At 67.4% G+C, this 55,766-nt stretch carries 46 protein-coding genes and 2 pseudogenes (2 of these 48 running past the window's edge); 21 read left to right on the top strand and 27 right to left on the bottom strand.

What is annotated here, in order from left to right; all coding sequences use genetic code 11:
- The 3 genes in view from ACE3T8_RS07015 to ACE3T8_RS07005 are tightly spaced (each overlapping or abutting the next) and all read left to right on the top strand, a layout consistent with a single transcriptional unit that may run on beyond the window.
- Window positions 1-1,086, top strand: the 3' portion of a protein-coding gene (locus tag ACE3T8_RS07015; protein WP_374607959.1) for a class I SAM-dependent methyltransferase. It extends 102 nt beyond the left edge of the window; only the last 1,086 of its 1,188 coding nucleotides appear in the window; the start codon falls outside the window, past its left edge; the stop codon is at window positions 1,084-1,086.
- Window positions 1,083-1,496 carry a VanZ family protein gene (locus tag ACE3T8_RS07010; RefSeq protein WP_374607957.1) on the top strand — a complete coding sequence of 138 codons (414 nt, stop codon included), beginning with the start codon at window positions 1,083-1,085 and terminating at the stop codon, window positions 1,494-1,496. The genes ACE3T8_RS07015 and ACE3T8_RS07010 overlap by 4 nt, the downstream gene beginning before the upstream one ends.
- On the top strand, window positions 1,493-2,572 hold the full coding sequence (locus ACE3T8_RS07005; protein WP_374607955.1) for an acyltransferase family protein: 1,080 nt from the start codon (window positions 1,493-1,495) through the stop codon (window positions 2,570-2,572). Before ACE3T8_RS07010 ends, ACE3T8_RS07005 begins: the two co-directional genes overlap by 4 nt.
- Here ACE3T8_RS07005 and ACE3T8_RS07000 read toward each other — a convergent pair.
- The 3 genes from ACE3T8_RS07000 to ACE3T8_RS06990 form a co-directional block, all read right to left on the bottom strand.
- Window positions 2,569-3,816, bottom strand: coding sequence for a multifunctional CCA addition/repair protein (locus tag ACE3T8_RS07000; protein ID WP_374607953.1), 1,248 nt, complete (start codon window positions 3,814-3,816; stop codon window positions 2,569-2,571). The two genes, ACE3T8_RS07005 and ACE3T8_RS07000, sit on opposite strands and share 4 nt — an antisense overlap.
- Before the next feature lie 61 nt (window positions 3,817-3,877).
- Window positions 3,878-6,817, bottom strand: coding sequence for an EAL domain-containing protein (locus tag ACE3T8_RS06995; protein ID WP_374607951.1), 2,940 nt, complete (start codon window positions 6,815-6,817; stop codon window positions 3,878-3,880).
- A 91-nt stretch (window positions 6,818-6,908) separates the two neighbouring features.
- Window positions 6,909-8,999: a transglycosylase SLT domain-containing protein gene (locus tag ACE3T8_RS06990; protein ID WP_374607949.1), complete on the bottom strand. Its 2,091-nt coding sequence runs from the start codon at window positions 8,997-8,999 to the stop codon at window positions 6,909-6,911.
- A gap of 49 nt (window positions 9,000-9,048) precedes the next feature.
- Between ACE3T8_RS06990 and ACE3T8_RS06985 the strand changes: the two genes are divergently transcribed.
- Window positions 9,049-9,852: a sulfite exporter TauE/SafE family protein gene (locus ACE3T8_RS06985; protein ID WP_374607947.1), complete on the top strand. Its 804-nt coding sequence runs from the start codon at window positions 9,049-9,051 to the stop codon at window positions 9,850-9,852.
- A 20-nt stretch (window positions 9,853-9,872) separates the two neighbouring features.
- Complete coding sequence (locus ACE3T8_RS06980; protein WP_374607946.1) at window positions 9,873-10,856, top strand: zinc-binding dehydrogenase; 984 nt, start codon at window positions 9,873-9,875, stop codon at window positions 10,854-10,856.
- A gap of 12 nt (window positions 10,857-10,868) precedes the next feature.
- On the opposite strand, the gene ACE3T8_RS06975 is transcribed toward ACE3T8_RS06980, so the two are convergent.
- The 4 genes and pseudogenes from ACE3T8_RS06975 to ACE3T8_RS06960 all read right to left on the bottom strand — a co-directional run bounded on the left by ACE3T8_RS06975 (window position 10,869) and on the right by ACE3T8_RS06960 (window position 14,097).
- On the bottom strand, window positions 10,869-11,606 hold the full coding sequence (locus tag ACE3T8_RS06975; RefSeq protein ID WP_374608005.1) for an endonuclease/exonuclease/phosphatase family protein: 738 nt from the start codon (window positions 11,604-11,606) through the stop codon (window positions 10,869-10,871).
- A gap of 145 nt (window positions 11,607-11,751) precedes the next feature.
- Window positions 11,752-12,531, bottom strand: a pseudogene (locus ACE3T8_RS06970) (thiol:disulfide interchange protein DsbA/DsbL); the annotation flags it as partial.
- A gap of 20 nt (window positions 12,532-12,551) precedes the next feature.
- Window positions 12,552-13,244, bottom strand: coding sequence for a thioredoxin domain-containing protein (locus ACE3T8_RS06965; RefSeq protein WP_374607945.1), 693 nt, complete (start codon window positions 13,242-13,244; stop codon window positions 12,552-12,554).
- An 82-nt stretch (window positions 13,245-13,326) separates the two neighbouring features.
- Complete coding sequence (locus ACE3T8_RS06960; RefSeq protein WP_374607943.1) at window positions 13,327-14,097, bottom strand: cytochrome c; 771 nt, start codon at window positions 14,095-14,097, stop codon at window positions 13,327-13,329.
- A gap of 180 nt (window positions 14,098-14,277) precedes the next feature.
- Between ACE3T8_RS06960 and yihA the strand changes: the two genes are divergently transcribed.
- The gene (gene yihA, locus ACE3T8_RS06955) at window positions 14,278-14,889 is read left to right on the top strand and encodes a ribosome biogenesis GTP-binding protein YihA/YsxC (RefSeq protein ID WP_374607941.1); all 612 of its coding nucleotides are present in this window, start codon (window positions 14,278-14,280) and stop codon (window positions 14,887-14,889) included.
- Between the two features lie 102 nt (window positions 14,890-14,991).
- Here yihA and ACE3T8_RS06950 read toward each other — a convergent pair whose 3' ends face one another.
- Window positions 14,992-16,833: a glycoside hydrolase family 13 protein gene (locus ACE3T8_RS06950; RefSeq protein ID WP_374607940.1), complete on the bottom strand. Its 1,842-nt coding sequence runs from the start codon at window positions 16,831-16,833 to the stop codon at window positions 14,992-14,994.
- Between the two features lie 167 nt (window positions 16,834-17,000).
- On the opposite strand from ACE3T8_RS06950, the gene ACE3T8_RS06945 reads away from it, so the two are divergent.
- Both ACE3T8_RS06945 and ppc read left to right on the top strand, forming a co-directional pair.
- Entirely contained in the window at window positions 17,001-18,380 is a 1,380-nt protein-coding gene (locus tag ACE3T8_RS06945; protein WP_374607939.1) for a glutamate--cysteine ligase, read from the top strand.
- A gap of 85 nt (window positions 18,381-18,465) precedes the next feature.
- Window positions 18,466-21,180 (top strand): phosphoenolpyruvate carboxylase, encoded by a 2,715-nt coding sequence (gene ppc, locus ACE3T8_RS06940; RefSeq protein WP_374607937.1) that lies wholly within the window; start codon window positions 18,466-18,468, stop codon window positions 21,178-21,180.
- Window positions 21,181-21,217: 37 nt separating this feature from the next.
- On the opposite strand, the gene ACE3T8_RS06935 is transcribed toward ppc, so the two are convergent.
- Window positions 21,218-22,093, bottom strand: a complete 876-nt coding sequence (locus tag ACE3T8_RS06935) for an SDR family oxidoreductase (RefSeq protein WP_374607935.1) — start codon at window positions 22,091-22,093, stop codon at window positions 21,218-21,220.
- A 105-nt stretch (window positions 22,094-22,198) separates the two neighbouring features.
- Here ACE3T8_RS06935 and ACE3T8_RS06930 point away from each other — a divergent pair, with 105 nt between their 5' ends.
- The 4 genes from ACE3T8_RS06930 to fghA all read left to right on the top strand — a co-directional run bounded on the left by ACE3T8_RS06930 (window position 22,199) and on the right by fghA (window position 24,914).
- A complete protein-coding gene (locus ACE3T8_RS06930; protein WP_374607933.1) occupies window positions 22,199-22,582 on the top strand; it encodes a winged helix-turn-helix transcriptional regulator in 384 nt (127 codons plus the stop codon).
- A gap of 76 nt (window positions 22,583-22,658) precedes the next feature.
- Entirely contained in the window at window positions 22,659-22,943 is a 285-nt protein-coding gene (gene frmR / locus ACE3T8_RS06925; protein WP_374607931.1) for a formaldehyde-responsive transcriptional repressor FrmR, read from the top strand.
- A gap of 13 nt (window positions 22,944-22,956) precedes the next feature.
- Window positions 22,957-24,066 carry an S-(hydroxymethyl)glutathione dehydrogenase/class III alcohol dehydrogenase gene (locus ACE3T8_RS06920; RefSeq protein WP_374607929.1) on the top strand — a complete coding sequence of 370 codons (1,110 nt, stop codon included), beginning with the start codon at window positions 22,957-22,959 and terminating at the stop codon, window positions 24,064-24,066.
- Window positions 24,066-24,914: an S-formylglutathione hydrolase gene (fghA, locus tag ACE3T8_RS06915; protein ID WP_374607927.1), complete on the top strand. Its 849-nt coding sequence runs from the start codon at window positions 24,066-24,068 to the stop codon at window positions 24,912-24,914. Before ACE3T8_RS06920 ends, fghA begins: the two co-directional genes overlap by 1 nt.
- Here the strand turns inward: fghA and ACE3T8_RS06910 are convergent.
- The 7 genes from ACE3T8_RS06910 to ACE3T8_RS06880 all read right to left on the bottom strand — a co-directional run bounded on the left by ACE3T8_RS06910 (window position 24,911) and on the right by ACE3T8_RS06880 (window position 31,540).
- Window positions 24,911-26,164 (bottom strand): cation:proton antiporter, encoded by a 1,254-nt coding sequence (locus tag ACE3T8_RS06910; RefSeq protein WP_374607925.1) that lies wholly within the window; start codon window positions 26,162-26,164, stop codon window positions 24,911-24,913. The two genes, fghA and ACE3T8_RS06910, sit on opposite strands and share 4 nt — an antisense overlap.
- The gene (locus ACE3T8_RS06905; protein ID WP_374607924.1) at window positions 26,164-26,886 is read right to left on the bottom strand and encodes an ATP-binding protein; all 723 of its coding nucleotides are present in this window, start codon (window positions 26,884-26,886) and stop codon (window positions 26,164-26,166) included. The genes ACE3T8_RS06910 and ACE3T8_RS06905 overlap by 1 nt, the downstream gene beginning before the upstream one ends.
- Before the next feature lie 17 nt (window positions 26,887-26,903).
- Window positions 26,904-27,248, bottom strand: coding sequence for a hypothetical protein (locus tag ACE3T8_RS06900; RefSeq protein WP_374607922.1), 345 nt, complete (start codon window positions 27,246-27,248; stop codon window positions 26,904-26,906).
- A 71-nt stretch (window positions 27,249-27,319) separates the two neighbouring features.
- Entirely contained in the window at window positions 27,320-28,261 is a 942-nt protein-coding gene (locus ACE3T8_RS06895; RefSeq protein WP_374607920.1) for a DegV family protein, read from the bottom strand.
- A gap of 149 nt (window positions 28,262-28,410) precedes the next feature.
- Window positions 28,411-28,812 (bottom strand): DUF1761 domain-containing protein, encoded by a 402-nt coding sequence (locus ACE3T8_RS06890; protein ID WP_374607918.1) that lies wholly within the window; start codon window positions 28,810-28,812, stop codon window positions 28,411-28,413.
- Window positions 28,813-28,847: 35 nt separating this feature from the next.
- On the bottom strand, window positions 28,848-30,128 hold the full coding sequence (locus ACE3T8_RS06885; protein ID WP_374607916.1) for an amidohydrolase family protein: 1,281 nt from the start codon (window positions 30,126-30,128) through the stop codon (window positions 28,848-28,850).
- An 11-nt stretch (window positions 30,129-30,139) separates the two neighbouring features.
- The gene (locus tag ACE3T8_RS06880) at window positions 30,140-31,540 is read right to left on the bottom strand and encodes an amidohydrolase (RefSeq protein ID WP_374607914.1); all 1,401 of its coding nucleotides are present in this window, start codon (window positions 31,538-31,540) and stop codon (window positions 30,140-30,142) included.
- A gap of 122 nt (window positions 31,541-31,662) precedes the next feature.
- Between ACE3T8_RS06880 and ACE3T8_RS06875 the strand changes: the two genes are divergently transcribed.
- Both ACE3T8_RS06875 and ACE3T8_RS06870 read left to right on the top strand, forming a co-directional pair.
- Window positions 31,663-32,439, top strand: coding sequence for an AMP nucleosidase (locus ACE3T8_RS06875; RefSeq protein ID WP_374607912.1), 777 nt, complete (start codon window positions 31,663-31,665; stop codon window positions 32,437-32,439).
- A complete protein-coding gene (locus tag ACE3T8_RS06870; RefSeq protein WP_374607910.1) occupies window positions 32,436-32,978 on the top strand; it encodes a DUF924 family protein in 543 nt (180 codons plus the stop codon). The genes ACE3T8_RS06875 and ACE3T8_RS06870 overlap by 4 nt, the downstream gene beginning before the upstream one ends.
- 34 nt (window positions 32,979-33,012) lie before the next feature.
- Here the strand turns inward: ACE3T8_RS06870 and grxD are convergent, their stop codons facing one another.
- From grxD to ACE3T8_RS06855, 3 genes are all read right to left on the bottom strand, one after another.
- Complete coding sequence (grxD, locus tag ACE3T8_RS06865) at window positions 33,013-33,936, bottom strand: Grx4 family monothiol glutaredoxin (protein ID WP_374607909.1); 924 nt, start codon at window positions 33,934-33,936, stop codon at window positions 33,013-33,015.
- 84 nt (window positions 33,937-34,020) lie between these two features.
- Window positions 34,021-34,662, bottom strand: a complete 642-nt coding sequence (locus ACE3T8_RS06860) for an SGNH/GDSL hydrolase family protein (RefSeq protein ID WP_374607907.1) — start codon at window positions 34,660-34,662, stop codon at window positions 34,021-34,023.
- A gap of 57 nt (window positions 34,663-34,719) precedes the next feature.
- The gene (locus tag ACE3T8_RS06855) at window positions 34,720-35,982 is read right to left on the bottom strand and encodes a pyridoxal phosphate-dependent aminotransferase (protein WP_374607905.1); all 1,263 of its coding nucleotides are present in this window, start codon (window positions 35,980-35,982) and stop codon (window positions 34,720-34,722) included.
- A gap of 213 nt (window positions 35,983-36,195) precedes the next feature.
- Between ACE3T8_RS06855 and rsgA the strand changes: the two genes are divergently transcribed.
- From rsgA to ACE3T8_RS06840, 3 genes are read left to right on the top strand one after another with little or no spacing between them, the layout of a single operon-like run.
- Window positions 36,196-37,296, top strand: a complete 1,101-nt coding sequence (gene rsgA, locus ACE3T8_RS06850) for a ribosome small subunit-dependent GTPase A (RefSeq protein ID WP_374607904.1) — start codon at window positions 36,196-36,198, stop codon at window positions 37,294-37,296.
- The gene (locus ACE3T8_RS06845; protein ID WP_374607903.1) at window positions 37,283-38,539 is read left to right on the top strand and encodes a flavohemoglobin expression-modulating QEGLA motif protein; all 1,257 of its coding nucleotides are present in this window, start codon (window positions 37,283-37,285) and stop codon (window positions 38,537-38,539) included. The genes rsgA and ACE3T8_RS06845 overlap by 14 nt, the downstream gene beginning before the upstream one ends.
- A gap of 5 nt (window positions 38,540-38,544) precedes the next feature.
- Window positions 38,545-39,876 (top strand): dicarboxylate/amino acid:cation symporter, encoded by a 1,332-nt coding sequence (locus tag ACE3T8_RS06840; RefSeq protein WP_374607901.1) that lies wholly within the window; start codon window positions 38,545-38,547, stop codon window positions 39,874-39,876.
- 4 nt (window positions 39,877-39,880) lie between these two features.
- On the opposite strand, the gene ACE3T8_RS06835 is transcribed toward ACE3T8_RS06840, so the two are convergent.
- The 3 genes from ACE3T8_RS06835 to gltS are packed head-to-tail and all read right to left on the bottom strand — an operon-like array spanning window position 39,881 to window position 43,651.
- The gene (locus ACE3T8_RS06835; RefSeq protein ID WP_374607900.1) at window positions 39,881-41,200 is read right to left on the bottom strand and encodes a hypothetical protein; all 1,320 of its coding nucleotides are present in this window, start codon (window positions 41,198-41,200) and stop codon (window positions 39,881-39,883) included.
- Window positions 41,200-42,432, bottom strand: coding sequence for an FAD-dependent oxidoreductase (locus ACE3T8_RS06830; RefSeq protein WP_374607898.1), 1,233 nt, complete (start codon window positions 42,430-42,432; stop codon window positions 41,200-41,202). The genes ACE3T8_RS06835 and ACE3T8_RS06830 overlap by 1 nt, the downstream gene beginning before the upstream one ends.
- Before the next feature lie 7 nt (window positions 42,433-42,439).
- Window positions 42,440-43,651 carry a sodium/glutamate symporter gene (gltS, locus tag ACE3T8_RS06825; protein ID WP_374607896.1) on the bottom strand — a complete coding sequence of 404 codons (1,212 nt, stop codon included), beginning with the start codon at window positions 43,649-43,651 and terminating at the stop codon, window positions 42,440-42,442.
- Window positions 43,652-43,769: 118 nt separating this feature from the next.
- Here gltS and ACE3T8_RS06820 point away from each other — a divergent pair, with 118 nt between their 5' ends.
- The gene (locus tag ACE3T8_RS06820; RefSeq protein WP_374607895.1) at window positions 43,770-46,079 is read left to right on the top strand and encodes an NADP-dependent malic enzyme; all 2,310 of its coding nucleotides are present in this window, start codon (window positions 43,770-43,772) and stop codon (window positions 46,077-46,079) included.
- A 33-nt stretch (window positions 46,080-46,112) separates the two neighbouring features.
- Here the strand turns inward: ACE3T8_RS06820 and ACE3T8_RS06815 are convergent, their stop codons facing one another.
- The 3 genes from ACE3T8_RS06815 to ACE3T8_RS06805 are packed head-to-tail and all read right to left on the bottom strand — an operon-like array spanning window position 46,113 to window position 48,716.
- On the bottom strand, window positions 46,113-46,469 hold the full coding sequence (locus ACE3T8_RS06815; RefSeq protein WP_374607893.1) for a response regulator: 357 nt from the start codon (window positions 46,467-46,469) through the stop codon (window positions 46,113-46,115).
- Window positions 46,470-46,473: 4 nt separating this feature from the next.
- Window positions 46,474-46,914, bottom strand: a complete 441-nt coding sequence (locus ACE3T8_RS06810; protein ID WP_374358042.1) for a response regulator — start codon at window positions 46,912-46,914, stop codon at window positions 46,474-46,476.
- On the bottom strand, window positions 46,911-48,716 hold the full coding sequence (locus ACE3T8_RS06805) for an ATP-binding protein (RefSeq protein WP_374607891.1): 1,806 nt from the start codon (window positions 48,714-48,716) through the stop codon (window positions 46,911-46,913). The genes ACE3T8_RS06810 and ACE3T8_RS06805 overlap by 4 nt, the downstream gene beginning before the upstream one ends.
- A 272-nt stretch (window positions 48,717-48,988) precedes the next feature.
- On the opposite strand from ACE3T8_RS06805, the gene aceE reads away from it, so the two are divergent.
- From aceE to ACE3T8_RS06790, 3 genes and pseudogenes are all read left to right on the top strand, one after another.
- Entirely contained in the window at window positions 48,989-51,679 is a 2,691-nt protein-coding gene (gene aceE, locus ACE3T8_RS06800; RefSeq protein WP_374607890.1) for a pyruvate dehydrogenase (acetyl-transferring), homodimeric type, read from the top strand.
- 161 nt (window positions 51,680-51,840) lie between these two features.
- Window positions 51,841-52,137 carry a type II toxin-antitoxin system RelE/ParE family toxin gene (locus tag ACE3T8_RS06795; protein ID WP_374607889.1) on the top strand — a complete coding sequence of 99 codons (297 nt, stop codon included), beginning with the start codon at window positions 51,841-51,843 and terminating at the stop codon, window positions 52,135-52,137.
- Between the two features lies 1 nt (window position 52,138).
- A pseudogene (locus ACE3T8_RS06790) lies at window positions 52,139-52,417 on the top strand (addiction module antidote protein); the annotation flags it as partial.
- 218 nt (window positions 52,418-52,635) lie between these two features.
- Here ACE3T8_RS06790 and ACE3T8_RS06785 read toward each other — a convergent pair.
- Both ACE3T8_RS06785 and ACE3T8_RS06780 read right to left on the bottom strand, forming a co-directional pair.
- Window positions 52,636-54,648: a DUF2075 domain-containing protein gene (locus ACE3T8_RS06785; protein WP_374607888.1), complete on the bottom strand. Its 2,013-nt coding sequence runs from the start codon at window positions 54,646-54,648 to the stop codon at window positions 52,636-52,638.
- A 295-nt stretch (window positions 54,649-54,943) separates the two neighbouring features.
- On the bottom strand, window positions 54,944-55,766 hold the 3' portion of the coding sequence (locus ACE3T8_RS06780) for a serine hydrolase domain-containing protein (protein ID WP_374607887.1). 398 nt of this gene lie beyond the right edge of the window; only the last 823 of its 1,221 coding nucleotides appear in the window; its start codon lies beyond the right edge, outside the window; it ends in the stop codon at window positions 54,944-54,946.

Genomic DNA, 55,766 nt, shown 5'->3' with positions numbered 1-55,766 from the left:
CCGTTCTGGAAATTCATGGAGCTGGCGCTGTATGCGCCGGGCCTGGGCTATTACAGCGCCGGCGCACGCAAGTTCGGCCCCGGCGGCGACTTCACCACCGCGCCGGAACGCTCGCCGTTGTTCTCGGCCTGCGTGGCCGATGTGTTGACGCCGGTGCTGCAGCAACTCGGTCCCGATGCGGTGTTCATGGAGATCGGCGGCGGCAGCGGCGCCTTCGCCGAAACCTGCCTGGCGAAGTTGCTCGCCAACGATGCCCTGCCGGCGCGCTACGCGATCCTCGAGCCCAGCGCCGACCTGCGTGAACGCCAGCGCGAACGCCTGCAGGCACGTTTGCCGCCCTTGCTGTTCGAGCTGGTGGAGTGGCTGGACGGACCGATCCAGGAGCCGTGGAGCGGCGTGCTGTTCGCCAACGAGGTGATCGACGCGCTGCCCACGCCGCGCTTCACGATCCGCGATGGCGAAGTCTTCGAGGAACACGTGGCGCTGGATGGCGAGGGCCGTTTCCTGCGCACCGACAGGCCCGCCGAGCCGATGCTGGCTGCCGCAGTGCGCCACGTCGAGCGCCAGTTGCCCGAGCCGTTCGCGGAGGGTTATCGCAGCGAGGTGCTGGCGCAGTTGCCGTACTGGATCCAGGCGGTGATGGGCGCGATGCGGGACGGCGCGATGCTGTTCGTCGACTACGGCTACGCGCGCGGCGAGTACTACCAGCCGCAACGCCGGGACGGCACCCTGCGCGCGTTCCGCCAGCACCATGTCACCGACGACGTGTTCGCCTGGCCGGGCCTGCAGGACATCACCGCGTCGGTGGATTTCACCGCGCTGGCCGAGGCCGGCACCGCCGCCGGCTTCGACTTCGCCGGCTACTGTTCGCAGGCGAGTTTCCTGATCGGCAACCGCCTGCAGGAGAACTTGGCGCTGGCGGAATCGCGCGCTGCGGATGATGTCGCCCGGCACGCGTTGCGCAGCCAGGTGAAGCACCTGACCCTGCCCAGCGAGATGGGCGAACGCTTCCAGGCCATCGGCTTCCAGCGCGGCGTCGAGCTGGGCGCGGCCTTCCTGGTCGGCGACCTGAGCCATCGCCTGTGAATGCGATCAAGCCGCGACGGATGGGGCGTTCGCTGAAGCCGTTCAAGCGGCCATGGCTGTGGTCGGGCCTGTGGATTCTGGCCATTGCCGCCGTGGTGATCGGATCGTTGTTGCCATCGCAGGACCTGCCCGCGGTGGGCGTTGACGACAAGTTGCAGCACTTCGTCGGCTACGCGGTGCTGTCCGCGGGCGCGGTGCAGTTGTTCGTGCGCCGACTGTCTTGGGGCTTCGTCTGCGTGCTGCTGGTGCTGATGGGCATTGGCCTGGAAGTCCTGCAAGCGCAGATGGGGCTGGGGCGCATGCTCGATCGCAACGATGCGCTGGCCAACACCATCGGCGTACTGATCGGCCTGGCGACTGCGTTCACTCCCTTGCGCGATGCACTGCTGTGGCTGGATCGGCGCTGGTGAATGCGGGGGAGCGTCCGCAACGCTTCACCTCGGTCGATGTGTTGCGTGGCTGGGCGGTGGCGGCGATGCTGCTGGTCAACTATCCCGGCGACTGGGGTTCGATCTACGCACCGCTCGAGCACGCGGCGTGGCATGGCTGCACGCTCACCGACCTGATCTTCCCGACCTTCCTGTTCGTGGTCGGCGTGTCGATCGCGCTGCGCCTGTCGCGCGCCACACCATCGCAGGCGGAGCGCCGTGCGCTGCTCGGCAAGGCGTGGATGCGCGCGCTGCGCCTGCTCGCGATTGGCATGTTGCTGAACCTGGTGGCGATGTGGGCCTACGACATCGCCGCGTTCCGTCCGTGGGGCGTGCTGCAGCGGATCGGCCTGTGTTTCGGCGCGGCCGCCACGGCGGTGCTGTATCTGCGCACACGCGGACAATGGCGGTGCATCGTGGCGTTGCTGCTGGGCTACTGGGCGCTACTCGTCGCCGGCGGCAGCCTGGAGCCGTGGCACAACATCGCCAGCCGGGTGGATGCGTGGATGCTCGGCGCGCATGCGTACAAGTTCGACGCCGCGACCGGCCTGGGCCATGAGCCGGAAGGCGTGCTGAGCACGCTGCCTGCGCTCGCCACGACCTTGCTTGGCGTGCGCGCCGGCGTGGTGCTGCGCGAACGCGGTACGCGCGGACTGCTGCTGTTCGGCGTGGCGGCCTTGGCGGTGGGCGGCGCGTGGTCATTGCTGTTGCCGTGGAACAAGAATCTGTGGACGCCGTCCTACGCGGTGTGGACCGCAGGTTGGGCGACGCTGCTGCTGGCCTTGTGCCACTGGTTGTTCGACGTGCGCGGCTGGCGTCCGTTCGGTCGCAGCATGGGCATCAACGCGATCACCGCCTATGCCGGCTCATGGGTCATGGCGTGCCTGCTGGAGCGCTTCGGCGTGTTCGGCGCGTTGTATCGCGGCGTGCTGCAACCGGCGATCGGCCCGCTGCTCGGCGACAAGGCCGCATCGCTCGCCTTCGCCTTCGCCTTCGTCGCGTTCTGGTCGCTGCTGATGTGGGCGATGGCGAAGCGCGGGATCCGGATCAGTGTCTAGCCACGTGCTGCGGCGATCGCGGCGATGCGCGCCTTGCGCAGCGCGTCGCCGAAGGCCGGGCCGGTGATGCCCTGTGCAGCGATGTCGCCGCTGCGCACCGCCATTGCGGCTGCGTGCAGGCGGCGCAACGTGTCGGCTTGTGGGTACGGCGTCTCCGACAGGCCGGTGCGGCCGCGCTTGTCGGCTTCGCAGACGGTGGCGAGCTGGTCGATCCGCTGCGGTTTGCGGAAGCCGTCGCAACGCGCGATCACTTCGTGCACGGTCGCCGGCTTGAGTTCGTCGAGGCGATGCACGTTGAGGTGCTCGCGGCAGCACAGCACGGCGACGTCGCGATGCTCGGCCGGCACCTTCAGGCGCTCGCTCATCGCGATCACCGGCGCGACGCCGCGTTGCTCATGCATGGCGTGCGCGGGCAGGGTGTCGACCGGCGTGAGCGCCTTGCCGAGGTCGTGGCAGAGCGCGGCATAGCCGATCAGGTCGTCGCCCGCCGCCAGCCTTGCTGCCATGTCGCAGACCAGTTCGACGTGGACGCCGGTATCGACTTCGGGATGGTATTCCGCGCGCTGCGGCACGCCGTACAGCGCATCCACTTCCGGCAGCACTGCGCGCAAGGCATCGGCATCGCGCAGGGTGCGCAGGAATGCGGCGGGCGAGGCGCTGCGCAACGCTTTCGCCAGTTCCTGCCAGACGCGCTCGGGCACCAGCTCGGCCAGTTCGCCGCTGGCGGCCATCTCGCGCATCAGCGCCCGTGTCTCCGGTGCCACCGTGAAGCCGAGCGGCGCGAAGCGGGCCATGAAGCGTGCCGCGCGCAGCACGCGCAGCGGATCCTCGACGAAGGCCTCGCCGACATGCCGCAGCACGCGCGTTTCGATGTCGCGCACGCCGCCGAACGGATCGACCAATGCTCCATCGGCATCGCGCGCGATCGCGTTGAGGGTGAAGTCGCGACGGCGCAGGTCGTCTTCCAGGGTCACCGACGGATCGGCATGCACCACGAAGCCGGTATGCCCGCGCGCCGACTTGCGTTCGGTGCGCGCCAGCGCGAACTCCTCGCCGGACTGCGGGTGCAGGAACACCGGGAAGTCGCGGCCGACCTGTTTGAAACCGGCGTCGAGCATCTGCTGGGTGCTGGCCCCGACCACCACGTAGTCATGGTCGCCCGCGGGCAGGCCGAGCAGGGCGTCGCGCACCGCGCCGCCGACCAGGTAGACCTTCGCGTCGTGGAGGAGTGGTCTCGTCGTCATCCGCCGATGATGCCTGATCCGCTGCGCGTGCCTGCAACCGCAGCGTCCGGGTGTGTTGCTTTCAGGCGGCCGCGGCGCGCCACTCCATCGCCGGCCGCGCATGCGAGAACAGGAAGCCCTGGCCACGCGTGCAGCCCAGGTCGAGCAGGCAGGCGCGCTGTTGTTCGGTCTCGATGCCTTCGGCGATCACTTCCAGGCCCAGCGTCCCGGCCAGCGCCAGCACCGCGCGCACCACCGCGGTGCTGCCGTCCTCGCGCATCGGTTCGAGTTCGCGCACGAACGAGCGATCGATCTTCAGCGCGTGCAGCGGGAAGCGATGCAGGTAGCTCAGCGAGGAATAGCCGGTGCCGAAATCGTCCAGCGCCGCCAGCACGCCGGCCTGGCGCAAGGTGCCGAGGGTGGTGAAGACCTGGTCGGGATTTTCCAGCAGCGCGTCCTCGGTGACCTCGATGCGGATGCAGCCGGGTTCGATGCCGTGCGCCTGCAACTGGTCGAGCAGTTGCTGGGCCAGGGTCGGTGAGCGGAACCGCCGCGGCGACACGTTCAGGGTCACGTAGCGGCCGTCGAGCTGCAGGTCGAGGATGTCGCGGCAGGTGTTGGCCAGCATCTGCCAGTCGATCTGCTCGATGCTGCCGCTGTCTTCCGCCGCCTTCAGGAACTCGCCCGGCGGCACCACGCCGCGACGCGGCTGGTTCCAGCGCAGCAGCGATTCGTAGCCCAGCACGTCGCCGTTGCGCAGGTCCACGATCGGCTGGAAATGCGGTTCGAATTCCTTGCGCTGGATCGCGTGCCGCAGGTCGCTTTCCAGTTCCAGCAACTGCAACGCCTCCTGGTGCAGGCGTTCGTCGAAGATCTCGAAGCGCTGCCGCCCGTGCGCCTTGGCGCGGTACATCGCCACGTCGGCATCGCGCAGCAATTCCTCGGCCTTGCGATAGCGGCGTTCGCCCAGGGTGATGCCGATGCTGGCCGAGGTGAACAGCGCCTTGCCCTGCACGTGGATCGGCTCGGCCAATGCCTCGATCACCCTGCGCGCGGTGTGGCAGGCGTCCTCGGGGCTGGCGATGTCCTCCATCAGCACGGCGAATTCGTCGCCGCCAAGCCGCGCCACCATGTCGTTGCCGCGCACGCAGCCGGTCAGTCGCGTGCCGGCTTCCTTCAGCATCATGTCGCCGAACAGGTGGCCGACGCTGTCGTTGATCACCTTGAAGCGATCCAGGTCGAGGAACAGCACGGCGAAGCGACGGCCCTCGTCGCGGTGCAGCCGCGTGAGCGCCTGTTCCAGCGCGGCATGGAAGCAGGTCCGGTTCGGCAAGCCGGTCAGCGCATCGTGCAGGGCATCGTGGATCAGCTGCTGTTCGGCGTGTTCGCGTACCTTGATCTGGTCGCGCAGTTCGCCGACCGCACTGGCGAGTTCGCGGGTGCGGTCTTCGACCCGGCGTTCCAGCTCGGCCTGCAGTTTCTTGCGCTCGAGCGCGGTCATGATGTGCTGCGCCACGTAGGCGAGCAGGGTGCTGTCCTCCGCGCTGTAGTGCACGCCGGGTTCATAGGTCTGCACGACCACCGCGCCGCGCGCGCCGCCGTCGCCGCTGATCGGCACCCCGAGGAAGTCCAGCGCGGGCGTGCCCAGGCCGATGCCGCTGATGTGCAACGTCTTCGCTACCTCGCGTGCGGGGCCGCGAACCGGCTTGCCATGCCGGATCAGCCCCAGGGTCAGGCTGTCGCGCAGGTCGGCGGCCGGGACCTCGCGATCGGTTTCGTAGATGTTGACGTCCTTGGCATCGGCGAAATAGATGAACCTCACGCTGTCGCGTTCGCCGTCGTACAGGGCGATGAAGAAATTGCGCGCGTACATGAGCTCACCCACCACCAGGTGGATGCGCCGCAGCATCTCCTCCATGCCCAGGCCGCTGCTGGCGAGGTCGGCGATGCGGTACAGCGCCGCCTGCAGCGTTTCGCCGCGCTGGCGTTCGCGGATCTGCTCGGTGAGGGCGAGGGTGCGTTCCTCCACCCGGCGTTCGAGTTCGTCGTGCGCCTGGCGTCGGGTCAGCGCGATCAGGATGTGGTGGGCGACGAACTCCAGCAGGGCGCGGTCTTCCTCGCTGAAACGGTCGGGCTGGTCGTAGCTCTGCACCACCACCGCGCCGCGGACCACGCCATCGGCGACCATCGGCACGCCGAGCCAGTCGGCGCTGCTGGGCCCGTAGCCCTGCGCGTTCTCGTCGAAGCCGAATGCGCGGCGCAGCTGTCGCGAGGGTCCCATCGCCGCGCGTCCCGTGTGGATCACGCCGAGGGTCAGGCTGTCGCCGATCCGCGCCGCCGGGTATTCCTGCTCCGGGTCGACCGAGCGCAGGTCCTGTTCGTCGGCGTAGTAGATGAAGCGCAGGCTGTCGCGCGTGCCGTCGTACAGCGCGATCAGGAAATTGCGCGCGTACATCAGCGCACCGACGACGTCGTGGATGCGCCGCAGGGTGTCCTGCATGTCCAGCCCCGCCGACGCGAGGTTGGCCACCGTGTACAGCGCGGTCTGCAGGCGTGCGGTCTTTTCCAGCCGCTCCGAGGCCTGCCGTTGGTCCTGCAATTCCAGTGCGGTGGCCATGCGTGCCGTGAGCAGGGCGAGGAAGCCGCACCAGTCGGGCCCAGCGGCATCGAAGTCGCGGCCATCGGTCGGGCGATCCACCGACAGCAGCATTGCGTGCGGCACGTCGCCAAGCGCGAACGTCAATGCAGGGCCGGCTTGCGAACGCAGGCGCCCGGCCTTGGCCGCCAGCAGCGAGATGGGCGTGGCGCCCTGCAGGTCTGTATCGCGGGCGGGAGCAGGTGCTGCTTCGATCCGCAGATGGCGCAGGCCGAAGCGCGATTCCGCTTCCTGCGCGGCAATGGCCTCGATGTGTTCGAGGCGATCGCTGGCGAACAGCGCCGATACGAAATCACTGCCAGGCCCAGTTCCGGAGCCGGCTCCGCCCGTATCGCGCCCTCCCCTGAAATGGGCGCTCGTGGCCATACGCCAACGAAGGTACGCCTATCGCCAAGCGCACGGCAAGCGCGGCGTGCGCTGTCCGGCGGACAAGCGGACGGGCGGCGATGCGCCGGTGTCAGTGGCGGCGTCGATCCTTGAGTGTCGGCTTCCTCGGCGCCGCCGGCGCTGGCTTTTGCGCGGGTTTCGGCGCCTCCGGGGTGGTGCAGGCAAAGCCCTTGCGCGGGCCGTTCGGCACGCCCTGCATGCGGTCGCTCAGGCGCACCGCATCGCCATTGAGCCGCCAGTCGTACAGCGTGCTGAAGCTGAGCACGCGGGCCACGTATTCGCGCGTTTCCTTGTAGCTGATGGTCTCGATCCAGAAGTCCGGATCCATCGTCGGCCGCTGCGAGATCCAGCGGCCCAGCGGTGCCGGGCCGGCGTTGTAGCCGGCGATCACCTGGTAGGGCTTGCCACCGTAGCGGTCCATCAACTGGCGCAGGTAGGCGGTGCCGAGGGCGATGTTGGTGTCGGGATCAAACAGGCTGTCGCCGCCGGTCCACGGCAGGCCGATCTTCGCCGCCACGCCGGCACCGGTGGCCGGCAACACCTGCATCAGACCGCGCGCATCCGCGGACGATCGCGCGTTCGGATCGAACACCGACTCCGCGCGGATCTCGGCGGCGATCCAGGCGGGGTCGAGCCGGTGCTTCGCGGCCTCGCGGCGGATCGTGGCGTCGTGGTGCAGCGGGAAGCGCAGCAGGTACAGGCGCTGTTCCTCTGGGTAACGCTTGCCGCCCACGTTGACCAGGCCGAACACGCCGCGGTCGAACCAGCCGTTGTCCTGCGCCACTTCCACCGCGATGCGGCGCTGTTCGTCGGAATAACGCGAGAGCGCATCGTCCCACTCGCGTTGTGCCCAGCCCTTGCGATCCAGCGCGAACAACTGCAACGCGCGGATGATCGACGGATCGCGCGCGATCGCCTGCTTCGCGGGCTGCGCCACCACCGGTTGCCACGGGCACAGCGCGTACGGCTGGTCGAGCCTGTCCGCGGCCAGGAAGCCGTGGAAATCGGATTTCTTCGCCGCCTGCCGATACAGCGCCTTCGCGCCCGCGGCATCGCCGGTCAGTTCGCTGCTGCGCGCCGCCAGGTAGGTCCAGCGCGAATCGTTGCGCTGCGCCTCGTCCATCTTGCGGATCGCGGCCAATGCACTGCGCCAGTCGCTGCGCGCCAGTGCTTCGCGCACGCGCCATTCGTGCAGGTTGGCGTCGTAGGCGGCATCGGGCACCGCCGCGAGCCGGCGCGCGGAGTCCGGCCCGTACGAGGCCACCGTCCACAACGCGATCGGGTAGAGCACCCGGGCGCGTTCATCGGCATTGAAGCCGAGCGCCTGCGCCACGCCGGGCAGCAGCGCCTCGGCCTGGTCCGGCGATGCCTTTGCAAGGCGCGCCAGTCCCCACGAAGCGACCAGCCTGCTGCGCGCGTTCTTCGGCCAGGCCCCCACATCGGCGCTGGCCTTGTCGATGTAGGCGGCATAGGCATTCGCCTGCGTCGCCGCGTCGGGCGCCATGCCGCGCGCGATCGCGCGCATCACCCCGGATTGGCCCTCGGCCACGGCCTTGTCGAAGCGTTCCCAGCGCAGCCCGTCGTCCAGCGCGCCCTGCGTCGCCAGTTGCGCGAACGGCGCGTCGCAGGACGACGGCAGCGACCTGCCGGCGCCACGCCACAGCGCTTGCCCGTCGGCGGTCCATGCGGCATCCGCGCGACCCGTTTCCTGCAACGCCCGCAAGCGCAGGCAACGCAGGCCGGGGTCGTCGATGCCGGTGTCCCAATTCGCCAGCAGCGCCGTCCATTCGCTGCGTGCGGCGAGTGCCGCCAGCCAGTCGCTGCGGAACGCACGCGCCACCGGTTGGCCGCGATGGCGGGCCAGGAATGCATTGCCGCGCGGTATCGGCAAGGTATCCATGCGTTTGCGCAGCGCGGTGTATTCCAGCCAGCCGCCGAGTGGATGCCGCGCATACGAATCGAGCAACGCATCGTCCAGGGTCCCGCGATTGGCGGCCTCGAAGGCCTCGCGCACGGACCTGCTCGGCGTGGCGACCAGGATCGGCGGATTGGCGCTGCGCGGGGGCGGCGAGGCGGCTTGGGCGTTGGCGATGGCGATGGCGGGCAGCAGGCTGGTGCCGCACGCCAGTGCGGCCAGCAGGAACGAGGCGCGCTTGTGCATCGCTGGACTATACCCGAGCATCGATGAATCACTTTTCCGGTGGCATTGCATGTCCGCGTTGTTGATCTATCTGTTGCTCGGCGCGTGCGCGGGCGTGCTAGCGGGGTTGCTCGGCATCGGCGGCGGGCTGGTGCTGGTGGGCGCGCTGGCGTGGCTGCTGCCGATGCAGGGCGTGCCGGCGGATGCGGCGATGCATGTCGCATTGGCGAGCTCATTGGCCAGCATCGTGCTGACCGCGGCGGCATCCGCGCGTGCGCATCACCGTCGCGACAGTGTGCTGTGGCCGACGGTGGCGTGGATGGTGCCGGGCGTGTTGCTGGGTGGCTGGCTGGGCAGCCGCTTCGCGATCGCGCTGGATGACCAGGTGCTGCGCTGGTGCGTGTCGGGTTACTGCTTCCTGATCGCGGCGCAGATGCTGTGGTCGAAGACGCCGGCAGACACCGGCAGGGTGGTTGCGCCACGCGGGCCCGGCTACACGCTGGCAGGCAGCGGCATCGGCATCGTCTCGGCGATCGTCGGCATCGGCGGTGGCAGCCTGACCGTGCCGCTGCTGGTCTGGCGCGGGGTGACGCCGGTGCGAGCGGTCGGCACGTCGTCGGCCTGCGGGATCTTCATCGGCATCGGCAGCGCGCTGGGCTATGCGCTGCAGGCACCGCCGGGTGCGGTGGAATTGCCGGGTGCATTCGGTTACGTCTACCTGCCGGCGGCGCTCGGCGTGGCGCTGGCTTCGGTGTTCGCCGCGCCCTACGGCACCCGGCTCGCCCATGCGCTGAGCGGGCCGGCGCTGAAACGGGTGTTCGCGGTGTTCCTGCTGCTGGTCGGCGCTGCCTTAGCGTACAGTGCGCTGACCTGAACCATACAGTGGAGTACGCGATGCGCAGTGTCCTGCATGCGACCTTCGGCGAGCCGGCCGATGTCCTGACCGCGGCCGACAGCCCGACGCCGGAACCCGGTCCCGGACAGGCGCGCGTGCGCATGCTGCTGTCGCCGATCCACAACCACGATGTCTGGACGGTACGCGGGCAATACGGCTACAAGCCGACCTTGCCGGCGATCGCCGGTAGCGAGGCGATGGGCGTGGTCGATGCACTGGGCGAGGGCGTCGACAACGTGACCATCGGCCAGCGCGTGACCACGGCGGGTGCGCGTGGTGCTTGGGCCGAATATTTCACCGTGCCGGCCAATTCGCTGGTGCCCGTCCCGGACAACATCGACGATGCCACCGCGGCGCAACTGGTGGCGATGCCGCTGAGCGCGCTGATGCTGCTGGAGACGCTGGGCGTGGCCGAAGGCGACTGGGTCGTGCAGAACGCCGCCAACGGCGCGGTCGGCAAGGCGCTGGCGATGCTGGCGCGCGCGCGCGGCATCCACGTGCTCAACCTGGTGCGTCGCGAGGAAGGCGTGGAAGAGATGGCCGCGCAAGGCATCGGCAATACCGTCTGCACCATGCACGAGGGCTGGAAGTCGACCGCGCGCGACCTGATGGGCGGGGCGCGGCCGAAGGCCGCGGTGGATTCGGTGGGTGGACCCGCCAGCGGCGTGCTGTGCAGCCTGCTCGGCGAAAACGGCCTGCTGGTCTCGTTCGGCAGCATGACCGGGGAATCGATGCAGATTCCCTCGGGCGAACTGATCTTCAAGCAGATCACGGTCAAGGGCTTCTGGGGCACGCCGGCCAGCAAGGCCCTGTCGTCGCAGGATCGCCGCAGGCTGATGGGCGAACTGCTGCAGCGTGCGGCCAACGGCGAACTGCAATTGCCGGTCGCCGCGACCTACGGCTTCGATGCCATCGGCGATGCGATCCGCGATTCTCTGGTGCCGGGTCGGGCCAGCAAGGGCAAGATCCTGCTGCGCCCCTGATCGCGGGACGTGTCAGCCCAGGGCGTGCTCCGGCACGTCCAGTTCCACCGACAACGCCAAGTGGTCGGAATGCGCCGCCGGCATCGCCTGCATGGTGGCGATGGCGAGCGCCGGGGTGACCAGCACATGGTCGATCGCGCGCTGCGGCCGCCACGAGGGGAAGGTGGGGACGCAATCCGCCGGTGGCTGCAGGCGGGTGCTGCGATACAGCCCCTGCATTTCCGGCTGATTCGGGTCGCAGTTGAAGTCGCCCATCAGCACCGCATGCGGATGGTCGCCAAGCAGTTCGGCGATGAAGTCGATCTGCGCCCTGCGCGACCCGCTTCCCAGCGACAGGTGGGCCACCGCCACGGTCAGCGCATCGTCGCCATTGCCGAAGGTGCCGATCAGCACGCCGCGACCCTTGACCCGGCCGGGCAGCGAATGCTCTTCGACCCGTTTGGGTTCCAGCTTGCTCAGCAAGCCGTTGGCGCTGGAGGCGACGCCGCCCATCCTGCGGTTGGGCTGGTGGCTCCAGTAGGCGAAGCCGGCGCGTTGCGCCAGGTAGTGGGTCTGGTTGGTGAAGCCGGAGCGCAGGCTCCCGGGGTCCGACTCCTGCAGGCCGACGATGTCGTGGCGGCCCGCGAGTTCGGCGATCAGGTCCAGCGCTCCGCGCTTGTTGCCGGCCGGCAATACGTGCGACCAGCTGCGGGTCACGTAGTCCTGGTAGCCGCGGGTGCTCGACCCCGCCTGGATATTGGCGCTCAGCAGGCGCAGCCGGCGGGTTTCCATCATGCGGCGGGTTCGGGCGTGGTCAGGCCTGCGGCGCAGCGGCGGCCGGCGCTTCCGTGGGAGCCGCCGGGGCCGTGGCATCCGCCGCCGCCGGTGCTGCCGCGGGCGCGGCAGACGCCTTCTTCGCGCGCTCGGCCACGATCAGCTGGTTGAGCACGCGGAACACGTCGTCCACCGACTTGCCCTTGACCCGGTACTTGCCGTTGACGATGAAGGCCGGGGTGCTGGGCTGGTCGCCGTTGCTGAAGGCATTGAGGATGTACTGCTTGCCGCGGTTGATCTTGGTCGCCACCGCGAAGCTCTGCATGCTGCTGGTGAACTGCTTCGGATCGGCGCCGTAGTTCGCGTAGAACGCGGCGATCTGCTCCGGCGTGTCCATGCCGCGCTCGCCCTTCAGGGTCTTGTCGATGTGGATCGCGCGGAACATCGCGTCATGGGTCTTGTCGACCAGGTTCATCGTCTCGGCGGTGTAGAAGGCCTTGGCGTAGTTGTCCCACGGACCGCCGAACGCCGCCGGCACGTAGACCATGTGCACGTCGGCCGGGAACTTGGACTTCATCGCGCTGACCGTGGGCTGCACTGCCGCACAGAACGGGCAGACGTAGCCGAACACTTCCACCACCTCGATGCGGCCATCGGTGGTTTCGAACGGCTGGCCATTGGGGATGTCGGCGTAGTCCACGCCGGCAACCAGCGGTGGCGCCTTGGCAGCGGCCTCCTCGGCGGCCTTGAGCGCAGCTTCGGCGGCGGCCTTCTGCGCCGGATCCTCGGCGCTGGCTTGCTGTGCGCTGGCGGCAGGCGCGGCAGCGGCCGATGGATCGGCGACCGGCGCAGGCGCGTCGTTCTTGCAGGCGGCCAGGGGGAGCAGGGCGAGGAGCAGCAGGGCGTAGCGCGATGCGGTCATGGCGGTTCCGGTCGATGGGGTCAGGTGCGGGACTTGGCGGCGGGCCTGGCCGACACGGGCTTCGGCTTGGCCTTGGCGGCCGGGGCTACGGCCAGGATCACGCGACGGGCGTTGTCGAGCATGCTTTCGAAGCTGTTGCCCAGCACCAGGTACTTGCCGGCGATGACCAGCGAGGGCGTGCCCGGGATGTCGCTGCGCACCTGGAATTCGCGGGCATTCGCGGCCTTGGCCTGCAGGGTGGCTTCGTCGGCCTGCGCGGCGGCGAAGGCCTTGGCATTCACGCCCGGCAGGCGGGCGTAGTAGGCGGTCAGTTGCGGGATGGTCGCCTTGCGCGGCAGTTCGCCGGTCTCGTGGACGGCGCGGAAGATGCTCGCGTGGGTGGCGTTGACCGCGTTGGCGCCTTCGGCGATGAAGAACAGGCGCGCGTAGGCGTCGTTGGGATCGAACAGCGCCGGCACCAGCACCAGTTGCGCGTTCGCCGGCATGGTCGCCTTCCACTTCTCCAGCATCGGCGCGAAGTGCGCGCAATGCGGGCACCAGTAGCCGAACACCTCGGCGACCTCGACCTTGCCGGGCGAAGGGCGGTACGGCTTGCCGTCCTCGATGTAGCGGTATTCGGTGCCCTCGGTCAGCCCGGGCAACTGCTTTTGCGCGTGGGCCGGGAAGGCCAGTGCGGACAGCAGCAGGGTGAAGGACAACAGCAGTGCGCGCATCGACTCGACTCCGGCGATCAGGTGGGCCAGGCCAGCTTGCGCAGGCCCGGCGGAACGCATGGTGAAGCCGCGCCGCCGCCGATCAGTGGGCGGCAGGCGCCTGGCTGGCGGCCGCGCGGGCGTGCAGGCCCTGCACGTAGCTGCCCAGCGCGCGGATTTCCTCGTCGCTCAGCGGCTTGGCGACGCTGGCCATCAGCTTGAAGGGCGCGGCGTTCTTGTAGGTGCTGGTGCCGGCGCGGTATTCCTCCAGGCGGCGCACCACGTAGGCGGTTTCCTGCCCGTGCAGCGACGGATAGGACGGGCCCGGGTTGCCGGCGCCGGAGGGGCCGTGGCAGGCCATGCAGGCGGGAATGCCGCGGGCGGCGTCGCCACCCCGGTACAGCCGCTCGCCGACCTGGTAGAACTTCAGGCCCTTGCTGGGGCCGGCGGCGATGACGGTGTCGTCGGCCACGCCGGAGCCGGCCTTCTGGGTGGCGAACCAGGCGCCGAGGTCGCGCATGTCCTGGTTCGACAGCGGGGCGGCGTACGGGGCCATCAGGCCCGCCAGGCCGCCGACGCGTTCGCCATGCTTGAACAGGGCAAGTTGCTCGGCGATGTAGCGCTCCGGCATGCCGGCGATGCGCGGTGCGTTCTGCTGCATCGCGTTGCCGTCCACGCCGTGGCAGGCGGCGCAGGCACCGGCCTTGGACTGGCCGGCCTTGGCATCGCCCCAGGTGGCGGGCTTCTCGTCCAGCGGTGCGGCCTGGACCGGGGCGTTGTCGGGAACGGCAACGGCGGTGCTCTGGGCATACGCGGCCGCGGCCAGCACCAGGCAGGCAACGCCGACAAGACCATGGACGCGGGCAAGACGCATGCGGAACTCCAATACCAATGCGGGTGCGGCCGAAACCGCTGAACCGGCGAATTATCGTCGGGCGGCGCATGACGGTCAAACCACGCGCGGTGGCCCTTGCCGTCGATCCCCAGGTCCTCGGTTCCCGCCGCAACGGGCTGCCCGGCCGGGCTGCGACGCCGGGCGTGCGATCCTATGCGCATGGCCACGCCCAATCCGTTCAACCGCGCCGACTACCTGCTGGCCGCGCATACCCACCGCCAGCTGCCGCCGGATGGCGGTCGCGAGGTCGCCTTCGCCGGCCGCTCGAACGCCGGCAAGTCCTCGGCCCTCAATGCGCTGTGCGGCCGGAATGCGCTGGCGCGAGTCTCCAAGACCCCCGGGCGCACCCAGCAGCTGGTGTACTTCGGCCTGCCGCCGCACGAGTCCAAGTACCTGGTCGACCTGCCGGGTTACGGCTATGCCAAGGTGCCGCAGGACCTGCAGGCGCACTGGCAGGCCTTCCTCGACGGCTACTTCGGCAGCCGGATGGCGCTGGCCGGGCTGGTGGTGGTGATGGACATCCGCCATCCGCTCAAGGACTACGACCGCTCGATGATCGGCTATGCCATGCGTCGCGGCCTGCCTGCGCATGCGCTGCTGACCAAGGCGGACAAGCTTTCGCGCGGGGCGGCGATGAACACCGTGCAGGCGGTGCGCAAGGACCTGTCGGCAACTTATGGCGACAGCGTCAGCGTGCAGGCCTTCTCCGGCGAGACCCGGCAGGGCGTGGAGGAGTTGCGTTCGATCGTTGCGGGCTGGCTGGAGATCTAGGGCGGCTTCGTCGCAGCGCCGGCGCCTACCGCCGTCTGATCGCTACGCGGCTCGAAATGCCGCTGCGCGATTCAGCCGACGGTCTCGCCGTCGCCAACGTCTTCACTCGATTTCCAGCAACGTCGCCGACATCGCCGGTATCTCCAGCGTACTGCCCAGCGCGAGCGGCTTGCCGGTCAGTGCCAGGCGTGCGCGGCGCCCTTTCAGGAAGGCGTCGAACCGATCCAGTGCCACCGTCCTCGGCGCATCCTGCTTGTTCAGCATGACCATCACCGCGGAGTCGCCCCGGTGGCGTACGTAGACGTACACGCCATCGATCGGCGCGAAATGGGTCAGGGCACCGTCATGCAGCACCGGCGTGCGCTTGCGCCAGTTGAACAATGCACGGATGTAGCGCTGTGCACTTTGCTGTGCGTCGCCGAGCCCGTTCCCGCTGAATGCATTCGCCGGATCGCCCGCCCAGCCGCCGGGCATGTCCGCGCGCAGCTGGCCGTCGTCGCGCTCCTTCGGCCCGCGCAGCAGGACCTCCGAGCCGTAGTAGAACTGCGGCGTGCCGCGCACTGTCGCCAGGTAGGCCATGCCGAGCTGCCACCGCGCCAGGTTGCCATCCACATGCGCCAGCAGGCGCGGGGTGTCGTGGTTCTCGGCGAACACCACCAGCGCATCGGGATCGGGATAGACGAAATCGTTGGCGAGCATTTCGTACAGGCCCATCCAGCCGGTTTCCCAGCCTTCCGGCTGCACCAGCGCATTGCGCAGCGCGATGTGGATGGGGAAATCCATCATGCTGGGCATGTGCGGCACATGGCCGCTGGCGTTCTGCTTGCCGCGCTGCCAGTGCGCGACCACCGCCGGATTGATGCTCCATTCCTCGCCGACCATGGCGAAGTCCGGGTATTCGGTCAGCACCGCCTTCGCCCAGTCGCTGAGGAACTGGGTATCGGCGTAGCCGAAGGTGTCCTCGCGAATGCCGGACAGCCCCGCGTATTCGATCCACCACAGCGTGTTCTGGATCAGGTAGCGCGCCAGGTGCGGGTTGCGCTGGTTGAGGTCGGGCATCGCGTCCACGAACCAGCCATCGGTGAATGCCGCGCGGTCCGCCGGCGCCGCGTGCGGGTCCTGGATGGCGGTACGGCGATGGTTGGTCGGCGTGAACGTCGCATCGTTATTGATCCAGTCCTTCGCCGGCAGGTCGCGCATCCACCAGTGCTTCGAGCCGATGTGGTTGAGCACGATGTCCATGACGATGCCGATGCCCTTCGCCTTCGCCTCGCGCGACAACGCTTGGAAGTCCTCGTTGCTGCCCATCCGCGGATCGGTGCGGTAGAGATCGGTGATCGCGTAGCCGTGATAGGAATACTGCGGCTGGTTGTTCTCCAGCATCGGCGTCGGCCACAGCTGGGTGAAGCCCATGCCGGCGATGTAGTCCAGGTGCTGGCGGATGCCGGCGATGTCGCCGCCGTGGCGGCCGTTGGGATTTGCGCGGTTGGCGGTCTCGGTCATTCCCGCCACGCTGTCGTTCGACGGATCGCCATTGGCGAAGCGATCCGGCGTGACCAGGTAGATCGCATCGCGTGCGTCGAAGCCGCGGCGTTGCGCGGAGCCGGGCTCGCGCGCATCAAGCCGCCACGGATGCGTGGCAACGACCTTCCCGCTTTCGACGAATTCGATGTCGAATGCGCCCGGCATCGCATCGCCCGCGATCTTGACGGTGACGAAGAGGTAGTTCGGGTTGTCGGTCTTCTGCACGGCGACGATGGCCACGCCCGCGCGCGACAGCTTTGGCGTCGACGCCGAGATGCCCTTGCCATGCACCAGCAACTCGACCTGGCTGTGGCGCATGCCGACCCACCAGTTGGCGGGTTCGATGCGTTCGATGTCGGTGGCGCGCGCCGGCAGCGACAGGCCGAGCAGCAACGCGAGCATGCAGAGGATCGTGCGCATCAGCCCCTCCCAAGGCAGCGACATGGCCGGAGGCTACAAGCGCAACTGTGCGCGGACAACGCAATCGGCCGGGAATACGTATGCAGCCGCAACACTGAAAGCCGGGAGGCGCACTGCCCCGCGTCATCGGTGCGGGCTATGCTGCGCGTCCACAGGGGAAGCCACGCATGTCCGGACCCAGCAACGCCAACGACACCCCGATCACCGATCACCGGCAACTGGTGGAGGTTCTGGCATCCGGCGAGAAGCCGATCGAGGCATGGCGCATCGGCACCGAGCACGAGAAGTTCGGCTTCCGCCTCGACGACCTGCGGCCGCCGACGTTCGATGGCGAGCGCGGCATCGAGGCCCTGCTGAAGGGGCTGACCCGGTTTGGCTGGACGCCGTACGAGGAAAGCGTGGACGGGCAGCCGGCGCGGGTCATCGCGCTGACCAGGGACATGGCCTCGGTGACGCTGGAGCCGGCCGGGCAGCTCGAACTGTCCGGTGCGCCTGTCGAGACGATCCACGACACCTGCAAGGAAGTCGGCAGCCACCTGCGCGAAGTGCGCGCGGTCGCCGATGAACTGCAGCTCGGCTTCCTCGGCATGGGCTTCCAGCCGAAGTGGCGGCGCGACGACATGCCGTGGATGCCGAAAGGCCGCTACCGGATCATGCGCGCCTACATGCCGAAGGTCGGCAACCTGGGTCTGGACATGATGACCCGCACATGCACGGTGCAGGTCAACCTGGACTACGCCAGCGAAGCGGACATGGTGAAGAAGTTCCGGGTGTCGCTGGCGCTGCAGCCGATCGCCACCGCGCTGTTCGCCGATTCGCCGTTCACCGACGGCAAGCCGAACGGCCAGCTCAGCTATCGCTCGCACATCTGGACCGACACCGACCGCGACCGCACCGGCATGCTCGACTTCGTGTTCGAAGACGGCTTCGGGTACGAACGCTACGTCGACTACCTGCTCGACGTGCCGATGTACTTCTCGTACCGGAATGGCGAATACATCGACGCCAGCGGCAAGTCGTTCCGCAAGTTCCTGCGCGGCGAACTCGACGTGCTGCCCGGCGCGTTGCCGACGATCCGCGACTGGAACGACCATATGACCACCGCCTTCCCGGAAGTGCGGTTGAAGAAGTTCCTGGAGATGCGCGGCGCCGATGGTGGGCCGTGGAATCGCCTGTGCGCGCTGCCGGCGTTCTGGGTCGGCCTGCTCTACGACGATGCCGCGCTGGATGCGGCGTGGGACCTGGTCAAGGATTTCTCGATGGTCGAGCGCAACGCGTTGCGCGACAACGTGCCGAAGCTGGCGCTGAAGACGCCGTTCCGTAACGGCACCCTGCGCGACATCGCCATCGAGGCCCTGAAGATCGCCCATGCCGGCCTGCGTCGCCGGGCCAAGGCGGACAGCTGCGGCACCGACGAATCCGGCTTCCTCGAACCGCTGCTGGACATCGCGGACGCCAACGAAACCCCGGCCGAGCGCAAGCTCGCGCTGTTCCATGGCGAATGGAACGGCTCGGTCGATCCGGTGTTCCGCGAGTTCGCCTACTGAGTGCGGTCTGTCCCGTCCCGGGACAGCAATGGTCACGCCGGAAACCGATGCTGCAGCGCGTCATGAAACGCGCTAGCCTGCGGCGATGACACCGATTGCCCGCCCGCTGCGCGAACCCCTCGCTTTCGCCGAGTCCGACACGCTGTTGCGCGACGACGTGCGCCGGTTGGGCACGATGGTCGGCGACATGCTGGCCGAGCAGGTGTCGGAGGCGTTCCTGCAGCAAGTCGAGGCGGTGCGGCGCATCGCCATCGCCCGGCGCGAGCAGGGCGAGCCGGTCGATGCCTTGGCGCAGCGGCTGTCCGATGTCGCGTTGGAGGATGCCGAAGCGCTGGTGCGCGCATTCGCGGCGTACTTCGGTGCGACCAACGTGGCCGAACGCGTGCATCGCATCCGTCGGCGTCGCGACTACCAGCGCACGGGCAGCGCGCCGCAGCCGGGCAGCCTGGAAGCGGTGCTGCTGGAGTTGCGCAATGACGGCGTCGGCCTGGCGGAGCTGCAGGCGCTGCTGCCGCGGATGTGCATCGAGCCGGTGTTCACTGCCCATCCGACCGAAGCGGTGCGCCGCGCGCTGCTACTGAAGGAACGCACCATCGTCGAGCGCCTGGTCGCCGACATCGACCGCACCCGCACGCCGCCGGAACGCGGTGCCGACGATGCGCGGATCCGCCAGTCGCTGACCACCACCTGGCAGACCACCGAGGTACCGCCGCACAAGCCGACCGTCGCCGACGAGGTCGAACACATCGGTTTCTATCTTTCCAGCGTGCTGTATCGCGTGCTGCCGGTGTTCTACGAAGCCTTCGCCGATGCCATCGAAGCGGTGTACGGCGAACGCATCGCATTGCCGCCGCTGCTGCGCTTCGGCACCTGGGTCGGCGGCGACATGGACGGCAATCCGAACGTCGGCGCGACCACCGTGCGCGATGCGCTGGCCGCGCAGCGTGCGCAGGCGCTGGCCTGCTACCAGTCCGACCTGCGCGCACTCGGCGACATCCTCACCCAGAGTGAGGAGCGCATCGGCTTCGATGCCGGGATCAAAGCGCGCACGGAGGCATACAAGACGCTGTTGCCGGATGGCGCGGTGCGCGCACGACCGCGCCTGGCCGACATGCCGTACCGGCAGTTGCTGGGGCAGATGCGCGGCCGCCTGGCCGCGACGTTGGCCGGCAGCACCGGTGCCTATCCGGATGCCGATGCCTTCATCGCTGACCTCGAGCTGGTCGATGCCAGCCTGGCCCGCCATCGCGGCGACCAGGCCGGCCGCTTCGCCCTGCAGCGCGTGCTGTGGCGCGCGCGCACCTTCGGCCTGCACATGGCGGCGCTGGACCTGCGCCAGGATTCCGCCGCGCACGACGACGCACTGGCTGCACTCGATGATCGTGCGGACTGGGTGTCGCAATCGGTGGCCGCGCGCGTGGATCGCCTGCATGCGGTGATCGAAGGCGCGGCGGTGCCGGCACCGAATGCGCCTTCGGCGGTTTCGACGCTGGCGGTGTTCCGCACCGTGCACGAATTGCGTCGGACGCTGGGTGAGCATGCGTTCGGCCCGTACATCATCAGCATGAGCCGCAGCGAAGCCGATGCGCTGGCCGTGCTCGCGCTGGCGCGGATCGCCGGCTGCGTGGACGACGACGCGGTGCCGCTCGACGTCGCGCCGCTGTTCGAGACCGTCGACGACCTGCAGGCCGCGCCCGAGGTGATGCGCGCGTTGTTCGCCGATCCGGTCTATCGCCGCCACCTGGCCGCGCGCGGCAACCGGCAGACGGTGATGCTGGGCTACAGCGACAGCGCGAAGGACGGCGGCCTGCTGGCCTCGCGCTGGGCGCTGCAACGCGCGCAGGTGGACCTGCTGGAGCTGGCCCGCGAGGCCGGCGTCGGCATCGTGTTCTTCCATGGCCGCGGCGGTTCGGTGAGCCGCGGCGGCGGCAAGACCGAGCGCGCGATCATCGCCGCGCCGCGTGGGTCGGTGGACGGGCGCATGCGCGTCACCGAGCAGGGCGAGGTGATCCACCGCAAGTACGGCATCCGTGCGCTGGCATTGCGCAACCTCGAGCAAACGACTGGCGCGGTGCTGCGCGCCAGCCTGCGACCGCGCCCGCCGGAACCACGCGAAGGCGCCTGGCGTGCGATCGCCTCCGAACTCGCGCAGACCTCGCGTGCGCACTACCGAGCGCTGGTGCATGAGCGCGACGACTTCCCCGCGTATTTCCGCGCCGCCACCCCGATCGACGTGATCGAGCAGTTGCGGATCGGCTCGCGTCCGTCGCGGCGTCGCGATGGCGGCATCGCCAACCTGCGCGCGATCCCGTGGGTGTTCGCGTGGTCGCAGAACCGCTCCGGACTGACCGGCTGGTACGGCGTGGGCACTGCCCTGCAGCGCGGCATCGACACCCACGGCCTCGATGCGATGGCCGTGATGGCGCGCCACTGGCCGTTCATGGCGGCCGCGATCGACGATGTCGAGATGCTGATGGCGAAATCCGACATCGATATCTTCGAGCGCTATTCGCTGCTCGCCGGCGACGCCCACGACGCCTTCTTCCCGCAGATCGGGGAGGAGTTCGAACGCACGCGCGACGCGATCCTAGCGATCAAGGGCCGCGACACGTTGCTCGCAGACGACTACCGCTTGCGCCTGTCGATCCGCCTGCGCAATCCCTATGTCGATCCGATCAGCCTGCTGCAAGTCGACCTGCTGCGGCGCTGGCGGGCAACCGGCCGCGAGGACGAAGCGCTGTTGCGTGCCTTGATCGCGACCGTCAACGGCATCGCCGCGGGCATCCAGAACACGGGCTGATCCCGCCGCCATCGAGCGGCGGGAATTGCGTCGACACTCAGTTCGCGAGCGCCTTGCCGATGACGTCCGCGATGGGCGTGGTCGCGCGGCCGATCAACCGGCCCAGCGTGCCGCTGTCATCGAACAAGCCATCCTTCGCCGCACCGGCGTCGGAGTCCGACAGCAGCTCGGCAAATCCTGCGGGCAAGCCGGCCGCAAGCAGTGCATCGCGATAGTCCTGCTGCGGCAGATCCTGGTAGATGAGCGGCTTGCCGGTCTGCCGTGCGAGTTCTGCAGCGAAATCGGCGAGCGTGATCGCATCGTCGCCAGCCAGTTCGTGGATCTTGCCGGCCTGCGGTTCATCGCTGGCGATGACAGCGGCGGCGGCTTCGGCATAGTCGGCACGTGCCGCCAGCGACAGGCGGCCATCGCCGGCGCTGCCGAACATCGCGCCGTGCTCGAGGATGCCGGGGATGCCGGCCGCATAGTTCTCCGCATACCAGCCATTGCGCAGCAGCACGTGCGGCAGGCCGGACGCCTGCAAGGCCTGCTCGGTCTGCACGTGTCCGAGCGCCAGGCCCAGCGGCGACGTGTCGGCATGCAGCAGACTGGTGTAAGCGATGAGGCAGACGCCAGCGCGGGCAGCGGCATCGATCACCGCCTGGTGTTGCGGTGCGCGCTTGCCGACTTTGCTCGACGAGATCAACAGCAACCGCTCTACACCGATCAGCGCGGCATCGAGGGTGTCGGGGCGGTCGTAGTCGCCCTCGCGCACTTGCACACCGGCAGCAACGAGGTTCGCCACCTTGGCCGGATCGCGGACGATGGCGACGATGCGATCCCCGGGAGTGCCACGGGCTAGCAGGGATTGGATGACGAGCCGGCCGAGTTGGCCGCTGGCGCCGGTGACGGCGATGAGGGGGGTGGTGGTCATGGTGTGCCTCGATGTGGGGATGGGCGCATCGATCCGATCGATGCGTGCAGCGCAGGCTAGACCCTATACTTACTTTTCGTAAGTACGTACCCGGAGGTAAGTGTCATGTCCGCCCCGACGACCGTTGTCCCGCTCTCCGATCGTGTCCGCCGTGGGGAACTGCTTTCCGCCGCTTGCCCGTCGCGCGACGTGTTGCGGCATGTCACCAGCCGCTGGGGCGTGCTGGTGCTGCTGGTGCTGGCCGAAGGCACCCAGCGTTTCAGTGGCCTGCGCCGGCGGATCGGCGGGGTCAGCGAGAAGATGCTGGCGCAGACCCTGCAATGGCTGGAAGGCGATGGCCTGGTCGACCGCCGCGAATTCCCGGTGGTGCCGCCGCACGTCGAATACACCCTGACTCCATTGGGCGTGGAGGCCGCCGAGCGCGTACGTGGGTTGGCCGACTGGATCGAGCTCAACCTGTCGCGGATCATGACGGCGCGCGCCGATTGATCGTCCCGTTGCATCGCAACGTGTGACAAGGGCATCGTCGGCTTATACTCCCCGCCAGTATCAGGGTGGCTGGTCGATGCCGCATTCGCCCGAAGAAAAGAAGCGTGCGATCACCCGCCTGCGCCGCATCCGCGGGCAGGTGGACGGGTTGGAGCGCGCGGTCGAGGCGGGCAGCGAATGCGCGCCGGTGCTGCAGCAACTGGCTGCATTGCGCGGCGCGGTGAACGGGCTGATGGCGGAGATCCTCGACAGCCACCTGCGCGAGGAATTCACCCAGGTCGCGACCGATCCGAAGATCCGCAAGCAACATGCACGCAGCATCGACGAGGTCGTCGCGCTGGTGCGTTCCTATCTCAAGTAAAGGAAGCATTCCCATGAAATCACGCGCCGCCGTCGCCTTCGCTGCAGGCGAACCGCTGAAGATCGTCGAGATCGACGTCGCCCCGCCGCAGAAAGGCGAAGTGCTGGTGCGGATCACCCACACCGGCGTCTGCCACACCGATGCGTTCACGCTCAGTGGCGACGATCCGGAAGGCCTGTTTCCGGTGGTGCTGGGCCACGAGGGCGCGGGCATCGTGGTCGAGGTGGGCGAAGGTGTGACCAGCGTGGCGCCGGGCGATCACGTGATCCCGCTGTACACCGCCGAATGCGGCGAATGCCTGTTCTGCAAGTCAGGCAAGACCAACCTGTGCACGTCGGTGCGCGCGACCCAGGGCAAGGGCGTGATGCCGGACGGCACCTCGCGCTTCAGCTACGAGGGCCAGCCGCTGTACCACTACATGGGCTGCTCGACCTTCAGCGAATACACCGTGGTCCCCGAGGTCTCGCTGGCCAAGGTGAATCCCGATGCCAACCCGGAGCATGTCTGCCTGCTCGGTTGCGGCGTGACCACCGGCATCGGTGCCGTGCACAACACGGCGAAAGTGCAGGCCGGCGATTCGGTCGCGGTGTTCGGGCTGGGCGGCATCGGCCTGGCGGTGATCCAGGGCGCGCGCCAGGCGAAGGCAGGGCGGATCATCGCGATCGACACCAACCCGTCGAAATTCGAGATGGCGCAACAGTTCGGCGCGACCGATTGCATCAATCCGAAGGATCATGACAAGCCGATCCAGCAGGTGGTGGTCGAGATGACCGGCTGGGGCGTTGACCACTCGTTCGAGTGCATCGGCAACGTCAACGTGATGCGTGCGGCGCTGGAATGCGCGCACCGCGGCTGGGGCCAGTCGGTGATCATCGGCGTGGCCGGAGCGGGGCAGGAAATCAGCACGCGGCCGTTCCAGCTGGTGACCGGGCGCAAGTGGATGGGCACTGCCTTCGGTGGCGTGAAAGGCCGCAGCCAGTTGCCGGGCATGGTGGAAGACGCGATGCGTGGCGACATCCAGCTCGCGCCCTTCGTCACCCACACGATGGGCCTGGACGGCATCAACCACGCCTTCGACCTGATGCACGAGGGCAAGTCGATCCGCTCGGTGGTGCACTTCTGATGCAACGCATCGAACATCGCGCCTGCTTCGGTGGCTGGCAGGACGTCTACGAACACGCATCCAGCACGCTTGGTTGCACGATGCGCTTCGCGATCTATTTGCCTCCGCAGGCCGGACAAGCCCCGGTGCCGGTGCTGTACTGGCTCTCCGGCCTGACCTGCAACGAGCAGAACTTCATCACCAAGGCCGGCGCGCAGCGTTACGCGGCGGAGCACGGCATCGCCATCGTCTGCCCCGACACCAGTCCGCGCGGCGACGACGTGGCCGATGCCGAGGGCTACGACCTCGGCAAGGGTGCGGGCTTCTACGTCAATGCGACGCAGGCACCGTGGGCCGCGCATTACCGCATGCACGACTACGTGGTCGACGAATTGCCGGCGCTGCTCGAGGCGAATTTCCCGGTCACCACGTCACGCGCGATCAGCGGGCATTCGATGGGCGGGCACGGCGCGCTGGTGATCGCGCTACGCAACCCCGGGCGCTATCGCAGCGTGTCGGCGTTCTCGCCGATCGTGGCGCCGTCGCAGGTGCCGTGGGGCCAGAAGGCGTTCGGTGCCTACCTGGGCGATGATCGCGCGGCCTGGCATTCGTACGACGCCACCGCGCTGGTCGCGTCCGCATCCGAACGGCTGCCGTTGCTGGTCGACCAGGGCGATGCCGATGAATTCCTGAATGCACAACTGAAGCCGGAGTTGCTGCAGGCCGCCTGCGCCGCGGCGGGACATCCGTTGCTCCTGCGCATGCGGCCCGGCCACGACCACAGCTATTACTTCATCGCCAGCTTCATCGGCGAGCATGTCGCCCACCATGCGGCGGCGTTGCGGCGCGGCACCACGGCGGGGAACTAGGCCGGACCCCGCGTCTGTGCGCGCCGCCGCGCGAGGTGGCGGAGCAACGCATCCGAACTCAAGCCGTGGATCACGATGGAGGCCAGGATCATGAAGCCCACCGCGGCCCACAACCGTTCGCTGTCGCCGAACGCGCCGTGGTTGATGCCGTACGCCACGTAGTACATCGAGCCGATCCCGCGGATGCCGAGGAAAGCCAGCAGCCAGCGTTCGAGCGGCGGATGCGGCGAGCCCGCCATCGCGAGCATGCCCGCCAGCGGGCGCACCAGCAGCAGGATGGCCAGGCAGACCAGTGCGTCATGCCACGTCAACGCGTCCAGCATGCCCTTGGCCAGCGCGCCACCGAACAGCACCAGCAGGAGCAGCATCAGCAGGCGCTCGACCTGGTCCGCAAAGTGGTGGAGCTCTTCGTGGAACTCGTGGTGTCGTTCCCGTGCGCGGATGGTCAGCGCACACACGAACACCGCCAGGAAACCGTAGCCGTGGACAAGTTCGGTGGCCGCGTAGGCGATCAGTGTCGCCGCCAGCGCCACCAGGCCATCGCCATGCCGTGAGAGCCCGCCGCGACGGCTGCTGAAGATCAGGAACCCCATGGCGCGCCCCACCAGCACGCCCATGCCGAGTCCTGCGAGCAGCTTCCAGACCACATACAGGCTGAACCATTCGCCGATCGCCGTGGCGCCGGTGAAGCCACCCGCAGCCACCAGGATCGCGAGGTGGACGAAGGGGAATGCGAGCGCATCGTTCAAGCCCGCTTCCGAGGTCAGGCCGAAGCGCACCTCGTCGCCATCGCCCTTGCCCGGCGGGCCTACCTGCACGTCGGAGGCGAGCACCGGGTCGGTCGGCGCCATCGAGGCACCGAACAGCAGGGCCATCGCCAGCGGGAATCCCAGGCCGACCATGCCCAGCCACGCGGTGGTCGCGATGGTGAGTGGCATCGCGATCGCCAGCAGGCGCCAGGTCGTGCCCCAGCGCCGCCAGCCGACCGCGCGGTCCAGCTTGAGGCCGGCACCCATCAGGCTGACGATGACCACCAGTTCGGTCATGCGCTCGGTCAGGGTGTCCCAGGTGCGCGGGCTGGGATCTGCGGTGAACACATTGCTGGCGAACAGGAAGAAGCCCAGTGCCACGCACACGATGGGCAGTGTCATCGGGAACGGCAGCCGCTTCAGCCCCAAAGGCGCCCACGACGCGAGTAGCACCATGGCGCCGAGGCCGAACAGGAAGCCGATGTAGGGATCCATTTGCATCAGTCTGGAATTGGGTCGGGGGAATCGTGGACGCGGTTGCCGCTCGCGGCTGCCGCCAGCTCGAAGTCCGTGTAGGCGAAGCGACCGTCGCGCAGCACCGTCTCGCCGCGTTCGATCGCGATCGGCGCGGCGAACATCGGCCCGGCATGCACGCAGGTGTGGAACTCGCCGTTTTCGCCGCAGGGATCCACGCCGGCGGGCAGGTCGGCGAGCAGTGATTCGTCGAAGTCGCGCCCGGCGAAGCGCGCATCGAGTTGCGTCGTATCCACGCAACACAGCCGCGCACGCAGGCCGCCATCCAGCATCGTGCGTGCCAGCGATGCGGTGTTGCTGCCGAACAGCGGGCAGTGCGGCTGCCAGTCGAGCCGTGCGCAGAACGCATCGCGCCAGGCCTTGATGTCGGCCAGGAACAGGTCGCCGAAGGCGATGTCGCAGATGCCGGGCCAGCGCTCGCGTGCGCTGGCCAGCGCGGATGCGAAGGCGGCTTCGTAGGTCGGGTTGTCGCAGGCCTGCGGGATGCGTGCCTGCAGCACCGGAAGGCCGGTGGCTTGCGCCTGCAACTCCATCACGTCGACGCGGATGCCCTGCATCGAGATTCTCTCGAAGCCTTCGGTCACCGTGGTCACCAAGCCGACCACGTCGAGTTCGCCGCGCTGGCGCAGGACGTGCAAGGCCCAGGCGGCATCCTTGCCGCCGCTCCACGACAACAGCACGGGTGTCATCGGCAATGCGTTGCGCGTCAGGCCGAGGTCACGTCGCGCAATTGCCAGCCGCCACCGGCCAGCAGGCCCAGGCGCTGGCGCAGCACGGAGGATGGGAGCGCCGTGGTCACCACCAGGGCGACCTGCAGGTCGTCCTGCGTGCCGCTGACGGTCGCGCCGGCATCGGTGGCACCGAGCGCGGGATCGACGGCGTCCGGGTCCTCCTGCCTGGCGCGCCAGCGTTCGAACAGGGCATCGCCACGCAAGGCATCCTGCAGTTCGCTGGCGAAGGCCTCGGCACCCTGGGCGCGGAAGGCGAGCTCGGGGTCGTTGCCGCGCGCGCGCGCGGGATCGGGCAGGCTGATGTAGTAACGCGTGGCCATGTGCAGTCCATCGAAGGGGAATGCACACAGCGTAGTGGTTGGCCGTTAGTGCGGCGTCGTCGCCGCGCGACTCACTCGAACTTGTGCGGCTCGCTGGCGAACCCGAGCACCATCGCGCCCTTGCCGACGTTGACCAGGCCCGACAGGCCCATGAAGGACTCGAACACTTCCACGTTGTGCTCGGCGCAGGTTTCGCGCAGGCGATCGTAGCCGGGCAGCTTGCGCATCTCCTCCATCTCGCCGCCGTAGCTGAGGTTCATCGTAGGGGTCAGCAGGCCGGCGCGCACGCGCTTGCCGGCGAAATCGAACATCTTCTCGACCGCCGCGTTGAAGCCCTTGACCTTGCCCACCGGGCTGGTCTCGCCGCGATAGCAGGTGAGGATCGGCTTGATGTCGAGTGCCGTGCCCAGCGCCGCGCTGAAGAAACTCACACTCTTGTCGCCGCGTTTCTTGATCCGGTTGCGCAGGTAGTGCAGGTCGGGCGGCACCATGTAGCCGTGGGTGCTGTTCGCCAGGTTCTCCAGATGCGCGCGGATCTTCGGCGGGGTCTCCCCGGCGGCGCGCATCCGTGCCGCCTCGATCGCGAGCACGCCGACCCCGGCGAACACGTTCTGGCTGTCGATCACCCGCAACGAGAACGGCGTGGTGTTGCCGGATGCCGCGCGCACCGGCTTGTAGTCGTTGAGGATGGTGTAGCTGGCCTGCTGCGCGTTGTCGAAGATCCCGCTGCGCGTGCGCGTGGTGCAGATGCAGAACACGTAGTCGTAATCGAGCACCAGCCGGCCGAGGAACAGGTCATGCACCTGCTGCACGGTGTAGGGCGTGGTCTCGGCGTTGTAGGCCTGTGCCGCAGTGTCGCCGGTGAGGAAGTTGAGGGTCGCCTGCTCGTTGCGCATGTCGGCCAGCACCGCATTGCCGATCTGCACGGTCACCGGCAGGATGGTGATGTCTTCCTGTTCGATGAAGTCCGCCGGCACATCGCATGCCGAGTCCACCACGATGCCGATGCGCATTGCCTGCTCCCGTCCCCCGACTGTTGCGCCGAACGTACCGCAACTGCGCGACGCTTGCATCTGTACTTAGGTGGAAAGCATGTTGTCCTGCAACATCGGGATGGCTGCGATTCAGTTGCGTGAGCGGAATGGTCGCGTGATCGGCGTGTTCAGTGCCACAGCCCGAGGATCAGTCCATACAGGGTGAACTGCAGGGTATGGTAGCCGCCATCGATCAGCCACAGCTTGAAGCTGCGGCTGGCGAAGGCATAGTTGATGCCGAAACTCATCGCCACGTAGGCCAGGCCGGTGAGGAAGCCGGCATGCACGGCGATCATCAGCGGCGGGTCGGGCCGCAGCAGCACCGCGAATGCGGCCGCGGCAACCAGTGCGGCAATGAAGGCGGTACCGAACACCTTGCCCGGATGCCCCGTCGATGGCGTATCGGGATCGGTGCCGTTCTCGTGGCACCACGCACGCTTGAACAATGGGCCGTACCAGAGGCCGCCGAGCAGGAAGGCGGAGACGGCCGCGGCGAGCACGGCCAGCCAGTTGATTCCCTCGAGCATCATCGGTGATGGTGCCTCCCTGGTTCCTGCGCGAGGCGTCAGCGTGCGTCGGCGGGATACGCGCGCGGCAAGCCGGTGTCGTTGCGGAGGTAGCGGTCGCGCAGTTCGGTCTGGCGCGAACGCATCGGGATGGCGCGGCCGTCCAGCCAGACCTGGCGGGCGACGTGGGCGACATCCAACGGATCGCCGCTCCACAGCACCAGGTCGGCGCGTTGGCCGACTGCGATGGTATTGCCGACCTCGCCGCCGACCCCGAGCGCACCCGCCGGCACCGTGGTCAGCCCGGCCAGCCCGGCTTCCCACGGCAGGCCATTGGCCACTGCATTGCCGGCCAATTGGCGCACCTTGCGCGCATTGTGCGAGGCATCGCCGGTCTGGAAGAAACTCACCTTCACGCCCGCGGCATGCAGGCGCGCCGCGTTCTCCAGGGTCGCGCCCAGTTCATCGAAGTCCGCAGGCAGGTTGGCCAGCGCATCCACGAACACCGGCACGTTGGCGGCGGCGAGTTGCGGTGCCACCTTCCAGGCTTCGGTCGCGCCGACCAGGGCGATGCGCACGTCGCGCGCCTTCGCCCAGCGCAGCAGGCGGACGATGTCGGAGGCACGCTGGATGCGCACCATGACGCGTCCGCCGCCACCGAAGTACTTCGCCAACGTGCTGCGGCCGGCCGGAGTGAGCAGGGCGAACTGCGAGTCCGCGGGAATGCGCCCGCGCACCTCGTCGATCAACTGGTCCAGCAGCATCCACTGCGCGGCACGCGAACTGCCGCTGAGGTTGGCACCGTCTCCGCCCAGGGTGACGAACAGCGCGCGCGGACCGACCGCATCCAGGTTGCCGTCCAGCCGGACCACGCCGCCCTGGCCCGCGACCAGCGAGCCGCCGGGGCGACTGCCTGCAGACAACAACGTCCAGCCGAAGCCTTCCACGCGGGTCACCGGGACGAGGATCGACTCCGGGTTGTAGGCCAGGGTGACGTCGAATTCCGGACGCACCTGCATGTCGCTGGCGCCGCTACCCAAGGCGAGCGTGGCGTCGACCGTGGACGATTCGCCGGAGACCTCTTCCACGCCGATGTCGGTGATGCCGGCGAACAGTGCCGGGGTCAGCGGCTGGCCCTGCGCATCGACCACCGTCGCATTGCCCGCGGCCAGCCCGCTGCCGATCGCGGCGATGCGACCGTTGCGGACCAGTACGTCGGTCGCACGCAGCGTGCCTTGCGCGCTGGCGGTGTGCACGGTGGCATTGCGGATCAACAAGTCCTGTGCGGAGGCGAGGCCGCTCGCGGCGAGCAGGGCGGCGACCAACGCGAGGCGCTTCATCGGCGAGCTGCTCATTGCACACCCCCACGCGACTGAGACTGCCCGAGCAGGAAGTCCGAAGTCGGTTGCCGCGTGCGATCGCGGCGGTCGTACATCCGCGCGCCGTCGACGTACACCTGTTCGGCCTGCGCGTAGCTGCTGAAGGGATTGCCGTTCCACAGCACCACGTCGGCCATCTTGCCGGCCTCCAGCGTGCCGGTCTGTTCCAGGATGCCCATCGCCTTCGCCGGGTTCTGGGTGATCCAGCGGATCGCGTGCTCGGGCGCGATGCTGATGCCGACGCGCTGCGCATTCGCCATCACCTTCGCCGCCTCCTGGTTGAGGCGCTGGATGCCTTCCTCCGAATCCGAATGCACGATCGCGCAGCCGCCCGGCGCGCGGTCGACGATGGCGATGTTCTCCTGGATGCCGTCGAAGCTTTCCATCTTGAAGCCCCACCAGTCGGCCCACAGCGCGCCGCAGACGCCTTCCGCGGCCAGCCGGTCGGCCAGCTTGTAGGCCTCCACGCCGTGGTGGAAGGCGGCGATCTTGAAGCCGAACTCCTTGGCCAGGTCGAGCATGATCGCCATCTCGTCGGCGCGGTAGCAGTGGATGTTGACCCGGATGTCGCCGTTGATCGCGCCGGCCAGCGTGTCCAGCTTGAGGTCGCGCTTGCCCGCTCCCTCCGGCTTGTCGGCGGCTTCTTTCCGCTTCTTCATGTACTCGGCGGCGTCGGCGAACGCGGCGCGGTAGCCGGCGATGTTGCCCATCCGCGTCGACGGCCCGCCCTTGCCGCCGTACACGCGCTTCGGGTTCTCGCCGCAGGCCATCTTCAGGCCCCACGGCGCGCCGGGGAATTTCATGCCCTGGTAGGTGACCGAGGAAATGTTCTTCACCGTCGCCCCGCGCCCGCCGATCAGGTTGGCGCTGCCCGGCAGGATCTGCAGGCTGGTCACGCCGCCCGCGAGCGCGGTGTGGAAGCCCGGATCCTGCGGCCAGATCGAATGCTCGGCCCAGACCTGCGATGTCACCGGCGAGGTCGCTTCGTTGCCGTCGCTGTGCGCGCTCATCCCCGGGCTGGGATACACGCCCAGGTGCGAATGGATGTCGATGATGCCGGGAGTGACCCATTTGCCGGTGGCGTCGATGCGCACCGCATCTGCCGGCGCGTCGATGGCGTTGCCGACCGCGACGATCTTCCCGTCGCGCATCAGCACGTCCGCATTGTCCAGGCGGGTGCCGGTGCCGGTCAGCACGGTGGCTCGCTGCAGCAGCACCGCCGGCCCCGCGACACGCGCATAGGTGCTCGGGTACGGGTCGGCGGCGAAGCCGAGGTCGGGCTTGGCTTCGCCAGTGGCGGGCTTGGTGGCGGGCGCGGTGGCGCAGCCGGCCAGCAGCACCGCGGCAAGCGCGGCGATCTTCGGTTTCGACATGTGGTTTCCCCATCGCGCGGAAGGCGATGCCGAACCCTAACCCGGCCGGGGCCACTGCGCCACATGACCGAGGTCATGGTGACGTGGGAACATCCCCGGTGAACAACGACAAAGGAGCGCGCATGAAGAGCAAGCAGGACATCGTCGACAACTGGCTGCCGCGCTACACCGGGGTGCCGCTGGACGGCTTCGGCGAACACATCCTGCTGACCAACTTCGGCGGCTATCTCGGTCATTTCTCCGAAATGACCGGCGCGCCGGTGGTCGGCGTCGACCGGCCAATGCCCAGCGCGACCGCCGACGGCATCACCATGATCAACTTCGGCATGGGCAGCCCGAACGCGGCGACGGTGATGGACCTGCTCTCCGCGATCTCGCCGAAGGCGGTGCTGTTCCTCGGCAAGTGCGGCGGCCTGAAGCGCAAGAACCAGCTCGGCGACCTGGTGTTGCCGATAGCGGCGATCCGCGGCGAGGGCACCAGCAACGACTACCTGCCGCCGCAGGTGCCGGCGCTCCCCGCGTTCGCCCTGCAGCGCGCGGTGTCGACGATGATCCGCGACCTCGAGCTCGATTACTGGACCGGCACCGTCTACACCACCAACCGCCGGGTCTGGGAACACGACGACGAGTTCAAGGAAAAGCTGCGCGCGATGCGCTGCATGGCGATCGACATGGAAACCGCCACCGTGTTCGCCGCCGGCTTCGCCAACCGCATTCCCTGCGGCGCGCTGCTGCTGGTCAGCGACCAGCCGATGATCCCGGAAGGCGTCAAGACCGAAGCCAGCGACGCCAAGGTCTCGGCCGACTACGTGCGCAACCACATCAAGGTCGGCATCGAGGCGCTGCGGCTGATCCGTCGCCACGGCAAGTCGGTGCGCCACCTGAGGTTCGACGAGTGAGCCGCGATATCGCAGGTGCGCTGCTCGCGTTCTGGCGCGACGCCGGCATGGGCAAATGGTTCCGCGGCGGCGAGGCCTTCGACGCCGAATGCCGCGCGCGCTGGCTGGACGCGCATTTCGCCGCCGGACGTCGCGAGTTCGAAGCATGGATGGACGATGCCGACGGCGCGCTGGCCCTGGTCCTGCTGCTGGACCAGATCCCGCGCAACGTGTTCCGCAACAGCGGCCATGCCTTCGCCACCGATTCGCTGGCCTTGCACCATGCGCGTCGTGCCATTGATGCGGGCCACGACGCCAGGACCGACGCGTCGCTGCGCTTCTTCTTCTACATGCCGTTCGAGCATTCCGAGGCGATCGCCGACCAGGATCGCGCGGTGGAACTGTTCACCGCACTCGGCAACACCGACCTGCTCGGCTACGCGAATGCGCATCGCGACGTGATCGTGCGCTTCGGTCGCTTCCCGCACCGCAACCGCGCACTCGGTCGCGACAGCACGCCGGAGGAACAGGCGTGGCTGGAGGCAGGCGGCGGGTTCTGAAGCAGGGCGGGCCGTGGCCCGCCCCTTGCTGCGATCAGTAGCGCGGAATCGCCGGGTCCAACTGCGCCCAGGCATCGATGCCGCCGGCGATGTTGTGCACCTTGCTGAAGCCCAGCGCACGGAAGTGCTCGGCCGCCTGGCCGCTGCGGCCGCCGTGGTGGCAGAGGAAGGCAAGCGGCGTGTCCTTCGGCCAGCCTTCGATCTCGTCCGGGCCGTCGTCGAACGTCGCGTAGGGGACGTTGACGGACGCCAGCGCGCGTTCTTCCGCCGGGCGCACGTCGACGATGGTCAGCGTGCCGGCCCGTGCCTGTTCGCTGGCCTGCGCGGGCGTGAGGTTGCGCACCTTCGGCGGTGCATTCGGGTTGTCGATCACCAGGCCCTTGCCGCGTTCGTCGTCGGCCCAGTCGATCACCAGGCCGCGCGCGCGCGGGGCGCTGGCCAGGTCGAACTGCGCGCGGATGCCGGCCGACTCAGCGGCGATGGCGGCTTCGTCGCGCGGCGCCAGTTGCAGGCGTGCGTTGAAGCCCTTGTCGATGTCGATCTGCAGCGCGTAGCCCTCGCCGGCATCGTCGATCGCCTTGCGCAGCAAATCGGCAGCGGCGGGCGTGATGGTGATCGAGGGCGGGGTACGATCCGGCGCCGGCAGGCCCAGCGCGGCATGCAGTTCGCCGCTGCCGGCCATCTGCAGGATGATGTCCGAGCCGCCGACCAGTTCGCCGCCGATGTACAGCTGCGGGATCGTCGGCCAGTCACCGTAGGCCTTGATGCCTTCGCGGATCTCGGGATCCGACAGCACGTCGACGTGCGCGTAGTCGGCGCCGGCTGCGTCGAGCGCGCCGACCGCCTTGGACGAGAACCCGCATTGCGGCGCGTTCGGCTTGCCCTTCATGAACAGCACGACGGGATTGGCGGCCAGCAGCGATTCGATGCGGGCGCGGACGGCGGGGTCGAGGGGCATGGGGATTATCCGGGGAGAAATGGGGTCAGAGTGAATTTTGCGCCGATTCTGTCCGGCGTGTGCGAAGACGGCCGCCGCAAAACTTCACGCTGACCCCATTTCGTCGCCAAGCAACCCGATCGCCACCGGCAACGCTGCATCCGTCCAGCGCGCGTACTGCGCCGCCGAAGGATGCAACCCGTCATCGGCCAGCATGGCCGTGGCATCGCCGTCGTCGCGACTGATCGCGGTGATGTCGACGAAGGCCACGCCATGCGCCTCGCAGGCCTCGCGCGCCGCGGCGTTGTAGGCATCGAGGTCGTCGGCGATCGCCCGTGCATCGCGGCCGCCGGCGAAGGCGAACGGGGTTACGCCCCAGTCCGGGATCGACAGCACCAGCACGCGGCCGGCACGGTCGCCGGCCAACGCGATCGCACGTTGCAGCAGGCGGGTGAATTCGCCCAGGTAGTCGTCCACCGGGCGTCCGCGGTACTGGTTGTTGACGCCGATCAGCAGGGACACGAAATCCCAGTCGCCGAGCGGTTCCTGCGCATCCATCGCCGCCGACAGTTCGTCGGTGGTCCAGCCGGTGGTGGCGATGATGCGGGGATCGGCGATGGCGATGCCGGAGGCGCGCAACCTGGCAGCGAGTTGCACGGGCCAACGGCCGGCCTCGTCGACGCCTTCGCCGATGGTGTAGCTGTCGCCGAGGGCGAGGTAGGAAATGGTGTCAGGGACAGTTTCCATCGTGCTGCCAGGTCGGGTTCTGGGAAACTGTCCCTGACACCATTTCGATTTCGGCGCTCACGCCACTGCGGCGCGCTGCCCGGTCGCGGTCACCGCACGCCGTTCCAGCACGCGGTCGATGCGCGCGAACACTTCGCGCAGCACCGACGCTTCCGGCAGCAGGGTGACGCGGAAGTGGTTGCGGTAGGGGACGTTGAAGCTGGAGCCTGGCACCAGCAGCACGTCTTCGGTTTCCAGCATCTCCAGCGCGAAGGCATGGTCGTCGAAGCCGCGGGCGGCGTCGCCCACCACGGCCGGGAAGCCGTACAGCGCGCCGGCCGGGGCGACCAGCGACAGGTGCGGGCTGGCGGCGCAGCTCTCGATCAGCGCGCGGCGGGTTTCGTACAGGCGGCCGCCCGGCTGGCACAGCGGGGTGATGGTGTCGGTGCCGTGCAGGGCCTGCTCGATCGCGAACTGCCCCGGCACGTTGGCGCACAGGCGCAGCGCGCCGAGCAGGTCCATCGCGTGGTGGAAATCGCCGCAGGCCATCGGGTCGCCGCTCAGCACCGCCCAGCCCACCCGCCAGCCGCAGGCGCGATGCACCTTCGACAAACCGCTGAAGGTCACGCAGGGCAGGTCGCCGGCCAGCGGCGCAACCGGCTGGAACACGTGGTCGTCGTACAGGATCCCGTCGTAGATCTCGTCGACCAGCAGCAGCAGGCGATGCTTCTGGGCGATGGCGACGATCCGCTCCAGCAGCGCGCGCGGGTAGTTGGCGCCGGTCGGGTTGTTCGGGTTGATCAGGACGATGGCGCGCGTGCGCGAAGACACCAGCGCTTCCATCTGGTCGGGATCGGGCAGGAAGCCGTTGGCCTCGTCGCAGCGGTAATAGACCGGGCGACCATCGTTGAGGATGGTGGCCGCGCTCCACAGCGGGTAGTCCGGCGACGGCAGCAGCACTTCCTCGCCGGGGTTGAGCAGGGCGCGCAGCGAGATATCGATCAGTTCGCTGACGCCGTTGCCGACGAACACGCGCTCCGGCGACGCATTCGGCGTACCGCGGGCCTTGTGGAAGGCGGCGATGGCCTCGCGCGCTTCCGGCAGGCCCTGCTGGTGGGTGTAGGGATCGGTATTGGCGATGTGGTCGGCGATCGCGCGCTGCAGGTGGTTCGGCGCACGGAACCCGAAGGCGCCGGGGTTGCCGATGTTGAGCTTGATCAGGCTGCGGCCCTGGCCTTCGAGTTCGCGGGCGCGGCGGGCGAGCTCCCCGCGGATCTCGTAGCGGACTTCGCTGAGGCGGGTGCGGGTGGCGATCTTGTGGCGGGGGTTGTACGACGACATCGCGGCTGTGGGCTGGAAAACGAGGCTGCAAGCCTAGCGGAAACAGGCGTGAGGCGCTTTGAGCCCCTCTCCCCCCGGGAGAGGGGTTGGGGTGAGGGTTCGTTCGAGCGATGTCCCAACAAGCGCCCCGAACCCTCATCCGCCCTTCGGGCACCTTCTCCCGGAGGGAGAAGGGACAGCCTAGAATCCCCGCATGACGGCATCCCGACGCGCATGACCCCCCTGCAGGCCATCGGCTGGCGCTGGACGCCGCAGACCCTCGATCCGGCCTGGGCCACCCTGCTGGCCGCCCACCCCGACGCCCGCCCGGCGCGGATCACTGAACAGCACCGCAGCGGGTATGCGGTGTCCGAGACGATCGAGGCCTCGCATCGCGCCGAGTCGCTGCCGGAATGGCAGCGCGCGGGCAGTTACCGCAAGGGCGAGATCAACCCGGAGTCGCGGCCGGCGGTGGGCGACTGGGTACTGGTCGAAGGCGAGGCGCCGAATGCGCTGCGTATCGTCGCCCTGCTGCCGCGCTTCTCGGCGATCAAGCGCGGCGCGGCCGGCGAGCACTACAAGCAGCAGGTCATCGCGGCCAACATCGACACCGTGTTCGTGGTCTGCGGGCTGGATGCGGATTTCAATCCGCGCCGGATCGAACGCTACCTGCTGCTGGTCGGCGGCAGTGGCGTACACCCGGTGATCGTGCTGACCAAGTCCGACAAGGACGGTGCCGATATCGAGGCCGCGCTGCACGAGTTGCGCGCACTCGGCGTGCCGGTGCTGGCGGTGAATGCGAAGGACCGCGACAGCGTGGCCTCGCTCGAACCATGGCTGGGCGAGGGCCAGAGCATCGTGCTCGTGGGCAGTTCGGGCGCGGGCAAGTCGACCTTGACCAACACATTGCTCGGCACCGAGCGGATGAAGACCGGCGCGGTGCGCGAGAGCGATGCGCGCGGCCGCCACACCACCACCCATCGCGCGCTGATCGCGCTGCCGTCCGGCGCCTGCATGATCGACACGCCGGGCATGCGCGAGCTCAAGCCGACCGGCGAGGAAGTGGTGGCCGAAAGCTTCGCCGACATCGAAGCGCTCGCCGCAGCGTGCAAGTTCAACGACTGCCGGCACCTGAAGGAACCCGGCTGCGCGGTGCGCGCGGCGATCGAGGCGGGTGAGGTGGATGCGCAGCGCGTGGCCAACTTCCTCAAGCTCAGCGCCGAAGTCGCCGGCGCCGCCAACCAGCTGGCCACGCGGCTTGCGCAGAAGGCCGATGCCAAGGTGCAGAACAAGGCCCTGTACAAGCGCGTGGACGAAAAATATGGGCGGCACTGACGCCATCGCCCACCACGCCGCGCTCGATGCGCGGATGGCGAAGGCCGCGCGCGGGATCCGCCTGCTCAGCCTGGTGAGCTGGCCGGCCAGCGAACAGCAGACCTTCCTGGCCGAGCTGGCGCGTGGCAATGCTCGGCTGCCCGCACACCAGTATCCGCACCACGATTTCTCCGACGCGCGGCGCGAGTTCGACGCGATCGCGGCGGATGCCGACCCGTCGCATCCGCTCGGCATCTACCTGGTCGAGTCCGCGCACAGTTGGGGGCTCGCCGCGGAGCTGCTCGAACACCTCGGAACGCCGCGGGTCACCGATTTGTCGGTGGCGCTGTTCGGCAAGCCGGAGCACAGCCTGCCGGGCGGCGCGACCACGCGCGAGGCCGCCAACCACTTCATCGCCATCGCCAACGAACTCGATCGCGAGTTGCTGGCGCCGTCGGAACAGGTGGCGATCTCGGCGACCTCGCTGGCGCTGCAGCTGCAGGCGGCGCTGGACGATTATTTCGACGCGCGGGTGATCACCGTGGTGCTGGATCCCGACCTGATCGCCAAGGCCGCGGCCGGCCCGAACCGGATCCGCCTGCGCGCGGGCGCGGCGTTCTCCGACTACGACCGCCACCAGTTGCTGCAGCACGAAGCCTTCGTGCATTCGCTGACGGCATTGAACGGCCAGCAGCAAACCGTGTTGCCCAGTCTGTCGCTGTCCTCGCCGCGCACCACCGCGACGCAGGAAGGACTGGCGGTGTTCGCCGAACAGATCACCGGCAGCATCGACATCGAACGGATGAAGCGGGTCAGCCTGCGCATCGAGGCGGTGGCGATGGCGCTGGAAGGCGCCGACTTCCTGCAGGTGTTCCGCTATTTCCAGGCGGCGGGGCAGGATGCGGTGGAGAGCTTCACTTCGGCGCAGCGGGTGTTCCGCGGCGTGCCGACTACAGGCGGTTGCGCGTTCACCAAGGACACGGTGTACCTGCGCGGCCTGATCGGCGTGCATACCTTCTTCCGCTGGGCGCTCAAGCACGACAAGTTGCGCCTGTGCCGGATGCTGTTCGCCGGCAAGATGACCCTGGCCGACGTGCAGCGCTTCGAGCCGCTGTTCGACAGCGGCGATCTCGTCGCGCCGCGCTGGTTGCCGGAATGGGTGGCGCGCGCGAACGGGCTGGCCGGGATGCTGGCGTTCTCGCTGTTCGCCAACCGCATCCGCCTCGAACAGATCATGGATGCCGAAACCGTGGTCGACCTCTAACCCCGATGCAGCCGACCGTCGTCGCCGAACCTCCCGTCGTGCTGCCGTGGTATCGGCATCTGTACGTGCAGGTGCTGATCGCGATCACGTTGGGCGCATTGCTCGGTCATTTCGCGCCGGGCACCGGCGAGGCGATGAAGCCGCTGGGCGATGCCTTCATCAAGCTGGTGAAGATGATCATCGGCCCGGTGATCTTCCTGACCATCGTCACCGGCATCGCCGGCATGACCCACCTGCGCGCGGTCGGCCGGGTGTTCGGCAAGGCGATGGCGTATTTCCTGTTCTTCTCCACCCTTGCGCTGGTGGTCGGCCTGGTGGTGGCGAACGTGGTACAGCCCGGCGCCGGCATGAACGTCAACGTCGCCGACCTCGATCACTCGGTGGTCGATGGCTATGTCAGCAAGTCGCACGACCTCACCCTGGTCGGCTTCGTGCTGGACATGATCCCGGACACGCTGGTCAGCGCGTTCACCGGCGGCAACATCCTGCAGGTGTTGCTGGTGTCCGTGCTGTTCGGGATCGCGCTGGCGCTGTCCGGCGACCGCGGCCGGCCGGTCGCCGACTTCCTCGAATCGCTGACCATCCCGGTGTTCCGGCTGGTGCGCATCCTGATGCAGGCCGCGCCGATCGGCGCGTTCGGCGCGATCGCCTTCACCATCGGCAAGTACGGGCTGGGCGTGCTGGTGCAGCTCGGCTGGCTGGTCGGCAGTTTCTATCTCACCTCGCTGCTGTTCGTGCTGGTGATCCTGGGCGCGATGTGCCGGCTGTGCGGGTTCTCGGTGCTCAAGCTGATCCGCTACCTCAAGGCCGAACTGCTGCTGGTGCTGGGCACCTCGTCGTCGGAGTCGGCGTTGCCGGCGCTGATGGAGAAGATGGAGCACGCCGGTTGCGGCAAACAGGTGGTCGGGCTGGTGGTGCCTACCGGCTATTCGTTCAACCTCGACGGTACCAACATCTACATGACCCTGGCCGCGCTGTTCATCGCCCAGGCCACCAACATCGAGCTCTCGCTGGGCCAGCAGGTCACCCTGTTGCTGGTGGCGATGTTGAGTTCCAAGGGCGCGGCCGGCGTGACCGGGGCCGGGTTCATCACCCTGGCGGCGACGCTGTCGGTGGTGCCGGACGTGCCGGTGGCCGGCATGGCGCTGATCCTGGGCGTGGACCGGTTCATGAGCGAATGCCGGTCGCTGACCAATTTCATCGGCAACGCGGTGGCGACGGTGGTGGTGGCGCGCTGGGACAACGCGCTGGATCGCGCGCGGCTCGCCGCGGTCCTCGATGGCCATGTGGTCGATCCGGTCGCACCACCGCATCCGACGCGACCGATGGGTCACTGACGCGTCAGCGTACCGGTTTCAAACTGCCGTCGGGCTGGACGAGGTAATCCGCCGCTTCGCCATCCGCCGCGATGTGCACGCGGTCGCCGATGTCGATGCCGTCGTAGCGCGGGATGTCGTGGGTCAGGCGTTGCACGATCCACGGCTTGATGCCGGGGCCGGTGCGCAGCACTACCGTCGAAGTGTCCGCATGCGTACGCACCGCTCCGGCAAGCGCCGGGGAGAACACCGACTGGATGCGCCCGACCTGCTGCATGCGCCACATCACTGCGCCGCCGTGCAACACCGTGAGCAAGGCGAACACGCCGATCGCGATGCGGCCATTGCGCGACGCCCGTGGCCATGCCGCGGCAATGATCATTGCCGCGACAGCGGCAAAACCGTAGGCGTAGTGGTTCCACGCGCTGGCCAACGGCAGCACCGGCAGCAGGGCCGCGATGCCGCCCAGCAGGAACAGAGCGGCATAGCGCCGGCCTGCCTGCCAGAGCGCCGCGAACAGTCCCAGCCACAGCACGCCCGCCACGAGCAAAGGCAACGGGCGCTGCAGGGTCGTGATCGCTTCCTGCAGCGGCAGGATCGGCGGGAACAGCTGGTACTCCAGCCAGCGCAGTGGTGCATGCCACACGCTCAACACGTATTGCGTGCCTTCGCGCGGCGCGTGCAGCAAGACGTCGATGCGCAGGCCGAGGTAAAGCGCGGCGACTGCGCCGGACGTCAGTGCCGCGGCGAGCCATTTCGCTTTGCGACCATCGAACCACCATGCAAGCGCGAGCATCGGCGGGATCGCGAAGGCCGCTTCCTTCGCCAGCAACGCAATGCCGGTCAGCAGCGCGCTGGCCAACGCTGCCAGCAAGACGTGCTGCACACGTTGCACGCACAACGCGAGCAACAGCGCGCAACCGACCCACAGCAGGTCGGCGATGCAGCCGACCCAGCCATGCGTGTACACCGCGTACGGCGACAGCACGAAAAACAATGCGCCGATGGTGGCGTGTCGTGGCATCACGCCGAAGCTGCGCCCCACCACGAACAGCAATGTCGCATTGAGCGCGCCCGCGACGACCAGAACCGCATGGAACAGCATCGGCGTATTGAACAGCGCGCGCGACAACAGCATCCAGACGTTGAAGGTCAGCGGCCGGTACTGGAATGCGGACAGGTCCAGCCAGGGCACCTGCACGCCGTCCGCCGCATGCACCGCCCATTGCAGTTCGTCGTGGCTGTAGTAGCCGGGATTGAGGGCGAGCGGAAGCTGCAGCAGGCAGGCCAGTACGAATACCTGCAGGGCGATGACGATGTCGCGGCGCACCGGGTTCTGCTGCATCAGCGGGTCACCACAAGATTCGCGGCACGCTCGCCGCTGCCCATGGCCAGCGTCCAGCCGAGCATGCCGTGGCCGATGTTGAGCACCAGCCCGTCGCCCGCGTGGCGGATGATCGGGCCGGACCACGGCGTCATCGGGCGCAGGCCAGCCCAGTCGCTTTCGATGTTGTCGTAGTCGGCGGCGTGCGGCAGCGACTCGCGCGCCATCGCCACCAGGTCGGCGACGCGCGCACGATCCGGCGCAGCGTCCCAGTGGTTGAGGTCGGCAAGCCCGGCCACGCGGATCCTGTCGCCGACCCGGCAGAACACCAGTTTGCGCGCGGTGTCGGTGATGCTGGCCGAGGGCGCGTTCGCACCGCAGGGCGCGGTGAACGAATAGCCCTTCACCGCCATCAGCGGCACGCGCATGCCCAAGGGTCGCAGCAGCGACTTGCTGGCGATGCCAGCGCACACTACGACCTGCGGCACGCGGATGTGGTCGCCGTTGCTTGCATGCAAACGCCAAAGAGATCCATCGCGTTTTATGCAGTGCAGGTCGATGCCGAAACGCGCGTCGATGTCGTACTGCGTGCGCAACACATCCAGCAGGCCCGTCGCGAAGCGCCACGGATCGCCGACTTCTTCCTCCGGCGAATGCACCACGCCAGCGATGCCTTGTGCACCTGCAAGCGCCGGTTCGATGGCGATGGCTTCGGCGGCATCGACCAGTCGCTGCTGCACGCCGAACGGCCGCTTGCATTCGACCATCGCCTGCGCCGACGGCAGCGATGCGGCGTTGTAGTAGACATGCAGCTTGCCGGCGATGCGCTGGTCGAACTCGATCGGATGGCGCGCCAACAGCTCGCCCATCGCCGCGCGCGATTCGAGGGCGAGCTTCAGCGTCGTGATCGTGTTTTCGTGCAGCCGCGGCAACGTCGCGTTGCGCAGGAAGGTGAGCCCCCATCGCCAGAAATCGGGATCCGCGGAGAGGCGCGTGCGGAACGCGCGGTCGCGGCCTGCGAGCATGCCCGGCAACTGTTTCCACAAGGCGGGCCCGGCCATCGCATCGGTATAGGCATAGCTCAGCTGCGCGCCGTTCGCGAACGAGGTTTCCATCGCCGGTCCGGGCGCGCGATCGACCACGATCACCTGCCTGCCGCGACGCGCAAGCGCATATGCGGTGGCCAGGCCGACCACGCCCGCGCCGATCACCGCGACATCGGCCTCCGCCGCGGCATGCGTGGATTGCGTCATGCGCGGGTCATTGCGGCCAGAAGTTGAGGAAGCCGGTGATGATCAGCGCGTTGTTGAAATCGATGAAGAACGCGCCCACCAGCGGTGCGACCAGGAAGGCGCGCGGTGCCGCGCCGTAGCGGCGGGCGAGTGCGCGCATCACCGCCATCGCATTCGCGGTGGTGCCCAGCATGAAGCCGATAAAGCCGCCGCCCATCACCGCGGCGTCGTAGTCGCGGCCCATCAGCTTGAACACCGCCACCGTGAACAGCACCACCAGCGCCACCTGCTGGGCCAGGTTGACCAGCAGCGGCAGGCCCATGCCGGCCAGCTCCCAGAGCTTGAGGTTCATCAGCGCCATCGCCAGGAACAGGGCCAGGCAGACATTGCCGATCAGGTCGAGTGTGTGCACGGGCAGGCGCAGCCAGTCGGTGGCATCGTCCACGTTGCGGATCAGCGCGCCGACCAGCATGCCGCCGATGGTGGCTGGCATGGTCAGGCCGATCGCGGCGAAGCCCTTGATCACCCAGCCGCCGGCCCACACCGCGAGCAGCAGCACGACGATCGCCTTGAGCGCGTTGAACTCGCGGGCCGCGTCAGTTTCCATGGTGGCCACGCGACCTTCGATGTCGTCTGCGACCGGTGTCGGGGTGGCGTCCGGGGATTGCGAACCGGTGATGCCGTAACGGCGCATCAGCACGGTGATCGCCGGTCCGCCGATCACCCCGCCGCAGACGATGCCGGCCATCGCCGCGGTCACCGCGATCGACTCCGCCCCGCGCAATCCCGCGGCTTCGAACGCGGGTGCGAAGGCGAGGCCGGTCGCCGGTCCACCGGTCAGCGTCGCCGAGCCGGCGAGCACGCCGAACATCGGATGCAGGTCGAACAGCCACGCGACCGCGATGCCCACCAGGTTCTGCACCACCGCGAAGAACGTGGCCAGCAGCAGGAACAGCACCACCGGCCAGCCACTGGCCTTGAGCAGGCGGAAGCTGGCGTTGATGCCGACCGTGGCGAAGAACGCGATCATCAACGGCGACTGCAGGGTGGTGTCGAGCTCGAACAACTGGGTTCCGCGGGCATGCGCCCACCACACCACCAGCGCCACCAGCAGGCCGCCGACCACCGGTTCCGGCAGGTTGTAGCGGCGCAGCACCGGGATCGCGCGGCACAGCGCATAGCCGGCGAACAGCGCCAATCCGGCGAAGGCGACGGTCTGGACGACATCCAGCTGGATCATGCGGGGGCCTCGGGACGGAATCGCAGGACTGTCTCACAGGTGGGCCCGGCGGGGCCACGGCGGGTCGTGGCGCATGCGGGCGCGTAGAATGGACAGCCCGTCAAGGTGGCTGCATGCGATGTCCGATACCCCCGGCAACGACGACCTGCAAAAAGATGACCTGAAGCGGGCCGCGCTCGACTATCACGCGCTGGAACCGAAGGGCAAGATCAAGGTCACGGCGACCAAGCCGATGGTGACCCAGCGCGACCTGGCCCTTGCGTATTCGCCGGGCGTGGCCTTCGCCTGCGAGGCGATCGCCGCGGACCCGCGGATGGCCAGCGAGTACACCGCGCGCGGCAACCTGGTGGCGGTGATCACCAACGGCACCGCGGTGCTCGGCCTCGGCGACATCGGCCCGTTGGCCGGCAAGCCGGTGATGGAAGGCAAGGGCGTGCTGTTCCAGAAATTCGCCGGCATCGACGTCTTCGACATCGAACTCAACGAGCGCGACCCGGACAAGCTGGTCGAGATCATCGCGGCGATGGAACCGACCTTCGGCGGCATCAACCTGGAAGACATCAAGGCGCCGGAGTGCTTCATCGTGGAGCGCAAGTTGCGCGAGCGGATGAACATCCCGGTGTTCCACGACGACCAGCACGGCACCGCGATCATCGTCGGCGCGGCCGTGTTGAACGCGTTGGAAGTGGCGGGCAAGAACATCGAGGACGTGCGGCTTGCGACCGCAGGTGCCGGCGCGGCCGGCATCGCCTGCCTGGACATGTTGGTCGCACTGGGGCTGAAGCCGGAGAACATCCTGGCCATCGATCGCGAAGGCGTGCTCTACACCGGCCGCGGCCACATGGACCCGGACAAGGAACGTTACGCACGCGACACGCCCAAGCGCACGCTGGCCGAGATCGTCGACGGCGCCGACATCTTCCTGGGCCTGTCCGCCGGCGGCGTGCTTGCGCCTGCGATGGTGGCGACGATGGCGCCCAACCCGATCATCCTGGCGCTGGCCAATCCGTATCCGGAGATCCTGCCGGAAGATGCCCGGGCGGTGCGCCCGGACGCGATCATCGCCACCGGCCGCAGCGACTATCCGAACCAGGTCAACAACGCGCTGTGCTTCCCGTACATCTTCCGCGGCGCGCTGGACGTGGGCGCGCAGGAGATCAACGAGGCCATGAAGCTGGCCTGCGTGCGCGCGATCGCTGCGCTGGCGCGCAAGGAAGCCTCGGACCTGGGCAGCGCCTACGGCGGCGAAGTGCCGAAGTTCGGCCGCGAATACCTGATCCCGCGCCCGTTCGACCCGCGCCTGCTGACCATGCTGGCGCCCTGCGTGGCGCAGGCCGCGATGGACAGCGGCATCGCCGAGCGGCCGATCGCCGACATCGCTGCGTACAAGGAAAAACTCGGCCAGTTCATCCATCGCACCAGCCTGATGATGAAGCCGGTGTACGAGCGCGCGCGCAGCGAAACGAAGCGCGTGGCCTATGCCGAGGGCGAGGAATACGTGGTGCTGCAGGCGGTGCAGACGGTGATCGACGAGGGCCTGGCCTTCCCGATCCTGATCGGCCGGCCGGAAGTGATCGAGAACCGCATCGCCAAGCTCGGCCTGCGCATGCGCGCGGGGGTCGACTTCGAGCTGACCAACATCAACGACGATCCGCGTTTCGAGGACTACTGGCGGCAGTACCACGCGCTGACCGAGCGTCGCGGCGTGACCCCCGATGCCTCCAAGAACCTGATCCGCTCGCGGCCCACGATCATCGCCGCGCTGATGGTCGAGCGCGGCGAGGCCGATGGCCTGATCACCGGCATCGTCGGCCGCTACCACAAGAAGCTGGGCTACCTGCGCAGCATTTTCGACTTCGACGCCGGCGTGCAGGGCACCGCGGCGATGACCGGGGTGATCAACGACAAGGGTGCGTGGTTCTTCGTCGACACCCATGTGCAGATGGATCCGTCCGCCGAGCAGATCGCCGAGGCGACCATGCAGGCGGCGTACCGGCTCAAGCTGTTCGGCATCGAGCCGAAGGTCGCCCTGCTGTCGCATTCCAACTTCGGCAGCCACCAGGACGCCAGCGCCACCAAGATGCGCCGCGCCTACGAGATCGTCCGCGCGCGCGCGCCGAAGCTGGAGATCGATGGCGAGATGATGGCGGACACCGCGTGGGACGAGGCGCTGCGCCAGCGGATCATGCCCAATACCACGCTGTCCGGCCGCGCCAACCTGCTGGTGATGCCGAACCTCGACGCCGCCAACATCGGCTATAACCTGATCCGCGTCGCCACCGGCGGCGTTGCGATCGGCCCGATCCTGATGGGCCTGGACCAGCCGGCGCACATCCTCACGCCGGCGTCGTCGTCGCGTCGCGTGGTCAACATGAGCGCGATCGTGGCGGTGGAAGCGCAGATCCGCGCGGCGATGACGGTGAAGTGACCAGCAGGCCGGCGCGTCGGCGCCGGACGGGGTCTAGCGGGCAGCGTGCAAGTCCGCCAGCAAGGCCGGCAGGCGATGCAGTTCCGACTTGCCCAGCACCACCGCCGGCACCCCGGGCGATGGCGCTTCGTCGGCGCCGCTGAGCAGGACCAGCGGCAGCTCGGGTTGGCGTTCGTGCAACAGCGCCAATGCAGCGAGGCCCGAATAACCGGGCAGGTTGAGATCGCTCACCGCGACCGTCGGCTGGAACGCGTCCAGGGTGTCGCGCAGCATCCGTTCGTTGCTGGCGCAGCGCAGCTCGAACGACAGGCCGGCATCCTCCAACTGGAAGCGCAGCAGGTCCGCATCGTCCGTGCAGTCTTCCACCAGCAGGATGCGCAGTGCCGGCATCGGCTTACTCGGACGGCGTCTCGTTGAGGACCGCCCAGAAGCGGCCCAGGGTCTTCACCGCGGTGAAGAACTGCTCGGAATCGACCGGCTTCACCACGTAGGCGTTGACGCCCAGGTCCCAGCTCCGCGCCAGGTCGCTCTCTTCGCGCGAGGAGGTCAGCACGACCACCGGCAGGCGCTTGAGCTGTTCGTCCGCGCGCAGCTGGCGCAGCACTTCCAGGCCGTCCATGCGCGGCATCTTGATGTCCAGCAGCAGCACGGCGGGCAGGCCTTCGGGACGGTCGGCGAACTTGCCGCGGCGATGCAGGTAGTCCATCGCCTCCAGGCCGTCCATGACGTGGACGATGGGATTGGCGAGGTGGGCCTCGCGCAGCGCATCGATCGCCATTTCGGCGTCGGCGGGGCTGTCTTCGGCGAGCAGGATGGAACGGATGGTCGGGGTCATGCCTTGGTGTCCGGTTGCGGTGCGTCGGGCGACGCGGGAAGAGTGAAGATGAAGCGTGCGCCTTTTCCGGGCTCGGATTCGGCATGGATCTGGCCGCCGTGGCGGGCGAGTACCCGGCGGACGCTGGCGAGTCCGATGCCGGTACCTTCGAATTCGGCGACTGAATGGAGGCGTTGGAAGACGCCGAACAGCTTGCTGGCATAGGCCATGTCGAAGCCGACACCGTTGTCCTTGACCTCGAAACGATGGTCGCCACTGGAATCGCGGCCATAGCCCACCTCGATGACCGCCGGCTCTGAACCGGTGCTGTATTTCACCGCATTCGAAAGCAGGTTCTGCCACACTTGGCGCAGCATGTTCTCGTCGCCGACCATGATCGGCAGCGGCGCGATCCTCCATTCGATGCGATGGCCGGGGCGGTCGTGCGCATTGGTGGCATCGAGCATCGCGCGGATTTCCTCGACCGCCGACTGCATGTCGACCGGCTGCAGGCGCAAGGCGCTGCGGCCAAGGCGCGAGTACACCAGCAGGTCGTCGATCAGCTGCGACATCCGCCGCGCCGAGGTGGTGATGGTGTTGAGGTAGTGGAAGGTCTTCTCGTCGTTGCGCTCGCCCAGGTGGCGGCCCAGCTTGTCGGCGAAACCGCCGATGTGGCGCAGCGGCGCGCGCAGGTCGTGCGACACCGAATAACTGAAGGCTTCCAGTTCGCGGTTGACCTCGGAGACCTGGTCGACCTTGCCCATCAGCTGGCGGTTGAGTTCGCGTACCTGCAGTTCCGCGGCCTTCTGCGCGGTGACGTCGTTGGCAGTGACCAGGGCGACCTCATCGACACGGTCGGGCAGGGCCATGCGCCGTGCATTGACCAGCAAGGTGCGCTCGCGGCCGTCTTCGCCACGATGGGTGATCTCGTGGTCCCACAGTTCGCGGTTGCGGGCGAGGACGTCGGCCAGGCGCTGGCGGGTTTCCGGTGCGTCCCAGGTGCCGCCGCCGAAGGCGCTGATGGGCGTGCCCGGCTCCGCATCCGTCGCCGCGAACACTTCGCGGAACGCCGGGTTGTGCAGGACCACGCGCAAGTCCTTGTCGACCACCGCCATCGGCTCGCGCACGGTCTGCAGCACCGACAGGGCGCGCGCGCTGGATCGCGCCGCCGCGGCCTCGGCCACGCGCCGGTTGCGCCATTGCAGGCGCAGCAGGACGGCGACCGCGCCCAGTAGCAGCAGCTGCAGCAGCATGGCGAGCCAGGTCAGCACGGCGCTGCGCTCGGACAGGCGCGTCGCTTCGCTCGTGCGTTCCTTCAGCAGCGCCTGCTCGTGTTCCAGGATCTCCGCGCCGATGAAGCGCAGCGGGTTGCGATCCAGCAGCCACTCGATGTCGCGCGCATCCGCCTGGCCGGCCGGCTTGGCCAGGATGGTCTCCATGATCATGCCGCGCTGTTCGATGATCGAACCCAGCTTGCCGATCCTGACTTGTTGCTCGGGATTGTCGCGGGTGAGCTGGGTCAGCCGCGCCAGGTTGATGGGGATCTCTTTCTGGCTCTCGGCCAGGCGCTCGCGGATCGCCGGGGAATCATGGCCATAGGCATAGGCCACGGTGGCGGACTCGCGGTTGCGCAGGTCGTACATCAACCCGTGCACCGTCGCGTCAATCTCGTGCGTGTGGTTGACGATCGCTGCCGCATCCACGCTCCTGCGGTTCGCCTCGCGCAACACCCAGAACGGGCCGACCACGATCAGCAACACCAGCGCCCCGATCAGGGCGACCAGGCCGAAGGACTGGCGGGCAGGGGCGGGCGTTTGCGGCATGCGAACAGATTCTGGTGTGGAGAGGACGGCAGCTGGCAGCTAGGCCGCGACCGGCGGGTCCCCGGACCGCCGGCGTCGCCACGGAACGGCACGCCCGTGCAGGATAGCCAGCCAACCTGTGAAAGAGGATTCACGCCATCATCACAAATACGAAGGTCGCTGGAAATGAATTGTCCGGGTAAATCAGGATTTTGGGTGCAATGCAGCATCGAATCGCCTGGAACGCTTGCTAGACTCGGGCTCCGACCGATCGCGCCGTGGGTGGAACACCGATGAACTGGCTCAACGAAATGCTCCAGAACGACCCCGATCCGCAGGAATCGCGGGAGTGGGTCGAATCGCTGAAGGCGGTCATCGACCACGACGGCGCGGGCCGCGCGCACCAGTTGCTGGAGGGCATGGTCGAACTGACCCGTCGCGCCGGCGCCTACCTGCCGTTCGACCCCACCACCAGCTACATCAATACCATCCCCACCCACATGGAACCGGCCATGCCCGGCGACGCCACCATGGAGTGGCGGATCCGCTCGATGATCCGCTGGAACGCGATGGCGATGGTGGTGCGCGCCAACCGCAAGCCGGGCGAACTGGGCGGCCACATCGCCAGCTTCGCGTCCTCGGCGACCCTGTACGACGTCGGCTTCAATCATTTCTGGCGCGCACCCAGCGCCGACCACCCGGGTGATTTGCTGTACATCCAGGGCCACAGCTCGCCGGGCATCTACGCGCGCGCCTTCCTGGAAGGCCGCATCAGCGAGTCGCAGATGGACAACTTCCGCATGGAAGTGGATGGCCGCGGCATCAGCAGCTACCCGCATCCGTGGCTGATGCCGGACTTTTGGCAGACCCCGACGGTGAGCATGGGCCTGGGCCCGATCGCCGCGATCTACCAGGCGCGCAGCTGGAAGTACCTGGAAGCGCGCGGGCTGATGCCGAAGACCGACCGCAAGGTCTGGTGCTTCCTCGGCGACGGCGAAACCGATGAGCCGGAATCCCTCGGCGCGATCGGCGTGGCCGGCCGCGAGGGCCTGGACAACCTGGTCTTCGTCATCAACTGCAACCTGCAGCGCCTGGACGGCCCGGTGCGCGGCAACGGCAAGATCATCCAGGAACTGGAGGGTCAGTTCCGCGGCGCCGGCTGGAACGTGGTCAAGGCGATCTGGGGCAGCTACTGGGATCCGCTGCTGGCCAAGGACAGCCAGGGCATCCTCAAGAAACTGATGATGGAAACCGTCGACGGCGAATACCAGAACTGCAAGGCCTTCGGCGGCGCGTACACGCGCGAGCACTTCTTCGGCAAATACGCGGAGACCGCCGCGATGGTGGCCAACATGTCCGACGACGACATCTGGCGCCTCAACCGCGGCGGCCACGATCCGCACAAGGTCTTCGCCGCCTACGACAACGCGATGAAGACCGTGGGCCAGCCCACCGTGATCCTGGCCAAGACCGTGAAGGGCTACGGCATGGGCGCGGCCGGCGAAGCGCTGAACCCCACCCACCAGACCAAGAAGCTCGACGACAGCGCGGTGCGCGCGTTCCGCGACCGCTTCAAGCTGCCGATCGACGACGACCAGTTCAAGGACGGCAACGTGCCGTTCTTCCGCCCGGACGAGAAATCGCCCGAACTCGAGTACATGCGCGAGCGCCGCGCCAAGATGGGCGGCTACCTGCCGCAGCGCCGGCAGAAGGCCACGCAGTCGCTGGAAGTGCCGCCGCTGCAGACCTTCGAGCGCCTGCTCAAGGCGACCGGCGAGCGCGAGATCAGCACCACCATGGCCTTCGTGCAGATGTTCAACATCATCCTGCGCGACAAGCAGGTCGGCCCGCGCTGCGTGCCGATCGTCGCCGACGAGGCGCGCACCTTCGGCATGGAGGGCCTGTTCCGCCAGCTCGGCATCTATGCGCCGCAGGGCCAGAAGTACAAGCCGGTGGATGCCGACCAGCTGATGTTCTATCGCGAGGATTCCGCCGGCCAGGTGCTCGAGGAAGGCATCACCGAGGCCGGCGCGTTCGCCAGCTGGATGGCGTTGGCCACCAGCTACAGCACCAACGACCTGCAGATGTTGCCGTTCTACATCTACTACTCGATGTTCGGCTTCCAGCGCGTCGGCGACGCCGCCTGGCAGGCCGGCGACATGCGCGCGCGCGGCTTCATGCTGGGCGGCACCGCCGGCCGCACCACGCTCAATGGCGAAGGCCTGCAGCACGAGGACGGCCAGAGCCAGACCCAGGCCGGCCTGATCCCCAACGTGCGCAGCTACGACCCGACCTTTGCCTACGAAGTGGTGACCATCGTCCAGCACGGCATGCAGCGGATGCTGGCCGAGCAGCGCGACGAGTACTGGTACCTCACCCTGATGAACGAGAACTACACCCATCCCGAAATGCCGGAAGGCAGCGCGGAGGGAATCATCAAGGGCATGTACCTGCTGAAGGACGCCGGCAAGGCGAAGAAGGGCGAGCTGCGCGTGCAGTTGCTCGGCAGCGGCACCATCCTGCGCGAGGTGATCGCGGCGGCCGATCTGCTGGATGCCGACTTCGGCATCAAGTCCGACATCTGGTCCTGCCCCAGCTTCAACGAACTCGCCCGCGACGGCGTGGACGCCGAACGCTGGAACCGGTTCCATCCCGAAGCCAAGGCCCCGCGCAAGGCGTGGGTGACCCAGCAACTGGAAGGCCGCCAGGGCCCGGCCATTGCCGCCACCGACTACATCCGCATCTTCGCCAGCCAGATCCGCGAATACGTGCCGATGCGCTACAGCGTGCTCGGAACCGACGGCTACGGCCGCAGCGACACCCGCGCCAACCTGCGCCGCCACTTCGAGGTCGACCGCTTCCACGTGGCCCACGCCGCCGTGGCCGCGCTCGCCGCCGACGGCAAGCTCACCGCCAAGGACGTGGCCCGCGCGATCAAGCTCTACAAGCTGGATGCGGAGAAGCCGAATCCGATTGGGGTGTGATTGCTCTTGCCTCCCCCCTTGCGGGGGAGGGTGCCCGAAGGGCGGGAGAGGGGTAAGGAAAAGGCGGCCACTGGCCGCCTTTTTCATTGCCAGACGAATTGACATCATGTGAACTGTGGTTCACAGTTCGTGCATGGCCATGAGGCAAGGATCGCGCCGGCATGATCGAAGTCAGGAAGACGCGGCTGTTCGAGGACTGGTTTGTTGGCCTGCGGGACCAACAGGCAAGGCTGCGGGTGCAAGTGCGAATCGATCGGCTGGCATTAAGCAATCCGGGCCAGCACCGCGTGCTCACTGGTGGCGTCTGCGAAATGAAGATCGACCACGGCCCCGGCTACCGCGTGTACTACACGAAGCATGGCGATGCCTGGGTGCTCCTGCTGTGCGGGGGCGACAAGGCTTCGCAACGAGCGGACATCAAGGCCGCGCAGGCATTGGTGAAGGAACTGGAGAACTGAGATGGCACTGAAGACAACGCCTTGGGATTCCGCCGAGTACCTGAAGTCGGAGGCGGACATCACCGCCTACCTCGACGCCTGCTTCGAAGAGGCGGGCGACGATCCGGCGTTCCTGACCCATGCGCTTGGTGTTGCCGCGCGTGCGCGCAACATGAGCCAGCTGGCGCGTGATTCCGGGCTCACGCGTGAAGGTCTCTACAAGGCGCTGTCGGCGGAGGGGAATCCGAGCTTCGGGACGGTGTTGAAGGTGGCAGATGCGATGGGGTACCGGTTTGCGTTGGTCAGCAAGCCAAAGAAGGCTTCCTCTCGTTCGGCCAAGCCAGCTCCGGCTAAGAAGACTGCAAGTGGCAAGCGCGTTGTCAGTGTTCGCGCGAAGGCATGAGCGAGAGATTGAGGCAGCGATCAAGCTCTACAAGCTAGATGCGGAGAAGCCGAATCCGATTGGGGTTTGATATCTGAAGGTAGGAACGAGAAAGCGGCCGAGAGGCCGCTTTTTCTTTAGGTCAGCTCGGGAAGACCGAGTGCTCTGAAATAGTTGTAGGTGGGGTCGTAGAAATCCGCCGCGCGAGTAGGGTCGGTTTCGCTGCCTTCAGGCACCACAAGCACCATGCCTTGACGGGCGCGAGTCAGTAGGACTCGATATGCATTCTTCAAGTAAATCTGACGTTCGAGTTTGTTGATTCGATTCCAGCGTGTGCCCTTGAACTCGTGGTGGGACCAGCCGCTGCCGTTAAAGCGCAGGTCGCCGTCCCATACGACGCATGCCCAGTCGAGTTCGAGCCCCTGCACTTGAAATTCGGTGGCGACGTCTTCGAGGTAATAGGAAGAGCGAGTGTCTTCCTTGCCATCAAGGAACCATTTCACGGGGTCGGTCTTCACGCGAACATCGATAGCGTGCGGCTTGAGTCGTTGCGCCTGTGACGACACAACGACGCCGTATCGTTCCGAGCCGCGGGCCTGATCGCGGAGCCATTGCTTTGCGCTATCCAGATTGCGGGTGATCTTGATGGGGTAGCGGGCACTAACTTCTGCAAGAGTCTTCGCAGCATCTTCCTCCATGTCCAAGACTTCGCGAACGAATTTACTGAGCGATTCGGCGCGGAAGGAACGCATGGATGTTGCCAGATGAAGGTCTTGGTTTTGCCGCGTTGTTTGAAGCGGCAAAATCTTGGCAAGCGAGGAGGCGCTGCGATATTCGGATTCCACAAGACTTGGCGAAAGGTGTACTTCCCAGCCTTTAAACCTATTGAGAACGGCTTCAAGCCATTCACTAATTCCGGCTTCACCCGTGTTTATTTCTTGGCCGCCGCCGACCAAACAAACAACAACTGCCCAGTCTTCATGGCGATCCATGCATGAGATCAAGAATTCGGGCTCTGAATGCTCGAAGTCCGGTATGCCTTTTTTCCTTCGCATGAAGTCTGCCGTCTTCGCGTGCGTCCAAGCGCGCTGCGACTCATCGAAAATCACGACATGACCTGTGGGTGGTCTATCGTCGACCAGGCATGCATCCCTAAAGTGATGGACGATCTGGATGAATGCCTTAACTGCGCTTCTCGCGACCCCTATGCGGACGGGCGTTTGGGAATAGCTGCTCCGACGGACCTTGTCACGAGCAAGTGCCTCCGTTAGCACGGCAACGAGCGGTGCATTGCCTGAAAGATAGACGCTATATGTGTCGCTATCCTTATCGAGATGTCGATTGGCAACATCGAGTCCAACAAGAGTTTTTCCTGCGCCAGGCACGCCGGTCACAAAGCAAATAGCTTTTTTTCCAGTCGCGCGCGCGTTCTCGATGATCTGATCGATGGCTTTTGAAGTAACAGTAAGGTTTTGGGCGCTCGCATCACTTCGTGAAATGCTTTCCACAGAATGGCCCGCATACAGCGCGCGCGCCGCTTCGATGATCGTGGGCGTGGGCAAATAGCGGCCACTCTCCCAGTTTGAAATATCGATGCGAGGTGCTTTGAGGAAGTCCATCGTCTGCGCAATGACTTCCTGCAGGTCATCCGCATTGGCGCGGATCGGACGAACTAGGTCGTCGTCATGCAGAGTTCGCTGCAATTCAATCGTCTGGGGTTTTGCCTTGGTGGCCACCAGCACAGGCGCGATGCAGATGCCGTGGCTCGCATCGTGAAAGTTTTTCAGATCGAGCGCGTAGTCCCAGACTTGGTCAAGTGCAGAAATATTGAACTGAGACTCGCCAGCTTTGAACTCGAGAACGAAAAGCACATGCCCAACGATAAGAATCACATCGGCCCGTCGACCCAAACGAGGAATGGTGTATTCGAAGTAGATTTTTGCGGACGAGTGTTCTGAATCCGCAAGTTGCAGTGTCTTAAGGACTTCGATTTGTTCTTGCCAGGCGTTGTTCTGCGTGAGGTCGAGATCTCCGCCTGCGCGGCGCGTCATCTCACCAAGAATTTCGTCGGCACTTTGTTCGACAAAGTCTTTGAAATGCGCGCTGTATAGCCAACGACGAATTGAAGTTTTCGTTTGGTGGTCTTCCATGCCAACCCTTCCATGCGCCCCGAGTGCATATCCAGGGTACAGCAGCTGACCTAGAGAAAATCACACTCGGCTATCCAACCATCTTCTAGTTCGACAAAGCCGAAGTCTTCGTCCTCATACAAGAAGAATCGATATCCGCAGGCGCATTGATGGAGTTGAGGTTCCTCGCCAACCCAATCGGTTCGCAACCCACAGATGGGGCAGCACATTGGTTGGTCATGCATCAGATACGCGGGCAGCGACTCCATGCATCGATGGTGTTAGCAAGTCGTCCCACGCGCTGAGACGAGAATTATCACCACCCCAGCGCGCTTTGTTCCTCCACCCGACTAAACGCCGACCGCTCCCCCGCCTCCGGCGTGTCGTTGCCGGTACTGAAATACACCAGGCCCGTCCCTGCCTTGCGATCCACCCACAACCCGGCGAGCAGGCCATACGCATTGCCGCTGTGGCCGATGCGTTGCACGCCGTCGCCGACGGGGTCGTCGCCGCAGTCGGGCAGGCCGCTGGCCAGGGTGTGCACGGCCAGGCCATAGCGACAGGTGAAGCCCTTGGTGGCGCGGATCGGGTCGTCTTCCTCAATGGTCAGGCCGTTGCCGTCCTTGAGTTGCCATTGCGGGCCGATCATCGCCTGCACCGATCCGGGCGTGAGCAGGCGCACGCCGTCGACTTTGCCATCGCCCAGCAACAAGCGGCCGATCTTCGACAGGTCATTCGCGGAAATGCGCAGGCCGCCTTGCGGGCCGAACACGTTGGTCGACTTGCCGGCTTGCCATGTCGAGAGATCGCAACTGCCGTCGCTGGCCTTGGTGATGCCGCAGGCGGGCTTCTTGCCCTGGTTGTCGTCCACCGCGGGCTTGCCGTTCTGGTAGAGCACCACGGCGCGCGCGGCAGTGGCGTCGGCGCAACTCGGCCAGCCGTAGCACGCGTGCAGGCCGAGCGGTTGCAGCACCAGTCGTTGCATCAACAGGTCGAGGCGTTCACCGGTGGCACGTTCCATCACCGCGCCGATCAGCGGGAAGCCGACGTTCGCGTAGCGCCAGTACTTGCCGGGCGCGTGCTGCGGATCCCATGCCTTCGGATCATCGAGCAGCTTGCGGAATTCGCCGTCCAGCGGC

The organism is Thermomonas sp., from assembly GCF_041919455.1.
Lineage (GTDB): Bacteria > Pseudomonadota > Gammaproteobacteria > Xanthomonadales > Xanthomonadaceae > Thermomonas.
The sequence above is the reverse complement of the archived record's forward strand: the minus strand, read 5'-3'. Positions and strand labels throughout refer to the sequence as shown.

What these genes read in the sequence shown, in the direction of transcription:
- ACE3T8_RS07000 (WP_374607953.1), bottom strand. Translation starts at nt 3,816, where the DNA reads ATGACGACGAGACCACTCCTCCACGACGCGAAGGTCTACCTGGTCGGC.
- ACE3T8_RS06995 (WP_374607951.1), bottom strand. Translation starts at nt 6,817, where the DNA reads ATGGCCACGAGCGCCCATTTCAGGGGAGGGCGCGATACGGGCGGAGCC.
- ACE3T8_RS06990 (WP_374607949.1), bottom strand. Translation starts at nt 8,999, where the DNA reads ATGCACAAGCGCGCCTCGTTCCTGCTGGCCGCACTGGCGTGCGGCACC.
- ACE3T8_RS06985 (WP_374607947.1), top strand. Translation starts at nt 9,049, where the DNA reads ATGTCCGCGTTGTTGATCTATCTGTTGCTCGGCGCGTGCGCGGGCGTG.
- ACE3T8_RS06980 (WP_374607946.1), top strand. Translation starts at nt 9,873, where the DNA reads ATGCGCAGTGTCCTGCATGCGACCTTCGGCGAGCCGGCCGATGTCCTG.
- ACE3T8_RS06965 (WP_374607945.1), bottom strand. Translation starts at nt 13,244, where the DNA reads ATGCGCGCACTGCTGTTGTCCTTCACCCTGCTGCTGTCCGCACTGGCC.
- ACE3T8_RS06960 (WP_374607943.1), bottom strand. Translation starts at nt 14,097, where the DNA reads ATGCGTCTTGCCCGCGTCCATGGTCTTGTCGGCGTTGCCTGCCTGGTG.
- yihA (WP_374607941.1), top strand. Translation starts at nt 14,278, where the DNA reads ATGGCCACGCCCAATCCGTTCAACCGCGCCGACTACCTGCTGGCCGCG.
- ACE3T8_RS06950 (WP_374607940.1), bottom strand. Translation starts at nt 16,833, where the DNA reads ATGCGCACGATCCTCTGCATGCTCGCGTTGCTGCTCGGCCTGTCGCTG.
- ACE3T8_RS06945 (WP_374607939.1), top strand. Translation starts at nt 17,001, where the DNA reads ATGTCCGGACCCAGCAACGCCAACGACACCCCGATCACCGATCACCGG.
- ppc (WP_374607937.1), top strand. Translation starts at nt 18,466, where the DNA reads ATGACACCGATTGCCCGCCCGCTGCGCGAACCCCTCGCTTTCGCCGAG.
- ACE3T8_RS06935 (WP_374607935.1), bottom strand. Translation starts at nt 22,093, where the DNA reads ATGACCACCACCCCCCTCATCGCCGTCACCGGCGCCAGCGGCCAACTC.
- ACE3T8_RS06930 (WP_374607933.1), top strand. Translation starts at nt 22,199, where the DNA reads ATGTCCGCCCCGACGACCGTTGTCCCGCTCTCCGATCGTGTCCGCCGT.
- frmR (WP_374607931.1), top strand. Translation starts at nt 22,659, where the DNA reads ATGCCGCATTCGCCCGAAGAAAAGAAGCGTGCGATCACCCGCCTGCGC.
- ACE3T8_RS06920 (WP_374607929.1), top strand. Translation starts at nt 22,957, where the DNA reads ATGAAATCACGCGCCGCCGTCGCCTTCGCTGCAGGCGAACCGCTGAAG.
- fghA (WP_374607927.1), top strand. Translation starts at nt 24,066, where the DNA reads ATGCAACGCATCGAACATCGCGCCTGCTTCGGTGGCTGGCAGGACGTC.
- ACE3T8_RS06910 (WP_374607925.1), bottom strand. Translation starts at nt 26,164, where the DNA reads ATGCAAATGGATCCCTACATCGGCTTCCTGTTCGGCCTCGGCGCCATG.
- ACE3T8_RS06905 (WP_374607924.1), bottom strand. Translation starts at nt 26,886, where the DNA reads ATGACACCCGTGCTGTTGTCGTGGAGCGGCGGCAAGGATGCCGCCTGG.
- ACE3T8_RS06900 (WP_374607922.1), bottom strand. Translation starts at nt 27,248, where the DNA reads ATGGCCACGCGTTACTACATCAGCCTGCCCGATCCCGCGCGCGCGCGC.
- ACE3T8_RS06895 (WP_374607920.1), bottom strand. Translation starts at nt 28,261, where the DNA reads ATGCGCATCGGCATCGTGGTGGACTCGGCATGCGATGTGCCGGCGGAC.
- ACE3T8_RS06890 (WP_374607918.1), bottom strand. Translation starts at nt 28,812, where the DNA reads ATGATGCTCGAGGGAATCAACTGGCTGGCCGTGCTCGCCGCGGCCGTC.
- ACE3T8_RS06885 (WP_374607916.1), bottom strand. Translation starts at nt 30,128, where the DNA reads ATGAAGCGCCTCGCGTTGGTCGCCGCCCTGCTCGCCGCGAGCGGCCTC.
- ACE3T8_RS06880 (WP_374607914.1), bottom strand. Translation starts at nt 31,540, where the DNA reads ATGTCGAAACCGAAGATCGCCGCGCTTGCCGCGGTGCTGCTGGCCGGC.
- ACE3T8_RS06875 (WP_374607912.1), top strand. Translation starts at nt 31,663, where the DNA reads ATGAAGAGCAAGCAGGACATCGTCGACAACTGGCTGCCGCGCTACACC.
- grxD (WP_374607909.1), bottom strand. Translation starts at nt 33,936, where the DNA reads ATGCCCCTCGACCCCGCCGTCCGCGCCCGCATCGAATCGCTGCTGGCC.
- ACE3T8_RS06860 (WP_374607907.1), bottom strand. Translation starts at nt 34,662, where the DNA reads ATGGAAACTGTCCCTGACACCATTTCCTACCTCGCCCTCGGCGACAGC.
- ACE3T8_RS06855 (WP_374607905.1), bottom strand. Translation starts at nt 35,982, where the DNA reads ATGTCGTCGTACAACCCCCGCCACAAGATCGCCACCCGCACCCGCCTC.
- rsgA (WP_374607904.1), top strand. Translation starts at nt 36,196, where the DNA reads ATGACCCCCCTGCAGGCCATCGGCTGGCGCTGGACGCCGCAGACCCTC.
- ACE3T8_RS06845 (WP_374607903.1), top strand. Translation starts at nt 37,283, where the DNA reads ATGGGCGGCACTGACGCCATCGCCCACCACGCCGCGCTCGATGCGCGG.
- ACE3T8_RS06840 (WP_374607901.1), top strand. Translation starts at nt 38,545, where the DNA reads ATGCAGCCGACCGTCGTCGCCGAACCTCCCGTCGTGCTGCCGTGGTAT.
- ACE3T8_RS06835 (WP_374607900.1), bottom strand. Translation starts at nt 41,200, where the DNA reads ATGCAGCAGAACCCGGTGCGCCGCGACATCGTCATCGCCCTGCAGGTA.
- ACE3T8_RS06830 (WP_374607898.1), bottom strand. Translation starts at nt 42,432, where the DNA reads ATGACGCAATCCACGCATGCCGCGGCGGAGGCCGATGTCGCGGTGATC.
- gltS (WP_374607896.1), bottom strand. Translation starts at nt 43,651, where the DNA reads ATGATCCAGCTGGATGTCGTCCAGACCGTCGCCTTCGCCGGATTGGCG.
- ACE3T8_RS06820 (WP_374607895.1), top strand. Translation starts at nt 43,770, where the DNA reads ATGTCCGATACCCCCGGCAACGACGACCTGCAAAAAGATGACCTGAAG.
- ACE3T8_RS06815 (WP_374607893.1), bottom strand. Translation starts at nt 46,469, where the DNA reads ATGCCGGCACTGCGCATCCTGCTGGTGGAAGACTGCACGGACGATGCG.
- ACE3T8_RS06810 (WP_374358042.1), bottom strand. Translation starts at nt 46,914, where the DNA reads ATGACCCCGACCATCCGTTCCATCCTGCTCGCCGAAGACAGCCCCGCC.
- ACE3T8_RS06805 (WP_374607891.1), bottom strand. Translation starts at nt 48,716, where the DNA reads ATGCCGCAAACGCCCGCCCCTGCCCGCCAGTCCTTCGGCCTGGTCGCC.
- aceE (WP_374607890.1), top strand. Translation starts at nt 48,989, where the DNA reads ATGAACTGGCTCAACGAAATGCTCCAGAACGACCCCGATCCGCAGGAA.
- ACE3T8_RS06795 (WP_374607889.1), top strand. Translation starts at nt 51,841, where the DNA reads ATGATCGAAGTCAGGAAGACGCGGCTGTTCGAGGACTGGTTTGTTGGC.
- ACE3T8_RS06785 (WP_374607888.1), bottom strand. Translation starts at nt 54,648, where the DNA reads ATGGAAGACCACCAAACGAAAACTTCAATTCGTCGTTGGCTATACAGC.